Consider the following 57,671-nt stretch of genomic DNA (forward strand, 5'->3'; position numbering starts at 1 on the left):
CAGAAGTCGTGCTTATTGAATGGGTAACTCAAATATGGTGTATTTTTATATTCTTCCATCGTTAACGGTTTCCCGTAAAAATATGCTTTTGGATTTCTTTGGGCATGCTCATAAAAGCTCGTGCAGACATGTCCAAGATGCTCCTGGGTCAACCCGGTTTCATGCATATGGCGAGTCGCAAAAAGTCCGAACCACTGTGATGGGCTACCCGCTCCGTAAGGAATGATAAAGCTCCCACCTTCAATGGCCGATTGGAGCAGATTCACATCCCAACCGCCCCCGCCCATTCGGACGCCAGATCTCCCATTCATAGAGCGGTAGATTAATACCGTATTTAATTGACCTGTTTCAATTAGACCAACAGCATCAGCAATTAACATCTCCGTGCTGCTTCCTCCACCCATAATATCGTTTACATATTTCGGACGAACGCCTAAATACGTGGCTAACTGATGTGAAGTGCAAGAATCATGTTCGGAATAACTCATGAAACCATCAATATCTTTCGCTTGAAGACCAGCATCATTCAATGCTGCCCGTGCTGCATCCAATGCCAAATGAAGGGGCGTTGTTCCAGAATTCTTGGATCGTTCACTCTCCCCAACTCCGACAATGGCGTAGCGATCTTTTATACTTCCCATAAAAAAGCCTCCCTTTTGATTTCTAAAGCAACCCCCTATTGAAATTGCAAGACGACTTGCCCTGATCCTACAACATGCTCTGGTTCTTTTTCTGCAATAAGATCCAGTTTGACAAAGCGTTTTCCCTCTTTCTCATACACATTTTTCACAAATGCTGAACAGGTAATTTGGTCTCCGGGTACAGTGATAGCACCGAATCTCATTTTAAAGTTCGTTGGCATAGCGGTATCGCCAGCCAATTTCATTACATATTCCCCTAGAAAGCCCATGACCAGCATTCCGTGAGCAATCACCCCTTGCATTCCTACTTTTTTGGCAAAGTCATCATCTGTATGGAGCGGATTGAAGTCCCCTGAAGCACCTGCATATTTGACTAATTGAACTTTTGTTACACTTGGCTTGGTAAGTGACTTGAGTCTTTGTCCTTCTTGTAAGCCTTCATAATTCAACATTTCCCTTTACTCCTCTCATTGGAAGTCTTCCTTTTGCTCCAATCGACTATTTATAAGCAATTATTCCCTACTTAAACTGTAGATGATTTAGCTTTTAAGGGCCTATAGATAATATTCGTACGGCTTATCACAACCAATTTACCCGTTTCATCTTTGATTTCCGTATCGAGAACCACGAACTGCATAGGCCCTTTTTTTCCTTCACGTTCATACACATCAGAGACCTTCATCTGGCAATATAGTGTATCCCCCGGACGAATTGGGCGTTCATAGATGAATTCCTGCTCACCATGCAGCATTCTTCTTTGATCGAGCTTTAGATCCAAGTTTTCTCCACTATCTTGCCCTATTGCTATAGGGAAAGTGGGAGGAGCAATAATGCCTCCATATATTGTTTTTGCAGCATACTCTTCATCGATATATAAAGGATTAAAATCACCGATTGCTTCGGCAAATTGCCGTATATGCCTTTTTTCGACTTCAAATACAAATTGATTTCCAGTTAAACCCTTTAAATAATCCAACTCCATAGTTTGCTACCCCCTAATCGTTGTTTTCACTTCAGATTCGTTACCGATAACAAGCATCGCATCCGCTGCTTTAATTCCATCTCGATAAACAATTAGAGGATTTATATCCAGCTCTTTGATGGAATCTTTATAATCAGTGACCAAGGCTGAAACCTTTAGTAACACATCAATAATGGATTCGATATGAACCGGATCTTTTCCCCGCGTTCCTTTAAGGATGGCTTTTCCCTTGATCTCTTCAATCATTTCATGAGCATCTTTTCTCGAAATTGGCGCAACCCTAAGTGACACATCTTTGAAGACCTCTACAAATATCCCTCCCAGACCAAACATGATAACAGGTCCAAAAACCGGATCATTATTAACCCCTATAATTACTTCCACACCTTCGGGGAGCATTTCCTGTACGGAAATTCCATTGATTATAGCGTCTGGTTTATACTTCAGTGCATTACGGGTTATTTCATTGAAAGCTTTTACGACTTCTTGTTCGTCTTTCACATTCAATCGAATGGCATCTGCTTCTGTTTTATGTGGAATATCAGGGGAATCCACTTTTAAAACGACTGGGTACCCCATTTTTGTTGCAAAATTTGATGCTTCTTCAGCTGTTGTAGCTAAAGATCTCTTTGTAGTTGGAATTTGATAATGATCCAATATAGCGCTTGCTTCTGATTCACTCAGTGTCTTGCCAGCAGGCAATAGTTTTTCTATATCTTGCTTCTCTATCAACTTAGGAATTTCAAGTTGTTCAAATGCATGTAACTCCTTATTTTTTCGATAATATTCACTGTATTCGACTAATTTAGCAAATCCTCTGATTGGATTTAAATTACCCGGTACAACAGGAATTCCATTTTTAACAAGCTCTGCTGTGCCTTGAGGAATGGACATGCCTACCAGTGGGAAAGAGGTAATGAATATGAATTTGTCGGAAGCTTTACAAAGACCTATAAACTCTTTTAACAAAGGATGATCAGCATCCCAATAATTAGGAAACTCAGTGAAAATAATATTATCTACTTCAGGATCTTCAATAAGAGCCCTTAATGGAGCGATAAATAATTCTGGATTGGATACAGAGGCAGCAGCTGTTAAATCAACTGGATTGGAAGCGCTTGCATAAGTAGGAATATTAAGCATGATTTTTTCCTTTGTTTTTTCACTTAGAGGAATGATGGTAAGACCATTTGCTTCACAACGGTCTGCTTCATTAATGCCTCTTCCTCCAGAACTTGTGATGATTACTGTATTTCTTCCTTTAGGCAACTTGTTGGAAAGAAATAACTTTGAAAAAGAGATGATATCTTCATAATCATCAGCTCTGACAATACCGGATTGCGTAAAGAATGCATCATAAACATGATCCGAACCAGCGAGTGAACCAGTGTGAGAAGCAGCAGCTCTACTTCCTGCTATACTTCTGCCTGTTTTCATGACAATAATTGGTTTATTTTTGTCCAGTGCGTCTTTAGCCAAAATTCTTAGCTTTTCTGGATTTTTAGATCCTTCCAAGTAACCACTTATTACGCTTATTTTTGGATCATGGATCATATATTCTACGATATCTGCAAACTCGGTTTCCATTTCATTTCCGACACTCACAAAGTAGTTAAAACTTAGTTCATTCTGTGCAGCAGCCATGTATGTTAATACACCAAATGCCCCACTTTGCGAGACATACCCCACACCTTGTTGACCATCCAACGGAACTGATAATATCGCAGGTGAAAACGTCCCGATTAATCCATTAGACAAATTAACTAACCCAACGCAGTTGGGACCGACTATTCGAATACCATTCTTTTTGGCAATCTCTGTGAGCACCTTCTGCTTTTCAATGCCTTCCTGTCCAGTTTCAGAAAAGCCCGCAGAAAAAATGATGGCCGCTTTAACATTCTTTTTTGCACATTCTTCTAACCCTTGCTGTACTTGTTCGGCATTTAAACAAAATATGGCCAAGTCAATATCGTTTGGTACATCCAATAAGGAAGGGTAACATTTTAATCCTTCAATCTCCTTCGCTTTGCGATTGATTGGATAAATCTCTCCGATAAATTCCCCATCCAAAAGTGTCTTCACTTGTAGATTACCAATCTTATATTTATTCGCAGATGCACCTAGTATGGCTACAGACCTAGGATTAAATAAAGGATCAAGCGATTGATTTGAAAGATCTAGTTGATTTTCATTTGTCATACATTCTCCCCCAACCTCGTAATGTATAAATCATTTCTCTGTTTTCATCTTACATGTAGAGAAAAAAAGATAAGAAAATTAACTATCGCTAAATTCATATAAACATTAGGAGGTTAATTCATGTAAAACCTTTCATTTAACCTTGATGCAGCAAGGGATACAAGGAGACACTAAAAAAATTACGTTCTATATAACCCCGACTATGCGTGGGGATAGCCCCGACATCTGAACAAGATAAACGCTTAACTTTTTAGTTTGAAATAAAAAAGGAAACCCCGTTTAAGGATTTCCTATATAAACTCTATTAAATTTTTTCTACTGTTCCTTGGTGATACTTGAATTCGTACCTTTTCTTAGTTCAATAGGAAACCACTTAAAACCATAAGAATATTAAAAATAAAGTGCCAAAGAATCGAAGGAATCACACTTCTGCCTTTGATAGTAATCCCTCCATAAAACATTCCTCCAATTGAAAAGGCAATGCAAGTAACCCATGGAATTCCAAGTGAATAATGTTGCAATCCAAAACCCAAACTTGTTAGTACGACCGCCCATTTTTCACCTAATAGTTCTGAGAACCGATTCAGCAGATTACTTCTCCAAATAAGTTCTTCTAATACAGCATTTGTTATTGAAAATATGATGGTGAGTAGCCACATTTCTTTGATGGCGAACCAACCATTTTGAATAATGAAAGGTGTAAAGACAATAGTATTAACGATTAATGCTATGAATAGAAAAAACTTAACACTCGTTCGGTGAAAACCGGACCATATAAATGGAAAGTAAATCAGTTCATTCCATTGTGGTTTTTTCAAATATGCTATAAATGGAGACTTGGAAAAGAAAGATAAAATGAATAAGGGGACCAAAATTAGAATTAATGATACTCTACTGAAAAGTATACGTAATTCCTTTGTTTCAAACTGTACCGTCCAATGAGTAATTGCATATAAATAAGCGGAAAATCCAACTCCAAATAGAATACTTGTGATAATAAACGATTTCATGGATTTATCGAAAGTTATAAAAATAAAAATAGACGTAATTAGCCATATACCAATAAGTAAATAATTGTTTAGTTGTAACGATATGATAAGGGATACAAATATAAATAATGAAGCGATATGTTTAAATACATATGACAATATGAAACATTCACCCCTCCGAAAACAGTAGTTGCATTAGGGCCAAATCCCTCCTGCTTACTTCGGGGGCTATAGTCCAATTCCTTCCCTTTTATTAGAGTGTAGTGTAGGTATTGGACTCTTTGGCTCAAAGGAATTTAATGAGCGGAATTCGGCGTTTTAACCACTATGTTTAATGAACCGTTTCATGTTTTTCCAACCATTTTAGCATTTTCATGCGAATTTTTTTTGATGGGATTTTAATTCCCCTCTCAATATTACTAATGTAAGGGGCAGAAATTTCTAGTTCTTCTGCCAATTGATATAGGGTAAGATTGAGCACTTTTCTAGTGTTTCTTATTTGCTTACCAATTTGTTCATTCTTTTGGTTAGAATGTTTTTGTTCCGAATCATCAATAGGCTTTTTTTTCTCAATTGAGCGATATTGATCCTTAATAATCTCCGGAGGTTCTATTAAAATCATGGAATTCAACCAAATATTCGCCCATCCTTTAAAATCCGCAATAGACTCGTCCCACTTTTCATAATGCCATGATGCAATTACTCCATCATCAAGTAACTTATCCAAAGCCTTTTCAAAACGTTCTCTCGTACGCGATGGAGTTCGAATATTTATCTCTTCCCCAATAGATTCCAAGAGCGTACTTGTTTTATTTGGCTGTAAAAAGGTTCCTTTTCTCGCTTGTGTCCTCCAACGCCAGCTTAAATATCTAGTAAGTCGTTTCTCCCACAGTTGTTTATAAGGGTTATATTGCAAAGCTTTAATTGAAAGAAGTGCAACCTGCCTGCCAGATCCATTCAAGAACTTCGCGAAAACCCGATCAATTGTAAAGGAAATCTTTTTCTTACATGTTTCCTCCGAAATGGAGTATTCTTCCCCCTTACGGTCGATAAAAGTAAATGTCCGTCCTTGCAACCTTGTATGAACTGGTTTACCTTTTTCGTAGACGATTGCTTTTTGGATATTAATCCATATGCTCTGAATATTTGTAAGCGATTTCAAAACTTGTTCTCGTTGTTTCGCTTCATATCCCCCTCTTCGCCCATCTCCACCAAGTTTAGGTTTTAAGCCTCTTATGGATAGTAAATCACTCAGGTGAATTTCTATAATTTCTTCATTGTTTCTCGCCTTGGATAAAAACAGGCTGCAAAGGGCATCGAATACATCCACATCCGCATCCGACAATAATTGTACTCTGTTCCATGCTTTGTCGACTATACTCTGTTCCATATTTAGAGAGTGGTTGAATATAGGGATAATTTGTATAAATCCTTCTGTGTTTCCACGTAGAATAGGTGTGGATGGCCATGGGGCATTTCCGATTTTTTGAAAGTTCTTTTTATAAATGGCGTCTCTGACAGACTGGTACGGTGCACTATTCATTACCAGTAAGTGGTCTTGGATAGTAAAGCTTGAAGAAAAATCCCTGATATTTGTTAATAATAAATCAGGTGTTCGAAAACCATCTTTCTTAATACAAAGAAACTCTTCTATTTTTTTTACAGAACAAGATTCCAGATTGAAATGAATGATGATTAATTTAACCCATTCTTGTACATAGCCATTTACGATATCTATTAATTTCAATACAAAATCGGTGTCTTTAGCGAATTTATCCGTAAGTTGTTGATAGAATAGTTTATTCAGCTCATCATTATCCAGTCTTGCCAAATGATTAGTGCCTAACAAACCAGCAATTTCCTCAATGATCCAATCCTTTATCTGATTTCTAAACCAACTATAAAAATTGACCCAAACAGTCTCCTTAGCCAAAAAGGTATCTGTTTTTAATTTGTTTTCCATTTGATAAATGGAATCTTCAATTAATTGTTTATCATTAAAAACAGCCTCGCTTTTTGAAGACAACTTCTCATATCTGCTTATAAGGTAAAACACAACATTCTGTGCTATCTGTGAAACGGTTTCATTTCGTGCTGTAATCCTTAGTTTAAAAAACAACTCTTCATTTTTTTTGTATGCCTCTTCCCAAATAACAAAAGATGTACTAAACCCTTCTTTAAATGTTTGAAAACCTGTCCGGCCTTTAGCCTTATGAATGTGATACATTTTATGAAAATCATTATATTGGTTGTTTGATTCATAGATGCAAAGCACCAAAAAGTTATTTATTTTGTTTGACCAGGGAAGAGTTGGCATGTTACCACTCGACTGGCTATTTGGTCTTTTTGTTTCGTTTTGCTTACCATCTATATTTTTTTGCATGAATACCTCCCCATTGAAATACGTAACCGCTCAAGATTTACTATTAAGATATATAAAAATGAGATGTATAACATGGAGCTAATGAAAGAGCAGGTAATACCCATCCTATTACATATATTCAATAAGCATTAACTTTACCCTTCTTTTGAACTAGAGTAATTAAAATTTTCTTGCCTGATTGCTTATATAAGAAAACGGATCAAAATAAAAACTCCTCAATTTAGAGGAGTTCATTCTTGTGAGAATTCTTTTAATCTAGGTAAAATAGGCACCAATATTTCATTTGCTATGTAATCCGTTTCTAAACCGATAAACTGTTTTCCGTCCAATTCAACAGATCGGGCATACTCGGGATTGTTACAGAATATGAACGAGATAATTCCATTTTCTTCAGTCATGTCAACATATTTGAATGAAATATGATTTTGGGTCAAACAGCTTTCAAATGCAATACATAATTCGTCTAGGTTCGAATGGTCAATCGCTGAAAATTTCATTTTTAACATCTCCTCTGAATACAGGATAGCAAAATATTAGTTAGATTACAAAGGACATAACATAGTTACTTTTACACACTTTATCATCACCATGGCTACATGCTGTCATTTTGAACTGTATGGATAGCATGCCATGTCATGTCATCCTTCAATATGAATATTCCGGTGCCTGTCTCATATATTTATACAAACACCTTTTGAGGAGTGTGACAGCATGCAATCTTTTTATAAAGGAACGCTCATCTTGATAGTCGCAGCGTTTTTTGGTGAATGTATCGAGTTTTTTGTAAACATGATTCTCGCCAGGGAACTACAAGAGGAAGGCATGGGGCTTTACATGTCCATTTTGCCTGTATTCTTTCTGATATATGTAATTGCCAGTTTTGAATTGCATGTTTCGATTGCCAAGTTTGTCGCTGAAAACAAACCTGCATTACATTATAATTTACTGCTTCATGCCTTCAAATTGGCAACTGTGGTCGTGCTGATCATGTGTATCATCCTTCCTTTTATCCTTTCATTTTCTTCAATAATGGACGGGTTTCACCCATATATAAAATGGATGCTGATCGGTTTGATACCTATCGTCGCATTTTCCTCGATTGCAAGAGGTTATTTTATGGGTGTACAACAAATGAACAAAATTGCAATCTCAAACTTTTTAAAGAAGATTTTTCAGTTCGGCCTGTTGCTCGTCATCTTTAACTTGTTTCAATTTAACCAGGAAAAGTCTTTGCTAATGGCCTTTTTCGTATTGGTAGGAAGTGAATTTCTTGTATTCTTATACTTGATCAGCATACTGATCCTTCAAGTTCGGATCATGGGCCGTGGTACGAATTTAAGGACCACAGGTAAACATGCCCGACAAAAGCTTTTGGAGGTATCCCTCCCAACTATGGGACTTAGAATCTTTCATGCAATCACTAATGCCATTCAACCCTTTCTTATTCATGCTGCGCTTCTTTCAGCAGGGTTTGGTGCCGTTCTTGCAACCGAGCACTTTGGGATGTTAACGGGTGTCGCGATGACTATAGGTTTCTTTCCGGCATTTATTGCTCATTCTCTAATGATCATGCTTATTCCGACTGTATCGGAAGCTCACAAAAATCAGGATAAAGAAAAGCTTAGAGTCCTGTTACAAAAATCAATGTGGTTTACGGTTATGTATGGAGTCCCAGCCGTACTCATTATCTATTTATTTGCGGAACCTCTGACAGCACTCTTCTTTTCTTCCACAACAGCTTCTCTTTATTTGAAAATGCTTTGTCCTTATTTCCTTTTCCACTTTTTCATCATACCGATGCAAGCCTACCTCATTGGATTAGGTCTCGTCAAAGATGCATTCATCCATACCGTGTGGGCTCATATTGTTTCCTTTACCCTAATGTATATTCTTGGATCTCAAGCTGTCCTTAATATGGAAGGCGTTATCTTGGGTATGAATACAGGTGCTGTTTTAATTACATTAATGCATTACTTAACCATCTGTAAAAAAATCGGGATAAGCCTCTGGTTGACGAAATCCAAACAAAACGTTTATTAATAATGGATTGTTTGGACAATTTGGTCATTCAAAATCCCAACCATCTTGCTTAATGCTTGTACACGTAACCTATTTCCAGAAACTGATCTATAAGGATTTTGAAAAATATTTGTCCCTTTTCCTGTACTTATGTCGCTATTTGATGTATATTTCAACATACTTGGGTATTAATCAAGCAATGTGGTTTAAACTAAGCATAGACTATTAATGGAGTGATTTCATGAGCAAGGCTAAAGCTAAGAGTGGAACAGGTAAGGGAACAGGAACAGGTACGGGCAAGAAGGGTTGGAATCGTTGGAAAACGGGAGCCAATAAGAAAAAGAGTGCCAAGCCGTACGTAAGTAAGGGCGTCAAACATGGCAATGATTCCAAAGCCAATGGTAACGATTCGAGTAGTAAAAGCGAGAAATAATTAATCCACTTAATCGAGTGGCTACAAATAAACTTTCTTGTCTCAGATTCTAATACGGGTTATTCATTCAATTAAATCCATAGAAGAAGATTGGACAATTAAATAATGAGATTAATAAAGGAAAGACACTACCCAATTTGGAAGTGTCTTTTTTGTTCTATGAGGTAAATGAGATGTATGTAGAAAGAATAAGAAGAAGATTTTGTGCTATCTAATATTACTTTTGGGTTTAGTAGGATTGCTTTTTTTGGGTGAAAGCTTTGTATTATAGGTATTTGTAGCTTTTTTAACCGTATCCGTCACTGAATGAATGGCTTCCCCGACGTCTTGGGCCGAGTCGAATAATGGTTCCACTGTTTTGATCTTCCCTTTCACATCCACAGTGATATCGTTCGCTGTATGAATAAGTTGTTTTGATTCGGATGAAAGGTCCTGTATCGCTCCTCTCACATCAATCAATGTTTTATTTGCCTCCCCTAACGTCACCATCACTTTTTGTAATGTACCAATCAAGAAAACAACCAACCAAATGAAAGCCAATGCGATTGCTGCGACGCTATATTCCATAACCATGAAAAAATCCCCCTTAAACTCAAAAAATTCATTACATGCATATTGCCGTAGTTTAGATGTATATGTTAGTAATTCTCGGGGTGCATGGTCCTAATATGAAATCTTTTATTTGATTTTGATGTGTACTCCCTCTGGCTGGTTATTAGGAGCAGTCGGATTTGAAGGAATTTCTGAATCGGTCCTGCTTCCTTCTTTGATGGTACTGGTGACGTTATGAATCATTTCGCCAACATCTTGGGCCGATTCCAATAACGGATCTACATTACTCATTTTCCCTTTTACATCAACGGTAATTTGGTTCGCGGTATGGATTAATTGTTTGGATTCATCTGTTAACCCATGAACCGCCTTTCTTACCTCTTCTAGGGTTTTATTGGTTTCCTCAAGCGTACCCATTCCTTTTCGAAGCGTCTTGTTTAAATTATAAATCAAATAGACGACAGCTCCGGAAACACTAGCCACGCTTAATTTAATATACATGCAAGCAACCTCCTTTTCTTTAAATTTATGCACTAGCTTCCCTATTCATTCCGTTAAAAGATTTTGCTTGCCCTGTTCTTCTCAACCTGGATTTTTTGCTATGTTCGACTATGTCTGTACTTTATCTGTTTGGCTATTCATGTTTTGAAAATTGTTATTAAGGAAATAGATGTAGACAATATGAGATAACCATTAAGGAGGAACTTACTTATGTCACACGAAAATTATCAGTCAGTCATTCAAACTTTGCACGAATGCATGACTGCATGCAACCATTGTTTTGATGCTTGCTTAAAAGAAGAGAACGTAAAGATGATGGCCGAGTGCATCCGCTTGGATCGAGAATGCGCGGATATGTGTTCATACTTGGAACAAGCATTAGGAAGAAATACACCATTCGTTTCTGAATTGGCAGCTACCTGTGCTAAGATTTGTGAAAGTTGCGGGAATGAATGTAAAAAGCATGATCATGAACATTGTCAGAAATGTGCCCAGGCTTGCTTAACGTGTGCAGAAGAATGCAGGAAACTTGCAGCATAACTTCATATAAAGGGATAGGGTGCTCTATCCCTTTATAATTTTGTTTTTTTCTTCCTAATGATTGATGTTAATTTATTTAAACTATACTTTGAGTTGAAAGATCAAATAATATATTCTACCGAGGTTCATGCTAAAATTATTGGTTGGCATTTCACTTGAATTCTCATACTTTGCATCCCTCCATCCTCAAAGTTATTAAACTTGGCTATTTTAGGAATACTAGTCTTAAAACAGGAGGGTAATGTGCATGGCAAATCAAAAAGTTTCCGGTGAGAACGATAAGGGGAAAAAAGTATCAACTATAGATAAGAAAGAGAAAGAAAACGAGGTAACTCGACTCAATCGATTATTAGGAGCCGTCATGAGGTATTTATCCGACGACGAGCAAGAAGAAATTGACATCGAGTACTTATTGGAAAATACGGATGGTTTGAGGGAATGGTGGGATCAATACCGCGAGCTTGACCGAAAACGGGTTGAAGAAAAAATTAAAAGTTCCCTTGCAGAGCTTCCTGTTGAAGAGTTGGAATTAATCCTTGAACAGATACGTAATAAAGTGAATGGAGGCTGATTGCTCACTTCATTGAAATAACTAGTAACGCAAGTGGCTCTGTTTCATATATCCCTATCCTATGGATATGTTGTCCATATCTTTTTCTAATGGGTCAAATATCTTGGTTTCCCATTTCCCAGGCAATTCCCTAATCATATCAAGAACTTTCATTCGAAGGCTTTACGCGACAGTGGGACCTCTATAGAAAATTCCCAACCCCATTCATAGCACCGAAATAGGTTAAGTGTTATATTAGGGGTATCTACTTTTAATTTTGGAGAGTGATCAATATTCTATATTTAATCGCCATTCTTTTTCCTCCTCTAGCCGTCTTATTGGCCGGTAAACCAATTCAAGCCTTGCTTAACTTGATTCTCACCTTATTTTTCTACGTTCCAGGCCTAATTCATGCCATTTTGGTTGTTCATGACAAAAAAGCGGATAATCGAATGAAGCATCAAGCTGCCTTGATTGCAAAGTCCAATCGAAAAAAATGAATTCAACTCAAAAACCCCGTATATCTGCCACCATGTAAAGGTGTACCATATCCGGGGTTTTTCTTTATTATTTCCTTAATATTTTCGATTTTTTCTATGGCCATTATGATAACAAGCGTCACATATTTGAAAACGCGAGGTATCTGGAAGCTGTTTTCCACAGCGCTTACACTTTTTCTGATAATTGATTATTTCATCTTTCAACTGATCATGAACGCCATTACTGATTTCTTCCCGCACCCGTTCCCAATAGACAGCCTCGGTTCTCTTACCCATCCTATATAGAAACAAAAGATGAAGACCTATTGCTTTATAAGATAGTTCCAACTCCTCTAAGTTCCTAGTCCTTATAAAGGGATCGGGAAGTTCGCTACTCTCAGCAATTGCTTCTATGGTTTCTAGCCATTGGCGAATAAGGCGAGGTTCTTTTGCCGAAAAAGGTAAATGCAGGAAACCATATAGGTCCATTAATGAAAAACGAGCTTCGATTTCAGTCTCACGGATCAGTTCATAAAGCTCCCGCTCTTCCGAAAGTGATGCTTTTTTTGTTCCATTTGGCGGAGTGAACTTTTCCCATAACTCAAAGAATGTCCCTAAATTCCTGTAGTACTTCTGAAACCGTTCAAATACCGCAGAGGTCGGGGCAATCGTAAAGGTTTGAACCGGCTCATCTACCTGTTCAAGTAATTTCCTCATGATTTTTATGTCGCCCGTAAATGCTACTTTACCCGTATCATAAATCCCTTTTCTTCCAGCACGCCCTGCTATCTGTTTTACTTCTTGAGAAGTCAGCCTTCTTCTTCTCGTCCCGTCAAATTTCTCATTTTCAAGAAAAACGATGCGGCGAATCGGTAAATTCAATCCCATCCCAATTGCGTCAGTTGAAACAACGACGGATGTCTCCCCCCGATTAAAAAGCTCAATTTGCCTTTTTCTGTTTTCTGGTGGCATACTCCCATAAATCATGCTGACCCTATGCCCACTAGCTTGCACACGTGAGGCCGTTTCGAGTACTTGCCTTCTTGAAAAGCAAATAAGGGCGTCCCCTTTCTTGGTATTTTTCAATTCGAATTCTTTCGGTTCTATTTCTAACGGTATTTCCCGACTATATTCATAAATCTCCAAATCCGTTTCATCAAGTAAATTCAGCAACATCTTTTGAATATTTCTACTTCCTATAATGTGTACTTCTTTTGCATTTGCTTTCGTAATCGCTCTATACCAAGAAAATCCACGGTCCTTGTCCGCTATCATTTGAGCTTCATCAATGACAATTACATCATAGTAGTCCTTCTCATGAAACATCTCAACCGTACAAGAGATATGCTGTGCCCCATTTACCAGCTTTTCTTCTTCTCCCGTTTTTAATGAGCAAAGCACACCGTCTGCATTCAGCTTATCAAACACTTCCAGAGCAAGAAGCCTAAGTGGTGCAAGATACAATCCGCTCTCGGCCTTTTTCATTTTCTCCAGGGCCTGGTGTGTCTTTCCTGTATTCGTGTCTCCAATGTGTAAAATGTATTTGACCTTTAGTCCTAATGATGGTGTATAGGCCTTTCCAAAAATGTCGTCAAGGATTCTTTTCTCTTCTTCCTTCTTTCGAGCAGCTTCTGCCAGCGCTTCTGCTTTTTTTCGTTCCCTGGTTGCCTCGTCCCTTTCAAAAATCTCTTGATGAACAGATTCATCAAAGGGAATCTGGGCAAGCTTCAGTAAGTCAGATAGGTATTCTTCTTGAAGTTCGTCGAAACAAGCCTGTGACAAATCTGTCAAATCCTCTTGAAGTAACTCTTTAAGGATCTCCGGGGTGACGATATCCCCTAAGGTTTCTGAATAATCGTTCAACACTTCTGTAGTCAAGTTCTCAAGAACCTTTTTAGGTATATATTCAAAGATAAAGTCTAATACCAACCGTTCATAACGATAGAAATAATTTTCATACTCGTAACGACTTTTACCCCAATCAAAAGTAGAATGAATATCCCCCGTCAGTTCATCGAAGAAATCAGTCACCATAAGGTAATCGGTAGATTCGAATGATCCCTCCTCAATCAACCGTTCTTCAAGTAGATACGGTTCTACAGACTGAAATTTCGGCTTATTAAGAAGATCAGTGGCAATTTTGCCTGATATATAATAACGGACATGTAAATAAACTAGCAGAGAGTTATTTTCTAAAAAAGTGTACGCTTCATTTTCAAGCTTTTCCTGTACCAGCCATCGCTTATGTGCTAGCTTTTGTTCCTCTTGCCTTTTAAAGAAGACTTCCCTTGCGTTCACATATCTCTGTTCCCAATCTTGATCGTTTTCGGAAAAGGTCTCCTCCAGCCAGGATATTGTATCAAAAGGGTGATACGTCCTTAACTCATTTCGAAACAAATGGTTGATATGCTTATGATCTGTCCCTTCTGTAACGAATCCCCTGCCTTTTAAAAATACTTTCTTTTCTTTTCTCGGAACGTCATTGGACGCTTTATTTAACCAAACATTCATCCAAATCTGTTCGATATAAGACATCCGATCTGAAAGGTATGTTTCAAAGGTCGGCATTACATCTTTATTTTCTACATAGCGGTCGATATCTTGGAGTAATTTTTGCTTTGTCTGTTCAATTGAAAGTGGGTGTATATTTTCTAATTTTCCCATGATAATCCCCTTTTGAATCTTCTTATTTATTATCCTTTCCAAAATTTTTTTTAAAATCAGCACGATAAGCCATTTTATCGGAACTGTGAGAAAGCACAAAGGAAGTGCTATGATGCAAATAGTGATAAAATATGACATGTATGATAGATTAATGGTATTACTTCCATTACATGTACAGTAAATGGTGACTCTGTCTACAATAAGCTATGTAACTTCTACATTTATAATGATGGTTTAAACTAATACTAACAAATTTCAAGCAAAACTGTATCCATTTTTCGTAGTAACCTCGAATTAGCAATGAGCTAACGCGACGAACATACCGTCATTTATATAAATAGATTCAACCCATGATAAATCACCCATATAGAACCCATCAAACAACCTGACTTATGGAAAGGGGATTCAGAAAATGATTCACCACGACATTAATTACTACAAGAATTTTGATTCCATCGCTAACGAAGTCTTAGAATTACTAGCGCATACGATTAAAGTCAATACATTCGTGCTCACGGTTTTCGATCAATCCCAAAGTTTTATCGTCAAGTCCTTCAATCGGAAAGCAAATCTAATCAAGACCGGCGATACCATACCCTTTAATGAAGTTCTTTGTAACCTGGTCGTCGAGAATAAAATGGAACCCGTAGTTATTAACGATATAAAAAATAGTACCCTGACATGTAATCACCCCATATTGGATAGGATTAAAAATGGATGCTACATGGGTGCTCCTATTAAAAATGAGGATAAAATCATCGGAACATTATGTGCATTCGATATTAAACCTTATGAATTTAAAGAGTATGATGTAGTGCTACTTAGCTCCTTGGCATCGCTGATCAGTCAAACGGTCAACATCGAGAATGGAATAATCAGGGATTCTTTGACTGGTCTCTATAACCGTAACTACATTTATAACTATTTTGAATATAATAAGGATGAAATTTATAACGAAATGTCCCTCCTTTATATCGATCTCGACAATTTTAAATATTTCAATGATACTTTTGGTCATGATTTTGGAGATAGTGTCATTAAAAGGACCGCGGAGTGTCTTTTGAAATCTTCACCTGACAATAGTTATGTCGCTCGAATTGGTGGGGATGAATTTGTTATTTTATTACGCACTGAGGATAGAATAAAAAGCACAAAACAGACAGCCGAACTCCTTTTAAAACAATTATCTTCCATGCCTATTCAAGTCGGTGGGAAAGAACATTTGATTTCTGCAAGTATGGGGATAAGCGTTTACCCGGTCCATGGGGACGACATGGTTACGTTACTGAAAAAAGCGGACCATTCTATGTATGTTGCTAAAGAAGGCAAAAAACATATTGAATATTATCCTACTTGATTCGTAATTCAAAAAAGTGTGGATGATTGTAATCATCCACACTTTTTTGAATTACCGTATAAAAAACCAACGTTTCGTTTTCAACTTACGTAAAACATTCAACAATTCAGCATTTTTTTTATGTATCCTGTTTTCGGATGGCGATGCTGAAGGGGCTGGGATGTCTACTCTCACAGGTTTTTTGTTCATATCTAAAGGACCCTTCCTATTTATCATTATAAAATAGTATATGCAGGTGCCCTTAAAATATCATCAATCCCAAGCCTCCTTCTTTCTAGAGGACATCCCTCAATTTGTTCAAACGTGTTGTCTTTTCTTTATGGTTCAGGATAACACGTTCATTTTGTTTCATCACCTTTTTTGTATGTGGACTTAAAGCCACATCGGGAATTTTGACCTGGGGTTTAATTACAGCGACGGAAACATTGCTTCCAGCTTTATCATAAATGCTCATTTAACCAACTCCCCTTAATTTTGTTTTATGACCATATCAAACATCATGATCAATAATGCTATTAATAAACAATCCACTTCTGACACGAAGCTTTCCGATCTTATCTCTAAAATATAAGGAAATGTCAAAACATTAACGGGCTGAAGCGCCATTTTCTCTTCATCATTGTAATACGTATCTTCTCTTTCCAATGTAGCACGGATCGTACTTCCAGACAAGGTCGGGTAAGCTTTTAACATCAAGTTCTTGTCTTGTTCCGTTTTAAAAGGAATAATTTTGACATTCATCCCTTCCTTGGCTGCATAAGCCTGAAGCATGATATGCAAGTAGGCCAGGTATTCCTCATTCGTCTGATAAAACTCCGGAATCCCTTCTTTTTTCAAAAGGTAAAACATATTTTTGACCTTTTCCCGATTATCCGATAATAACTTATCGCTTTCCGCAACCGCTTTAGTTGCATAGGAGAGCTCATTATCGCCAATTTTTGATATATACATGCTCAAAAATACGAACATATCTATCAGCACAAACAGAACGGCGACAATGAGGAAATTCTTCCACTCATCAAAAATGCTCGTCGGATAAAAACTCCAGTATATTAAAGCCCCCAATATGAAAATGACATACCATGTTTTTCGAATGGCTTCTATTTTCATGCTGATTTTATCTTTATACCTCCAGGATAAAACCACATAAACTAATAATGCAATAAATACGGCCCATACAAAGACTCTGAAAAACATCAACACTGTTTTTATCCTCCTACCCTTTTTTCAGCTTCTATAATTCTTATATAAATTATATTCAGGATGTCTCCCTCTTTTTCCTGCAAGCAAAGAGAAAGTATAAGTGAGGATTGCTGTTTACATTTGCACTTGAACAGCGACCCTCACGCGTTTCATTCAGAACCACTTCAGTGAGTGATTACCAATTTTTATGTTATGATTAGTTCAGAATAAATCCCTAAATATTCAGGAGGAACATATATGCTGAAAACGTTAAGAATTTTCATGTCCATCCTATTAACCGGGATACTTTTTATAAGTCTTTATCCTCCACTAGGAAGACGTGCATCAAAGAAAAGAATCAAAAACTTCAGTACGAAAGAAAATTTTAAGAATGGGCAATTCATCAATCAAATTCCTGCGAGTCAGATGATGAGCCTTAAACATACTGGCTCCATACTTCGGGAGTATATGAAAGGAAATCCAAACAGACGACCTGCCGTTCCCATTTTGATTGATTCGACGGTCCGATCATACAAAGACGCCAATAAAATCACCTGGTATGGACATTCAGCCTTCATGCTTGAGTTGGACGGTAAAACTTTATTGGTGGATCCAATGTTTGGTAAAGCCCCTACTCCTTTTCCGGTGTTTGGAAACAAGAGATTTAGCGGTGACTTGCCAATCGATTTGGAAAACCTTCCACCGATTGATGCTGTCATTCTCTCGCATGACCACTATGATCATTTAGATTACTATTCCATAAAGAAATTAAAAGATAAGGTCGGTCAATTCATTGTTCCCCTAGGGGTAGGAGACCATTTGGTGAAGTGGGGTGTATCGAAGGAAAAGATACAGGAACACAACTGGTGGGATGAAGTATTCTACGACGGACTCCATTTAGTTTGTACGCCAGCAAGACACTTTTCCGGGAGAAGTTTAAATGATAGAAATTCTACACTTTGGTGTTCATGGGTGATATACGGAAAAGAAGATAAGGTCTTTTTCAGCGGTGATAGCGGGTACGGCACACATTTTAGAGAAATCGGCGAAAAATACGGTCCCTTCGATCTTACATTAATGGAATGCGGACAGTATGATGAACGATGGTCTACCATTCATATGATGCCTGAAGAAACGGTCCAAGCAACTATCGACGTAAAAGGAAAACTAATGATTCCCATTCATTGGGCAGGCTTCACTTTATCTCTTCATGATTGGACAGAACCCATTGAAAGGGTGACAAAAGCTGCCAAGGAAAAAACCGTACAAGTAGCCACCCCAAAAATCGGCGAGCCTGTTCACATTGGCGGAATGGAATTCCCTGACACAATATGGTGGAAATAAAATCAGCTTATCCCTTTATTGAGGATAAGCTGATTTTTTCATTTTACACTATGCTCTTTCTCATCAAAATGAAGTTTCATTTTAATAGGGTGATCTTTCCTCTCCCCAAAATAGTTGGTACCGAACACGCCCAGGATAATTAAACCTGAACCCACTATATCGAAAATCGTAATTTTTTCATTAAGAAAGAGTGCTCCTGCAATAATGGTCACCACTGTCGATAGATTTGCAAAGACACTCATTTGAGAAGCCTTGATTTTTGATAATATCGTGTTCGAAAGCATCGACGTGACCAACGAAGCCAAGATTCCTAAATATAAGATAGAACCGACAAATTCCATACTTGACCATGGTGAAATGAATTCCGGCATCGTTCCCTTGCTCATATGAGATATGATTGCAGCCAGGTTAAAAAGGATGAAACCTGTTCCCATCATGAAAAAGGACATTTCACCAGGCGTATATTCCTTTGCCAAGGACCGTGTCATCGTCGTATATCCTGCTGTCGCTAAACAAGATAGAAGGATTAATCCCATACCGAGCAAATCAGAGGCATTCATCGTACTTCCTTTCATAAGGAAAATGAAAATGACCCCTACTACCGATAAAACAATAGAGATGTTTTGATAAAGAGAGGTTCTTTCCTTTAGAAAGTATCCCGCAATGATGACTGTAATGATTGGGGTGATAGCCGATAAGATTCCGGCATCCGTGGATTGGGAATATTTAAGTCCGAAAGTTTGAAAGACAAAGAAAAGGGTGGGAAACATTAATGATAATGGAAGCAGTTTTTTGATTGACTCAATTGTATAGCTCACCTTAATTACTTTTAGTGCGACCAGAACTAATATAACGGCGAAAGAAATGCTGAAACGGAACGCCAACGTATCAAGTGGGTTCGATTCGGCGATTGCCATCTTTGTAAACAAAAAGGATAAGCCAACAATGCTGGCATGCAATATGGCTAGCATATAAGCATATGATTTGGTTTTCATGGTTGCATCTCCTTAACTAGGATACTATGATTCCGTTTTAGTTCTAGTACCCTTTGTACTTGAAATGCAATCCAATAATAATTCATTTGAATATTCATTGGGTAGAATTCAGTGAATGACCCATGGATCGAAGAAAAGGAGATGGAGTTGATGCTCCTAAAACATAGGTAGCAAAGTCTGCCAACGTTATACAAGTTATGATAGAATTCAATGAGGAAAGTGAGGGATACATATGATTGTGACCATCCTTATATTTCTTATGGCTGGTCTGGCCGAGATTGGTGGCGGATATCTTATCTGGATGTGGCTACGAGAAGGAAAATCCATTTATTTTGGATTGGCCGGAGGAATTGCACTTATTTTATATGGCATAATTGCCACATTTCAAACATTCCCTACTTTTGGACGTGTATATGCAGCATATGGTGGCGTTTTTATCGTATTATCGGTTTTATGGGGATGGGGAATAGATAAGAAAACACCTGATTTATATGATTGGATTGGCGCTATCATTTGTGTAATCGGGGCATCCATCATCCTATGGGCACCAAGAAACTAAAAAAACTAAAGGGCTATTAACCCCTTTAGTTTCCTAAAGCAACAGATTGATTTAAATATTTATCATCCGTGAGTGCTCGTGTTATGAAATCGGCAACATCTGCACGGGAAATGCTACGGCTTCCTTTTGGTACACCTTGATGCTCTTCCCGATACGAACCAGTAGGCGGATTATCAGATAACCCCATCGGTCTTGCCACGGTCCATGTCAAATTGTTTGCTTTAATAACATCCACTGCATTACGATGATCTTCCAATACATTCCCCAACATCTTCATTGTCAACTTCCCAATTAATCCTGGGATTTCTTTTTCAATACCCGCTGACGCCATATAAATGATTCTTGAAACATTGTTGACTTTCATTCCATTGACAATATTCTGCGTCATTTCATGTAGAACGGTCGTCTTTCCCAACCCACTGCTTGAGCCTAGGCATGATATGACCACATCTTTGCCCGATATGGCCTTTTGTACCGCCTCTTCTTCTAGAGCATCCCCTTGAATGATATGCAAGTTCGGATGATTCAATTGCAGCTTAGTTGGGTTCCTTACAAAGGCTGTTACTTCGTGCTGTAAATTTAGTGCTTGCTCCACAACCAATTTTCCTGTTTTACCTGAAGCCCCAAATACGATTATGTTCATGTTTTATCCTCCAAATGAAATGATAGAGTTAATCATAACACTGACCGGATATTTTATCATTACGTTTTACTCTAAAGTGATACTAATCATACAATACTCTGTTAACTTACTTTCTTTACTGAACTTAGTGCTGCATTGCTGAATTTTTCTTGTATGAACCATATCGCTATCGCTGCGATAATACAAGGAATGGCAAAGGCCAAGAAGTTGACCTGAAGGGACAATTTCATATGGGTAATACTGTGATACATAGGCATTCGTAATGATTTGTGTACCTGTTGTCGTTCCCCCTGCTATGGCTAGGAGCAAATAAAGCATGAACATGCTTGGTTTAAAGCTCAACATCGTGAGTGTCTGGAACCCCAGGATTAAAAAGGAGACGAGTACGACTTTTGAACCAAAACGATCCGCAAGTTTACCTCCAACTATCGCTTTATATAAAAGCACTTTTGAATTATGTAGGAAAAAAGAGTTACTTAAAGCATTTATGAGATTTTACATAGAAATTAACTCTTTGAATACTGCCCTATAATAACGCCTCTAAAATCTTTTATTATATAACATTGCCTCTGTTTATTAACCTTCGCCCAATTAAATGGTACAAATACAAAAGACCAGCCCCCATAAGGGACTGGCCTCAAATTGTAAAAGTTATAAAGCCGCCATTGCCGTATTTCAGTAAGAAAGTTTTAAACCACCACTCCTCAAAGTGGGTGTTTGCAAAAATTTTCCTGTTTTCCAAGTCAGTGACGAGGCATAACATTCCAACCTTGATATAAAACTCCCTATTACAGCTTAAAGGTTAAAACTTAATTATCATTACGAACAACGCAGCTTATGTATTTATAATACCTAATGTTATCTTAAGTTGCAAGGTCAAAAATTTCCATCCACTACATTTCATGCAATAAATTTTATAAAGGTTCAGTAATACGGCCATTAAAGGCGGATTGATAGATGGTTAGAATATCTTCTTTTCCAAGTGGCAAGGGGCTTCTCGCTAAAAGCCTTTTTTGCTTTTCTCCATCTTCCACCAGCTTGTCTATTGCATTTTTAGGAATATCGAAATCACCTAATGTAGTTGGGATCCCTATATCTTGCACCAATCTTTTAATTTCTTCAACACATCTAAGGGATGCCTCTTCTTCGGATAAATAAACTGAGCTTCCACCCATGGCATTTAATAAGTCAGCCATCTTTTTCGTACAACTTTTTCTAATATAGCCCATAACATACGGAAGCAGGACGGCATTGGAGTCACCATGTGATAGGTGAAATTGGCCACCTAGTGGATAGGCAAGTGCATGTACTCCCGCTACGCCAGCATTAAAAAAGGCAAGGCCGGCCATATAACTTCCCTGGCTCATGTCTGTCCTTGCTTGTTGATTTTGCCCATCATGAACGGCAGTACGAAGAGATTTGCTAATGAGCCTGACAGCGTGTAATGATAAGGCTTCAGTCGTAGGGCTGCTATTGACGGAAACATAAGCTTCTACTGCATGAGTTAGGGCATCGATACCTGTTGCAGCTGTTATATGTGGTGGCACGGATACGGTCAGTTCTGGATCCACTATGGCAGCGTCCGCCAATAAAAAGTCATGGGTCACAACATCCTTGGTGTTTCCAAGAGAAAGCACGGCAATATTGGTTACTTCAGAACCCGTTCCCGCTGTGGTTGGGATTAATATTTTGGGAATCCCTTTTGCAGTAATCTTCCGTGTTCCCGTTAGGTTCAGGTAATCTGCCACAGATCCTTCATGAACAGCAAGAACCGCAGCCAGTTTCGCTAAATCCAGAGCACTGCCACCACCTAGACCAATGATAAGATCGAATGGATGCTCCTTTATATAGCTAACCAGTTTTTCTCCTGATTCTAAAGGGGGTTCAGGAATCACTTCTGTATATAATTGAACTTGATACCCTGCTTCTTCCAATGGGAGAGTAATCTTATTCGTCACCCCTATTTTTATAAGCACCGGGTCCGTGATGATCAGAATACTGGAGATGTCATACCTCTTCACTTGAGGAATAAGTTGTTTCAATGACCCCCAGCCCACATAACTGAGCGGGGTAAAAATAAGTGTACTGGACACATAAACACCTCCAATCCAATATTTTTATCCATCATGTAATTTAATGGTAACACAAAATATGGTAGGAAGGTAAAGTTATGATGAGGGAATCGAACAATCAAACAATTTAGCTTGCAAGCAGAGAATAATATGGAGGCAATATGTTTAGATTATAAGCAAACAAGGCTTACAATTAATAGTAATTAACCTTTGCAATTGACGGTGTGAAGTCTATAATATTAGATATCAATATTTTTAGGGGTGACTATCTATGTTTTCAAATATTGGAATACCTGGTTTAATTATAATCCTTCTTTTAGCTTTAATGGTCTTTGGCCCAAGTAAACTTCCTCAAATTGGACGTGCTGTCGGCACTTCGCTTCGTGAGTTCAAGGATGCCACAAAAGGGATCACCGATGATATACAAGCCGATTTCAAAGAAGACGTACAAGCTGCTAAAAAAGAGTCCATTAAATAGAAAAATGCATAGAAAAAGACGCCTGCACGCAGCAGGCGTCTTGATGCGTTTGTGGCGCAAAACCGTCAGGCCACATCCCGACGTTTAGCTAAAAGCATGTTCTACGGCTTACACAAATTAGCTCATCGCTTTATTAATATAACATTAATCTGAAATTATTACAAGTTAATGTTTGAGACTTTTCTATTCTTAATTTAGTCCCCTTACTAGGTAGCACCTATACTCACTCATTCCCAAAAAAAGAAGGAATTAAGAATACTTTTCTAAAAAAGCGTTTTAGAGGGGTATACATTTCATGATTCACTCCCTCCCTTTTACACGCTATTGGTCAAAAAGGAATGAATCTAGCAGATTCCGTATCTTTTCTATCATGATCTTATAAATTCATTGTCATTGTTGTTAATTCCTCAGAGGATACCGCCACTTGATCGAACGCTTTACTGATTCCATCGAATATTTCGTTAAGCTCGTTCATTTCTTTGGCGACTTTAATGTTTTGCTCTTTGACAGACAGCATGGCCTCCGCAATATCAGTAAAAAATAATCCAGTTTCCTTTCCTTGTTGCGTACCTTGAATAATTTCATCACTCACGACAGCAATGGATGTATTCATCACATTTGTAAAGTCCCCTATTCCGTTTACCAATTTTGCCACTTCAGTAACGGACTTTTTCGTGTTTTCCGATAGCTTTCTAACCTCACCAGCCACCACCGCAAAGCCTTTACCATGTTCACCTGCTCTAGCTGCCTCAATTGCTGCATTCAAAGCTAAAAGATTCGTCTGTTCTGCGATTGAAGTAATGATTGATACAATTCTTTCAATTTCCTTGGATGTATTGGATAGCTGCTCCATATCCTTTGAGATAATAATTATTTGCTCTTGGGTTTTAACCATCCTTTTTTCGAGCCCCTTTAAAAGTTCAACCCCTTCTTTGGATTGCTCTTCTGTCCTGATGGCGGTATCGGATCCCTTTTGGGTAACAACTTGGATATCCATTACTTTATCCGCCATTAATTGAGTGGCGGAACTAGTCTGTTGACTGATGGCAGACAATTCTTCTGCATTCCGATTGACTTGTTGTTTAATCATTTCCTTATCACCCTGGATTTGTTGGCGAATTCTCTCATTTTCAAGATCATATGCTTCTAGAACGATTTGTTGTTCTAAATTCATGATTTTTGTGACAGCCAAAATCGTGTCCTGGTATAGTTCTATGTCCTTGATATGAGTCATCACTTGGAGAATGATTGACTGAAGCAAATCCTGAAATGCACTCAGATACCATTTTGGCTGCAAGCCAATCCTTACATGGACATGTGCAATGATATAACGCTGTTTAATATATTCATCATCGATACAACCACTAAACATTTCAAACATATGATGGTGTAACGTCGTCTTCAACCGATCAACAGAACTGTGCTTATTAATCACCTGCATTAAAGAGGGTTCCTTTTCTAAGTTTCTGTAGAAATTGTCTACAATTTTAATAATATGTTCCTTCACATCGTCCTGTAATGAACGAATAACACAGAGATCCTTTGTAGTTAAATGAATCATGTCTATTTGGGTTAACACACCTGAATGGTTTTTAATTTGTATACCAACTTGATCCTTATACTTCATATAATCAATATCATTGGTAAGGTTATTTTTCCATATGATTTTCATTAAGACTTGCCTCCGGATATCTGCTTTCGATTTATGATAGTAAGTCATATTCTATGTTAATATTAAGCTATTTTGATGAAAATTTCCTCATTTTTGAACATATTTTCACATTACTTTAGGACTATTTTTGGTATTGCCCTAAAAAAAACACTCCGTAAGAGTGTTTTTACGATTTATTGATTCAGATTGGAGTGTTTTCGTGAATATACAAAGTACACGATAATACCGAGGACCATCCAAATCAAGAAACGAATCCATGTATGGCTCCCTAATTGGAACATCAGAAACACACAGAAAACGATTGCTAATCCTGGTACGAGAGGCACCCATGGGCAATAAAAAGCACGTTTCAAATCTGGTTTGATTTTTCGTAATACGATGACTGCAGCGGATATCATAGTAAACGCCGTTAGTGTTCCTATATTGACCAACTCAGCTAAATCACTCAATGGAATAAATGCACCAAGCAACGCGGCAATGATTCCGAACATCCAAGTAACGGCATAGGGTGTTTTATATTTCTTGTGCAGTTTAGATAATGGCTTCGGCATTAAACCGTCACGAGACATCGCAAACATGATACGGGATTGTCCAAATAACATAACCAGGATGACCGTCGTCATTCCAATAAAGGCTCCAACATCAATGAATCCTGCAATCCAATTTTGTCCTACAACTTGTAAAACCAAAGAAATTGGATGATCCAACGCAGTTCCGAATTGTGCATACGGTACCACACCAGTCATGATTAAACTAACAACCATATATAAAGCAACACAGATGATCAATGAACCAATGATTCCTCGGGGTAAGTTTTTTCCGGGATTTTTCGTTTCTTCAGCTGCGGAAGCTACTGCATCGAATCCGATAAACGCAAAGAACATCAATGCGGCAGTTGAAAACACACCACTTATTCCAAATGGCATAAATGGTTGCCAATTCTCTGGCTTCACATAGAAAATAGATGAAATGATGAACAATGCTACAACAATCAATTTAATGATGACCATGATGTTATTCACTCGTTTGGTTTCTTTGGTACCTCGGGAAATTAATAACGTGATTGCTATGACGATTAAAAATGCCGGAAGGTTCATATACGTTGTGGTGCCTTCAATAGAACCAGGTGCTGCAGTAATCCCTTCTGGTAAGTTAATCCCGATTCCATGTAAGAACGATTGGAAATAACCAGACCAACCGGCGGATACCGCGCTAACTGCCAAGAGATATTCAAGAATTAGGTCCCACCCGATAATCCAAGCAGCGAATTCACCAAGTGTTGCGTAAGCATAAGTGTAAGTCGAACCCGAAACTGGAACGGAGGATGCAAATTCAGCATATGAAAGAGCGGCAAATAAACAAGCTAGACCTGCAATGACAAATGAAAGGGATAGTGCAGGCCCGGCGTGGACCGCTCCAGTACCCGTCAATACAAAAATGCCTGTCCCAATAATGGCGCCTATACCTAGCATCGTTAAATCCCAAGCACCTAGCTCCCTCTTCAAACCATTGTTATTGGAACCTGTGTTCAATAAGTCCTCGATGGACTTCTTTCTAAAAATGTTCATCTTTTCTCCTCCATAAAAAATAAAAAACATTCAATAAGTAAATAATAGAATGGCTAAAAATATTGTTTAGTTAAGATAAATTTCGACAAAACTCAACAAATCCTGAATTATCAGACTTTCAAATTATACGCATTACCCTTTTACCCGTCAATGGTTTTATTATTGTAATAGTATAATTTTTAAAGAATACTATCCTTATTTTCATTAAAGCTTACAAGATTTATATACACTATTAATATACTCACAAAATATTAGACATTTGATATTTCTTAATTATAAGGCAACTTTCACTAGTAATATGTATATAAATTTACTTCATTACAGGGCTCACCTTCGGAGCATAATGTCCTAATACCATGTTCAAGGTGACTAGATTAATATTGACGGATGAGACTGGCATCTCTATACTTATTAAGTCTTAAAAGAGGAAATATATATAATGGAGTAGGTGACTTTCATGGATTTTGCGATTACCTATCTGTCTTTTTATTTAATACAAGTCGAAGGAAAAGGCGATCAGGCGGACAAACGTTTTAAACACTTTCAAACACTTGATACCCAGGAATATGAAGATAGTCCTTTAAAGGATTTTCTAGATGGTGAATTGATGAAAATCTCCAAACGAAAAGTGGACCGTCATCCTAAAACTGAACAAATTCCGACGAAAATCGGTTCATTTATAGTAGAAGAAGGTCATGCGCTCGACTCAAACCCAAATTACAATGCATTCAATCGAGTCCGATATGCACGATCAAAAGAAGAGTTTCAAAAGGAAAATGAACTTTTTGCCCAATCTTATATAGATACAAGTGCTGTACGTGGCGGGGTTTTCCTTATTGCTTCGGCTAAGTTGACGCAATATCTTGATGAACCTTTCATCTTTCTATTGAAATGTGATTTCGAGCCAAAAGTCGCTTCCATTTCCGACGAACGAACATTAATTCGACATGTGGAAATGGCCATTACCACAAAAAATATGAAATCGATTCAGTACCCCTTCATGCCCGAAGAAGGAATTGTCGAAGAAGGTGAACTGAAAATCCATCAGGCTTCACATGCCCGCTACTTCGAGGATTTCCTTAAGTTCGTAGAATACGGGGAATCCATGCCAGAAATCATGAAAAACCAGGTCATCCATATGGTCCATGAACATGTATCAGCACAATTCGAAGAAAACAGCGACGAACTGCAGAAATTCGAGCAAGACCTCGAAATCTGGGAATCAAGTGAAAAACGAGAAATCCAGGAACGCTTAGAAACCCACCAGGTCGTCGAAGCAACCGCCCAAATCGTCGAACATACACCTGAGGCCGAACTGCGAATGAAGCTAGGCAGTACCTCCGTTAAAGGCCTTCTAGCCGATTTCGGGGAAAGCATTCATTTAGGCAAAATTAATGGGAAGTATGTATTAATGATAGAAGCCGACACGATTCAGTTCGATAAAGGTGTTTCCCCGATTGAATTTCATAGACCGGATGATTTGATGGAGATTGTGGAGCGGATTAGTAAGAAGAGTGTTGGAGAGTATTGAGGGGATTTTATATAGAGTTTGAAATTTTGGTTTCCTAACGCCAACAGTATGAATATAACTATAATTTCTCGCATTTTTGCGACCGCAATTGTTATCACAAAAAGTAAAAATTAAGGATTTATGGCTTATATTTTAAAGGATTTCATTTTATAAAATATCATTCTAGCCACTCCGCTAAAAAAGCAGAGTGGTTTTTATCTATAGAATTTCTATTTTAAACGAATCTTTTGGATCCTCCACGGTTTGATTTCAACCTGACTATTGGCCTTCTTTGGAAACTATACTATCAGAGATTGATAACTGTCCATTCAAGGCTAACTCCCCCCTTTGATTGTAGAAGAGACCAATAATAATTTGCATTGCCATCCAATGCTTACCAACATATAATAGAAGTAATAAAGTTTAAGGGGGAATATAAATGAGTGAAAGTAGAGATCCAATTGATACTACGCTGGCTTCTCATTTAAACATGCGACTCACTCGTTTAGCCCAAGAAAGGGATATCCAGATGGAGAAATTGCTGGATAAGTCTGTGGAATTACTACTTGAATATATGGAAGATCATGAAAACCTTAACGATCATATTAAATTAAATAATGTGGAAGCCATCAATAAAAATAGGGAAATTATCCTTCAAAGCAGGCAATTATTAAAGGATAAATAATACAAATAAAAGCACAATACCCGTAGGTAAGGTGCTTTTTTCTTCACTACAAAATTTTAGCTCCTTCGCAAAAAATCTTACAAAATAGTCTTTTTTAATCCAAGTAAAAAGGCAGTCCAAGAACTGCCCTAAAAAATATTCATTCACCTAATGATGAAATGATATTAGTAGTAATAACAACTTTTTTTATTCTTTTTACAAGAACAAGGTCTTTTTGGAACCCAGACTGAATAAGGGTCATTCTCCTCATAGCATTTCTTCACAAAGCAGCAATTTGAACTCATAACTATCTCCTCCTTACTAAATTATATGCATGTACTTGTCGGAGTGTGTGGACAAGTTGCTTATATAATTAGTGGGAAATGGTGACAAGAGTACGTGTTGATGTCTGTTTCTTAGGCGTACAAGACAATCCCTAAATAAAGAATGGCTTTATACCACTCTCGTAGGTGAAATCCTTGAATATGAGAAGGTCACAATATTTTCTGCTCAGTTAAATTCACCTTTATTATACCGATTAATCAAATTATCCCTAACAAATTCTCTACTGGAAGGCGTTAGCTGTGACCTTTCTGGATGGATCAAATCTCCAAATGGTCTCTCCCGAACAAACTTGATTTCCCCTTCAAACTCCACTTGTGCATCCGCATCATATCCTACCACTTTCACGAAACAAGTGTTATGTCCCGTTTTTATAAAATCGATTACATTTAAAATATGTTGGTTTTCACGATTCATATTTCTTCCCCCAAAGCTTGCTTGTTATTTATAAAATATACATATCAAAACGGTTCGTCCTGCCCATATTTAAGATATTACACCTTCCCTCTATTTAAGCAATGATAAAATAAATTGAATTTGGTAATCCTATTAAAATCTGTTTGATGTACCCTTTTTATATCCTTATTCCTTCTCTATGAAATTACAACCTGCTATAATTTAGAAATTGGAGGTGCACTATTTGAAGGAAATTATTCTGGTTTTAACCGAGATCATCAATAACATTCATGATTTCATCCTGATATTTGTAAGTGATACACTAAACTTAAATGCTACGGATAAAGATCTACACTTTTGGATAATGGGCATTATTGGGATTATCATATTCATCTTTGTACTAGTTTTATCTAACATCATTTCAAGACTAAGATTTGGCATTACCATACTCTCTTTCATTTATACATTCACCGTCATGGTAGTATTGGTTTTTGCAATTGAAATACAACAGGCGTTAACTAGTAGAGGGAATATGGAATTTCAAGATGCTGCCATAGGTCTCTGGGGTTTCATCGTCTTTTTCTTAATTTTCGTTGTTCTATCATTTTTATACTTATTCATTAAAAGAATTTTGAAACAGACTAAAAAAAGATAACAAGATACAAGCCTGAATATATCTCCACCACAATGAGAAAACGTGCACGCTTGAAAGCGCGTTTTTTCATTTTTTCCTTTCTTCTACTATAACTTCCTATCAAATTACATCCGTTTCATCGTCTTATCTATGTAACATCTTGTCGCCCCCCTATTTTATTAATGTATATATAATCACTAGCCACCAGAAGAATGATATTAGTAGATACTTAGCGATATTATTCAAAAGTTTGAAAATGAATTTCATTTATTACTCCCCAAACCTTATTAATTATCTATCTACTATTATGTATGTAAAATGCAAGTAAATAGTTTGTACAAATATGTTAATTGGACTTGCCAATGTAATCATTCTGGATGAATGTTGGGTACGTTCGAATCGATAAATATGTATGAAATGTAAGTTTTAATTCAGTTTCCTCCATGGAACATTTAATTATCTACTAAATTTTAACTTAGATGTGTAGACCCCTATGCTATAAAACATCTTATTACCTCTTGTATTTTTATTATGTATTCTATCGAGGACTATTTTGGAAGATATTATACGATTTTATTAACTAATTATTCTTGGTTCATAGGGACACGCTGGTGTAGAACCTATCATAAATAATAGTTTGAAAAACCCCGGCTAACTAGTGAAAATTACTGTTAGCATAAGAAAAAGCCACCGCTATGGTGACTTAATTTATCCTAGGAATATCATTACTTAACTTGCAATAAACCCTCTATCTTTTAAAATCGTTTCAGAAAGATCATCCACAGCTACGTATCCTTTTTCTAATAACTCATTCAAATAAATTTTATTATAAATAAACATGAATATAAGACCAGTAAAACCGAAGGTAAAAGATGCAGCTAAAAATATGATAATCCCCCATTTCCAATCTCCTCTAAAAAGAGGAGGTAAAAAACTAAAGAAAAATACTGTCCAGCTAAAACCCACTTTCACTGTTTTAACCATATTCGTTTCTGGATGCTTTAAATTAACTTTCACTTATCTCACCTTTTCTATTATATTATTACTCCCGTACACATGGCTTTTCTACCAGTTTACTAATACATCATTCTCATTACAGTTACCTATTATACCATTTGAAAACGGTTTTGGAAGAAATAACATAAATCTTTTGGACTATTATTTATAACTTGAAACGTATTTGGATATCTTCGGTTGATTCGTTGTAAAGTTAGATAAGCGTTCAATTAAATGCTTCATTTATTAATAGATTTGTTTTGCTTATATTACCTAAAACCATATCATTGCTATAAATCCTTATCCCGACATCTGAGAGTAAGTAAATCGTTGCGTTTGGATCTAAATCAGTATTGTTTTTAAGTTTATACTTATCCTCCATATTGTACGAAATAATCTTATGAAGATGCATCTGTTGACAATCACATACTAACCCGTAACATCCATTGGTAATACAAAAAAGTATATAAGGCATCAATAACTTTAAATCCCTATTACTTTGTACTTGGAAAACTTTCAAGCTTATATTTTCTATATCATTTAAATGAACCAGCTTGGATAGTTTTAAGTGTTCAAAATCTTCATAAAAACCCATGCCATCATTCATTACAATAAAGAAAGGGAAGTTCACAGTATTCAATAGAAAAGTATAGGTTAAACCATTATTTGAATCATCTCTAAAAAAGTATATAAGATCTATTGGAGGATTATAGATCCTATCCAATACTTCATCCTTTTCTATGGATTCACTCACTTCGTAATCAAATGTACGCATTTTTCTCCCTCCTTTATCTTACCATCCAGAAAGCGGTTAGGAACTTTTCGTTAGGGGGCGACTGCTATAGAATTAGGATATTGGGTGTGGCTTTCCCTATTGCCCCTCTAAATAATTGTATTTTATGTTCCTCATGAATAGCCTTAATTTCCACCTTTACATCATCATTTGGAATGAAACAAATCATACACTTCACTAAATCATAATACGTACTATAGGGACTCCCAGCTTTTCGAGTCAGTCAACGGATTTATACCTTAACTCTTAGACTATTGGTGCTTGTCCTATTTGGTGATTTTTCCTTATTTTGAATTAAAGCAGTCAATTTTTTCATGTATCGTTTCCATATGTAAACACTCAATTTCATTATGAAGCGCTTCAATAGAGCCTTCCACTAATATTTGGTTTTTTCTATCTTTCTTCAGGTATATCGTTCAACAACCTGTGGTTTTTTCTGCAGAAAATAGACAAAAAACTGCAGCGCCAATTGTTAAATGGATGTCTATCAATTGGATACAGTTCAATGCAGTGATTTTTATTTTATCATTTTCCCTTTAACATATCCTGTGCCATTTCTGCCAAATAACTTGCATGAGAACTGATGTCCATCATGGTTGCTGAAATTTCTTCTGTTACCGCCGATTGATTTTCTGTTTCTTCATTTATGGACGTAATGGAGGTACTTAGGGTTTTAATCAGATCTTCAATATTGTTGACCGATTTCTTTATTACCTCTGTATGACTTCTGGAATTACCCGCCAATTTTCTGATTTCATTTGCAACTACAGAAAACCCTCGCCCAAACTCTCCAGCCCTGGCTGCTTCGATTGAGGCATTCAAACCTAGAATATTGCTAAGATCAGAGACTTCCCTTACCATCTTAGACACTTTCTCGATTTCACTAACACTTTGCAAAACAGAACTCGATTGATTGGAAATATGCTGCATGCTCTCGGATAAAACAATAGTGCTGGCAGCAAGCTCTTCAATTGTCCCGGTTACTTGTTCAACTGCTTTTGATAATTTAGAAGCAATTCCAAACAATGCATGATATTGCTCCATACTTGCACCAAGTCCAACCCCGCCAATCACCTGTCTCTTTTCATCAAAAAGAGGGATTGCACTTGCAATAATCGGGACACCGAAAACTCCTTCTGGTACAAAAACTCTTACAGTTCTTCCAGTTCTAATGGCTTCCGTAATAGCATCATTTTTTTGAAGTGGATAGCCCGGCTCAATACCAAGGGAAAAAGTCTTGCCCGGTACACTTAACAAAAACTTTTCCGTATCGCATACTCCAATTGTGATGTCTTCAGGCATTAACTCGTTAAGGAGTGGAGCAATTGATGCAAAAGCTTCCAACTTCGGTTGTATAGAATAAAGACCCATTTTCATCGTTGCACACCTTTCAATTATAAGTTAAATATGAGTCTTTTTTGAATAATATAAAATTAATATAAATTTGTTACTCAGTATAAAAGAACCCCTGTTTTTTATCGACCAAAACCAATATGTATTTATGATAGCAGTAAAAGTTTAAATTTTCCGACCATTAGAAACTTATATTCACACAAACCTTACCTAAATAAAACCTATCCTTATGGAGTAAGGTTCTATTTTCAAATCCTTGAATATCACATATGAAGTTTGTTTGGCCTCTCTTGATGTTAGATACCCATAACTTTATCGCTTTTTTTAATAATCCTCTATTTATCGCCCATAAACGAGCATCTATGCCTTCACTATTAACCGTCCAATTTACATTACCTTTCGGATTCACATTTATAACCGGATAATTATTCCCATACGTATCCCCATTCTGTGACAACGGCTCCTCGTCGTCTTCTGGATGTGGCTCTATGGCTAAAATATTCCTTACTCTGAGTTAGGTTAATATAAAACCCTTTATTCTTTAAAACTTACATATCCAGCACTTCATCGGTATAGAAGTATTTATGAGTTGTATCACACTCAGTTTTTAGTTATACGCGAACCATTTTCGACATAGGTGCTTGAACACTCCTTGCTTTTCTTTGTTTTACTTCATTATTATATTAAAAGGAATCAATCAGCTTTTAAACAATCGACTCTTAAAACTACCTTTTAGATATTTTACGTAATAAATATATACCGTATATAATTGCAGGTATAGCTATTATCCGGAGAACTATGTCCAATATTCCAAAAATCGCATACAAAGGGGAAACATTTACATCCATACTCATTTTACCATCGCTCCTTGTTCTAACGTTGTTCTATAGTACCATTACGGAGTTTATAAATGGCTTTAAAGTTAATAAATAGATATTTTATACTATAAAATGAGATCAATGGATCCTGTTCCTTATATGTAAAGTTATTATCTTCATCATATTACTCTTCAGTAATCCCTATTGAACCAAAAAAACCGCACACTCTTAGTTAAAAGAGTTGTACGGTTTTTTTTGGTTCTGTATTGAGTCATTATTCAGTATGGCTACATTTAATATCATTTCCACCATGTATCATACACATTAATGGCTTCATTTCTTTTATGTTCCGTTTTTGTATACCAGCCTTCAATGATTTCGGCCGCTTCCGTCCTAATCTCTTTACCTTCTAGGTAGTCGTCAATTTCATCATAACTTACCCCTAAGGCAACTTCATCAGGAATCAATGGTTTATCATCTTCTAAATCCGCTGTGGGAATTTTCATATATAGTCGTTCAGGTGCTCCCACGAATTTAAGGATTTCTTTGCCCTGTCTTTTATTCAAACGGTAAAGCGGAATGATATCAGCCGCACCATCTCCATGTTTGGTGAAGAATCCCGTAATGGCTTCTGCTGCATGATCTGTACCGAGGACTACACCTTTATATAGTCCTGCTAAATCATATTGGACTTTCATTCTCTCGCGTGCCTTTGCATTGCCTCTTAGGAAGTGTGTCAATTTTTTCCCTGTCGCTTCCTCTACTGCACGTACAGATGCGTCAACCGCGTCCTTAATGTTGACGGTGACGGTCATGCTTGGCTTGATAAATTTCAGAGCTAGCTGCCTATCTTCTTCGTCAGCCTGGATACCGTAGGGGAGGCTGACAGCGATAAATGTATACTCGGTGGTCTTCAACTCTTGATTCAATTCATTGATCGCTACTTGGGCCATGTAGCCAGCTATGGTTGAGTCCTGACCACCTGAAATTCCAAGGACGAAACTTTTTAGAAATGTGTTCTTCTTCAAGTAGTTCTTTAGAAAATCGACGCTCTTCCGGAATTCAATTTCTGGATTGATTGTTGGTTGAACAAGTAATTTTTCTATGATTTCTTTTTGTAATGGACGCACTGTATAACCCCTCTTCCCAAATAGATTCGTTATTTTGTAAGCTTTCTATCCACATTGGCTTTCACTTCATCTATATTTCTCATTTTATTATCCCAACATTCCTGGCTCAGGTCGACGGGGTATTCTTCCGGATTTAAGGCCCTTAAGTATTCCGGCCACAATACTTGAATGTTTCTTAACGTAAAAGCTTTAATTTCATCAATCGATGGCAATTCGTACGTTAATGTACCATTTACAAAAATGTCTTCGTGCAGGTCAATTGCATCGAAATCTGTGACAAATTTACTTAAGAAAGTGTGCACGGGATGAAACATTTTTAGTTTTTCCTGTTCCTGTGGCTTTTCAAATTCCATCGCCAAGTAATCACCTTCTGCATGGTGGTTGACTTTATTAATGATCCGATAGATCCGTTTAAGACCAGGTGTCGTTACCTTTTCAGGGTTGGAAGAAATTTTGATGGTATCTCTCATATTCCCGTTTTCATCTTCTATTGAAACCATTTTATAAACGGCACCCAATGCAGGTTGGTCAAAAGCGGTGATCAATTTTGTACCGATACCCCAAATATCAATCCGGGCTCCTTGTTGCTTCAGGTTGATAATCGTATATTCATCCAAATCATTCGATGCTACAACTTTTGCATCTGGAAAACCGGCTGAATCAAGCATGCGTCGTGCTTCTTTTGAAAGGTAAGCTAGATCCCCGCTATCAAGACGGACTCCGATGAAATTGATTTTGTCACCCAATTCTTTAGCAACACGAATGGCATTTGGTATGCCTGAACGCAATGTATCATAGGTATCGACCAGGAACACACAGTCTTTATGAGAGCTTGCGTATTTATGAAATGCTGTGTATTCGTCTTTATAAGCTTGGATCATAGAATGTGCATGTGTGCCTGATACCGGTATTCCGAACAGCTTTCCTGCACGGACGTTGCTTGTTGAATCAAACCCGGCGATATAGGCCGCACGTGCTCCCCAAATGGCTGCGTCCATTTCTTGTGCCCGGCGTGATCCGAATTCGAGTGCAGACTCATCGCCAATAACCTGCTTAATTCGTGAAGCTTTCGTAGCGACGAGTGTGTGATAATTCACAATGTTCAGCAATGCCGTTTCAATGAGTTGTGCTTCACCAAGAGGTGCCTCTACCCGTAATATCGGTTCGTTGGCAAATACAAGCTCGCCTTCCTTCATGCAACGTATCGTCCCAGTAAATGAAATATTCTGCAAATAATTCAAAAAGTCCTCTTCGTAATGCAATTCTTTTTTTAGATATTCAATATCGCTTTCTGAAAAGCTAAAGTTCTGAAGATAATGGACAATCTTTTCTAGTCCCGCAAAAATTGCATATCCACTATTGAAAGGAAGCTTTCTAAAAAAAATTTCAAATACTGCCTTTCTGTTATGGGCATTATCCTCCCAATATGTTTGAGCCATATTGATTTGGTATAGATCAGTGTGTAGCGCGTAGCTATCGTCATTATATTTGTTTTCCATGATAGTTCCTCCCAAAAGAGAAGCGGTACCTCCCTTTTTTTCTGTGACGTTACTTTATGATCGTTGCGCCTAAGACCCCTTCGAAATGGGTAAGTGCCCAATCGTGTCCTGCCTGATTAAATGAAGCGATTGCATTTTCATAAATGAAAATATTATAACCTAAATTGTAAGCGTCCATTGCTGTGTGAAGAATGCATATGTCACTGCATACTCCGACTAGGTATACGTCTGAAATATCCCGCTCCCTGAGTTTGATATGCAGGTCCGTGCCTGCAAAGGCCGAATAACGTGTCTTATCCATATAATGTACATTTATAAGATTTTTATTGATTTCATATTCATCTTTAAGCTTTCCATATAAATCTCTCCCCATTGTACCCCGAATATTATGAGGGGGAAACAAATCCGCTTCAGGATGATAACCGTCTCTTTTTTCATGAAGATCGATTGCAAAAACTGTATAATCGCCTTGTCTAATAAACTCTTTTGTAATACTGACAAGTGCATCTTCTATCTCCTGACCAGGCTTACCACAAGTCAATGCACCATCATCGGCTACAAAGTCATTCGTATAATCGATATTAATCAATGCTTTTTTACCCATTTTTCATTCCTCCTCAATAATAAATCGAGTCCGTGACTATCTCAGCATTAAATCGGTAAAGTTGTGAGGGACGAAATGAATTACGTTTCGTTTTCTTCTGTAAACCCTTTTCATCCAAAACCTTTTCCAAGAATGGGAGCTTTGGAGCTTTAGAAAAAAACAATGAATCTGCGCTGATTTTTGCATCATCCCGTACTGTCAATAGAACTCGTTGTAGCTCCGAAAGCGTAAATTCATCCGGCAAGAAGTTTTTTGCAATGGTCGTTTGCATCATTTCTTTTTTCAGTAGTTCAATCGCTTCATTAATGATTTTATAATGATCAAAAGCCAAATTCAGTTGTAAGACTTCCTTAATCGTAAATAAGTCGACCTCTGCGGCATCATCGTTGGCCTTCCTTTGATGGAGAAATTTCTCCTGAACAATTGCATAAAAAGCATTTGAGATGATCCACCCTCTCGGATCACGGCCCGGTTGGTCATACATACCAAAATGTTTCACTTGAAGTCCTGAGACTCCAGTTTCTTCATTTAACTCCCTTTCTGCGGCTTCATAGGCCGTTTCATTAGCATTTACAAAGCCACCGGGCAAGGCCCATTTATTGCCTTCAACATTTGGATTTCCTTCCTTATCTGTAGCCGCTCGTTTAATTAATAGTAGTTTCAAAAACATTTCAGGTGGTGCTTTTTTCTCAGTTTTTTTAGCCGTTATCGTAAAGATAGCAATGTCTGCAGTGTATCCATCTGGAGTGATATATTTCTTTTTACCTTGCTGAACCATGGCAGCTCTCACTTTCTTTCTTTTAAATAAATGGATGAGTAATTAGTAAATCCTTAATTACTAATTATAATACTCTCGTTTTCACTTTTTTGCAACATTTAACATTTAATTATTTCCATTTTTAAGGATAATTATTTTCTATTGCTTCTGAAAGTTGACTCGTAGCTTTACAGTAGTAAAATTGTTGACATACAAGAAAGAGACTGTCTCATTTAAGGGACAGTCTCTTATTGAATTCTTAAACTGAGTATTGATTACTCATTTCTTCTAAATCTTCAGAAGCAACGGCCAAATTGGAAACTAACTGTTTCATCTCTCCAGTCATTGCGTTTATTTCTTGAGCAGATGCTGATACTTCCTCGATACCAGCAGCGTTTTCCTCAGATATGGCCGCAACTTCTTCAATGGACCCTTTGATTTTTTCTTCTTTATTTGTCAACAGGATTAACTGTTTTGCCATGGAATGAACCAATACATTCATAGTGGACAATTCCGTAGAAATATCATCGAAGGTTTCACCTGTCTTATGAAGGTTTCCTCTTCCCTCATCCACTTTCTCTAAGCCTGATGTAAGGATTTCCACCATGTTTTTTGAGTTGTTATTAACGTTGCCGACTATTGTAGAGATGCCGTTGACAGAATCAGAAACTTGTTCTGCAAGTTTCCTTACTTCATCCGCTACCACCGCAAATCCTTTCCCCTGCTCTCCTGCTCGAGCCGCTTCAATCGCTGCATTTAAAGCGAGTAGATTCGTTTGATCAGCTATATTGCTAATGAGCGTAACAAGCGTGGTTACTTCTTTATTTTGCGATTCCAAAGTTTTCACCTGATTCACTGACTCCGAGACAATATTATAGATTTCCTGCATTTTCTCAATTGATGAGCTCATTAATTTCATGCCAGTCTGTGAATCATTAATTACTACCTCTGTTGACTGGGTAATTTCTTGACCTTGCTTATTTGTTGCGGCAATGATTTCGGAAAACTCTCTCATATCCACCGAAAGTGTAGAGGCTAAGTTAGCTTGGGACTCTGCGCCAACCGCCATTTCATCCATCGTGACGGACACTTGAGTTGTCCCTTCATTTACTTCATTAGAGGAATTATTCAATTTACTACTCTGCTCGTGTAATGATGATGATAGACCATGCATTTTTCTTATCATTTCAGATAAAGTCTCCGTCATTTTTTCAAAAGATGTATAGAGTAATCCTATTTCATCAGTAGATTGTATTCTATTTTCCCGCGTTAATGTCGAGGCCTCTTCAAGCTGCCCCTTCGTAATAGCATTTGCAATATCCGATAGTCGCTTGAGAGGATTAAGCTTCTTACCAAGATAATAGTAGACGATTCCCAATATGAGTACAGTAAAAATAATCGAAATTGCAATGACAATCGGTAAAAGGCTGGATAGTACGCCATTTTTAATAGATTTAATAGTTTCGGCCTCCGTATCGACACCGAGAATGCCTATGACCTTTCCATCTTTGTCTTTAATGGGTGCGAAAGATGACATATAGTTTCCGTACTTTTCATCTTTAATGATTTCTGTACTCAACGTTTCACCCATCAAGACAGGTGATAACTCTTCATAAGTAATCGTCTCTATAATTTCCCCAATGGGCGACCCTTCACCAGAATCTAAACCATTGATCATCATTTTGACCTTGTTGTCTTCCACTGCATATGTATATACATACAGAACACCGGACTTAATTCGAAAATCATTTAATTGATTTTTAATTTGATTGTATGTGTCATTGACTTTGGGCTCATCAAGAAATTTCTGGTAGAGGACTGGATCGATATTTGAAGCTACTCTTGTTGCGTCTTTTATACCTGTTTCCTTAAAGGTTTGTTCAACCGATTGGGAAGAATCATAGTATAATGTTGCCAGATTGAATAGTAACAAACATGCTATTAAAACAAATAACAACTTAATTAGCGATGTTTTTATAGATTTACCTTGAAATATATTAATCAAGATGTTTCACCTCATAAAATGATTTAAGAACAGTAGGATGAGTACGTCTTATACCTATTTATCGTCCCTATGAAAATTATATGAAGATTATTGTAGAGATTATATATTGGAAAATAATAGAAACAAAAGCATTGGGCCGAAGGGTACTGTATGATGTTATATTCGTTAAATACGAATATATAGTAAAGCGAGGAGTTCCAAAACATAGGAATACCCCCACTTAATAAGCTAGTGGAGGTATTCACATCATATTTTAAAGCCTATCCACTATTAATAAAGGGGGCTTTTATTGATAGTGATTGATTAAACCGGATACACCCCGTGTTTCCGATCAGTGAATGTTAGCTGTTTACTGCCATATGCTTCAAAACGATTACTCAATTCATCTCGCAAATCATTAGGCTGGATGATTGCGTCGACAATCATCTCGGAAGCCAAACGATAGATATCGATATCTTTATTATATTCTTCTCGTTTTTGTTGAATAAAAGCAGGCCGTTCTTCTGCTTCCAATGCGTTAATTTTATTTGCGTAGACGGCATTAACAGCAGCTTCCGCACCCATAACGGCAATTAATGCGGTCGGTAAAGCTAATACACAATCCGGTTCGAAAGCGGGACCGGCCATTGCATACAATCCGGCTCCATAAGCTTTTCGCACCACTACAGAAATCTTTGGTACTGTAGCTTCACTCATGGCAGAAATCATTTTTGCACCATGTCGAATGATTCCCGCTTGTTCCACCTTTGTACCAATCATGAAACCTGGTATATCCGTAAGAAACAGTAGTGGGATATGGAACGCATCACATAAGTTAATGAACTTGGCTGCCTTATCAGCCGAATCATGGAATAATACTCCCCCTTTGACTCGTGGCTGATTAGCGATGATTCCGATTGATTGACCATTCAGTCGGGCGAGACCTGTAATCAATTCAGGTGCGAATAGCTTCTTGATTTCACAAAATGAGTCACGGTCTATGATCCTGTCGATTAAGTCATACATATTGAATGGTGCATTCTGATTTTTCGGAATCAAATCTTCAATCGTTTTTTCAAAGTCAGCAGGCAATTCTGATTGGCACGCTTTTGGCTTTTGTTGATAATTCCCTGGAAAATAACTTAAGTATCGACGGGCAAAGGCAATCGATTCTTGTTCTGACTGTACCAGAACATCTCCACAACCTGAAACGGAACAATGCATTTTTGCTCCGCCCATTTCCTCCTCGGTCACTTTTTCTCCAATGACCATTTCAGCCATTCTCGGTGAACCTAAGTACATCGACGCATTGCCTTCAACCATGACAACAATATCGCAAAAAGCCGGAATATATGCCCCACCAGCGGCTGAAGGTCCGAACAGGAGGCAAATCTGTGGTACTTTACCGGACAGTTTCACTTGATTATAAAAAATCCGACCAGCCCCACGCCGCCCTGGGAACATTTCGACTTGATCCGTGATACGGGCACCTGCTGAATCGACCAAATACAGTAGGGGTACTTGTAGTTTATCGGCCGTCTCTTGAATACGGATGATTTTTTCAACCGTTCTTGCTCCCCATGATCCGGCTTTCACTGTTGAATCATTGGCCATGACACAGACGGTCTGTCCATTGATTTTTCCAATCCCTGTGACAACTCCATCCGCCGGAAGGCCTTCACTCGTACAATTGGCAAAAAAGGCATCCTCAATATCTATCCCATCGTCAAATAACAGCTCTAATCTTTCGCGGACGAACAGCTTCCCTTTTTCCGCATTTTTTTGATGGTATTTCTCCAAACCGCCCTTACTTATTTTTTCAACCTGTTCACTGAGTTTATCGGTTGTTACCATTTATCTTCCTCCTTCAACTGAAGTTAATGACCAGTAAATATCGGTTTGCGTTTTTCCTTGAAGGCTCTCAGACCCTCCAACCGGTCATCGGTTTGTAGCGTCGTCTGATAACAGTCCTGTTCGATTTGCAGCCCCGTCTTTAAATCGGTTTCTACTCCCTGGTTGATCGACATTTTGGCTGCTCGCAGGGCCAAAGGGGCGTTAACGGCAATTTCATTAGCCAGTGTTTTGGCTACTTCAAGCAAGTGCTCGGAATCGACCACCTGGCTGATGATGCCCATCTGTTTTGCTGTTTCGGCGTCCAGTCTCCTTGCCGTATAAATCAGTTCTTTAGCTGTCGCTATGCCAACGATCCTAGGGAGACGCTGGGTCCCCCCGCCCCCCGGAATGATGCCAAGTGAGGTTTCCGTTAGCCCCATCTTTGCTGTGCTTGATGCAATACGAATATCACATGCTAGAGCTAACTCGAGACCTCCACCAAAAGCGGATCCATTAATCGCAGCAATGACAGGAACCGGAAGACTTTCAACTGCCGATATCGTGTCACCGATCAGTTTAAGCGTTTCCTTGACTTCCGCCTCATTCATCGCAGCCCGTTCCTTTAAATCTGCGCCTGCGCAAAAAGCCTTATTTCCAGCCCCTGTTAAAATCACTGTCCGAAGATTGGACAGCATTTTCAATTCATTCAGAGTTTCATATAAATTATGAAGAAGTTCCCTGGATAACGCATTGGCTGCATCCGGCCTATTCAATGTCACAATGGCTATTCCATTTTCCTCATGGCTAACCTTTACATTCGATAACATTACTTCACCTCTCGTGCGTTTATTGTGCGTTGTAGATGGCCATCTGATGGCTAGGTAAAGGCTTTTCCAAACAGGTTTGCATCATGGAGGCTGACTGGATCAGTTTTTTGGAGTCGATTCCCGTGTCAATGCCCATATTATGAAGCATGTGAACTAGATCATCTGTAGCCACATTTCCACTCGCACCCGGTGCATATGGGCATCCCCCAAGTCCTCCTAGCGCCGAGTCGAACGTGTCAATTCCATAGTCCAAAGATTTGAGGACATTCGCAAGGGCCATCCCCCTAGTATCATGGAAATGGAGGGCCAGACTGTCCTTGTCATACCGTTTCACCGCTTGCTCTAGGAAAACATCCACTTGTCTAGGAGAGGCGACGCCAATCGTATCTCCTAGTGATAGCTCATTGATCCCATACTCGAATAATTGATCGCATACCCTGAATATCTGATTGATATCAATTGGTCCTTCATAAGGGCACCCAAACACAGTGGAAACATACCCTCTTACCGTCTTTCCTGAATCTTTTGCTGCATCAATGACTTCCTTTAGAACAGGGAATGTGTCGGAGATTGTTTTATTAATATTCTTCAGATTATGGGTTTCACTGGCTGACATGAAAACCGATATTTCATCCATATTTGCTTCAAGGGCAGACTCTAACCCCTTTCGGTTCGGAACGAGGGCCGCATATGTGATAGTTGGATTTCGCTTGATTCCTTTACCCACCTCCAAGGCATCCCCCAATTGAGGAATCCATTTTGGATGAACAAAAGATGTCGCTTCTATATAAGTAAGACCGGTTTCGGAAAGCTGATCGATCCACTCTATTTTTCTTTGCGTCGGGATAATGACCTTCTCATTCTGAAGGCCATCCCGAGGCCCTACTTCCTTAATAGTTACGCTTTCAGGCCATTTCATCCTATCCCTCCTTCCCTTTATTCAATGACGGCCAAAACATCGCCTTCATTCACAAAATCTCCCTCATTTACTTTAAGTTCTTTGAGCGTGCCCCCCTTTTCTACTGATATGGGAATTTCCATTTTCATAGATTCCAAAATGATGATATCCTGTCCGTCAGCAACACTTTGTCCCTCACCTGCTACGATTTTCCAAACGCTTCCTGCCATGCTCGCTTTTAATTCTCCCATTTTGATTCCTCCTGTTTTCTTAATGAAAGGTATAAGACCCAGTAGGTCTCACCCAACTTATACCGTGATTTTTTTAATATATTTATTGATGAAATCCGTCGTCGTATCCCCTTTATGGAAAGCCGTATGTTCAATGATTTCCTTGAGCAACGGAAGATTCGTTTTAATTCCTTCTACTTTATATAAATTCAATGCTTCTTTTAATCTATCGATTGCAATCTCACGAGAAGCTCCGCTAACCACCAACTTGGCGATCATCGGGTCATAAAAGTGGGAAACGACCGAGTTATCCTGAACCGCAAGCTCATGACGGATCCCTTCGCCTTCAGGTAAGGACAAACCGGTCATTGTTCCTGGTGCTGGATAGAAGGTCTTAGGGTCTTCTGCATAAATCCTCACTTCTATGGCATGCCCCTGTCTTTTAACATCCTCTTGTGTAAAAGAGAGTTTTTCTCCGTTGGCGATTTTGATTTGCTGTTCCACAAGATCGAGACCCGTAATTTCCTCCGTGACCGGGTGCTCCACCTGAAGTCGTGTATTCATTTCAAGGAAATAGAATTTCTTGTTGGCATCAACTAAAAATTCCAATGTACCAGCATTGTGATAACCGATGCTCTTTACAGCTTTTATAGCCGCTTCACCCATTTTCTTTCTTGTTTCCTCATCCAGAAAAGAAGATGGGGCCTCTTCCACGACCTTTTGATGACGTCTTTGAACCGAACACTCCCGCTCCCATAAATAAACGGCATTCCCAAATTTGTCAGCCAGCACTTGAATCTCGATATGACGCGGTTTTTCAATTAATTTTTCAATGAACATATCCCCATTACCAAAAAATAACTGAGCCCTTTTTTGATTGCTTTCGAATGCTTTCGAGAGATCTTCCTCGTTAGTAATCATCTGCATACCGATACCCCCGCCTCCAGCTGACGCTTTCAGCATAATAGGATAACCAATCTTTTCGGCAACAGCTGCTGCCTCAGCACTATCGATTAATGGGCGTGAAAAACCTGGGACTAACGGGACCCCCGCTTGTTCCATCTTTTTTCTGGCTTCTACTTTATTGCCCATCTGTTGAATGACATCTGGATTGGGACCGATGAAAATCAGACCTGCTGCTTCGCATGAGCGTGCAAAATCTGCATTTTCGCTAAGAAATCCATAACCAGGATGTATGGCATCAACCTTAGCCTCTTTAGCAATTTCTAAGATTTTTGGGACATTCAAATAGCTTTCCTGAACGCGGGATCCTCCTAGAAGATAAGCTTCATCTGCATATGAAACAAATGGAGATTCGGAATCAGCTTCTGAATAGACTGCAACAGTCCCTATACCCAATTCCTTACAAGTACGAATGACACGCGAAGCAATTTCACCTCTGTTTGCAATAAGAACCTTTTTAATCATCCCATTACCTCCTTATTTAGTCCGTTCCGCTAATAAATCAAGAGTCTGCTCCCGTAACTTATACTTTTGGATTTTTCCGGATGCAGTCATTGGATACACATCCGTAAAATGAATGTAACGTGGTATCTTATGATGAGATATTTTCCCTTTGCAGAATGTCCTCAGCTCCTCTGCTGTCAGGCTTTCTCCTTCTTTCAAGATGATCCATGCCGTTACCTCTTCGCCATATTTCTTATCGGGAATGCCCAAGATCTGAACATCGAGTATTAAGGGGTGCTGGTAAAGAAACTCTTCAATTTCCCTAGGATAAATATTTTCTCCACCGCGAATTATCATATCTTTCAGGCGACCGGTTATCTTGCAGTACCCGTTTTCATCCATTACCGCTAAATCCCCTGTATGGAGCCACCCTTCAGGATCAATGGCCTCCTTCGTTGCCTCTGGGTTTTTATAATACCCCTTCATGACATGATAACCTCTTGAACAAAGTTCTCCCTGCTGGCCCCGCTCTAGTTCCTCTCCGGTAGCGGGATTTATGATTTTCACTTCCACATTTGGCAACGCCCGACCGACGGAAGAAACTCGAAGTTCAATGGGATCATCTGTACGGGTCATCGTAATTCCTGGTGACGATTCCGTTTGACCATACGTAATCGTGATTTCTGAAATCCCCATCTTATTCACTACTAGTTTCATGATTTCAATCGGACAAGTGGAACCGGCCATGATTCCTGTCCGCAATGACCGCAAATCATACTGATCGAAGTCTTCAAGGTTCAACTCGGCGATGAACATCGTCGGTACCCCGTGAAGTGCAGTACATTTTTCTGCCTCCACGGTTTGAAGTACGGTACGTGGATTGAATTCAATAACAGGCACCATCGTAGCCCCAACAGTAACGGAAGCCATCGTCCCAAGGGAACATCCAAAACAGTGGAACATCGGGACCGGGATACAGAGCCGATCTTCGTTTGTGAGTTTCATGCAAGACGCAGTATTCAATCCATTATTGACCAGATTCGAATGGGTCAACATGACCCCTTTAGGGAAGCCCGTCGTACCCGATGTATATTGCATGTTGATTACATCTTCCGGCTTCAGGTCCTTCATCCGATTATCGAGCATTTCCTCTGAAATCCGATTACTTCCCCTTAGGACATCCTCCCATGAAAAAGTACCGGGATAACGAATGTCACTCAGCATGATGATATTTTTTAACTTTGGTAGTTTCTCAGATTTTAATTTACCTGGCTCCGCAGTCTTTAGTTCGGGAAGAATCTCATAAAGTGTCTCGATATAGGAGTGATCCCTATATTTATCCATCAAAATGATTGTTGTCGCATCCGATTGTCGGAGGAGGTACTCCAGTTCACTCGTCCGATAATTCGTATTGACCGTGACGAGCACCCCACCCATCTTGGCGGTTGAAAATTGGGAAACGACCCATTCAGGCTTATTGGTAGCCCAAATGGCAATATGTTCACCTTTCTCAATACCAAGTGACATAAAACCGCGCGCTGCCTGACGACAAACCTTTTCGAATTCACTATAGGTATATCGTAAACCTAGTTCATGATATACCACCGCTTCATTACTCCCGTATTCAGTAGCGGTCTTTTCAAGCAGTTTGCCAATCGTAATATCTTGCAGATCTGACATCAAACTCCTCCTATCAAATAAAGGTAAGATGAACGCTTTTTATTAAAAGTGATAAAATCTGCAGGACTCCTCTAAGAACCTAGTTTCAGGTTCCCCAAAGATCAGCAACCCAATTGTCTAGCTATTACCATTCTTTGAATCTCGGAAGTACCTTCCCCAATCTCTAGCAGCTTCGCATCTCTTAAGTAACGCTCCACTTCATATTCACGCATGTACCCTGATCCTCCGTGGATTTGAATCGCTTGGTTGCTCGTACGGAATGAGGTTTCACTAGCAAAAAGCTTGGCAAATGCCGCTTCTTTCGCAAATGGCTTTTTATTATCCTTTAGCCACGCAGCTTTATAGACCATATTTCTCGCCAATTCTATTTCCATTGCCATATCAGCCAGTTTGAACTGAATCGCTTGGAAGTTGGAAATCGTTTTACCGAACTGAACACGTTCTTTTGAAAACGCCAAAGCCCTGTCGAACGCCGCCTGTGCTATTCCGACTGCTAATGCAGCGATGGAAATCCTTCCTCCATCCAAGGTAAATAAGAATTGTTTGAATCCCTTTTCCGGATCACCCAACAGATTCTTTTTTGGCACCCGTACATTATCAAGAATGATTTCACATGTATTAGAAGCTCGCACTCCCATTTTTTCGTAATTACTATTTATCGTTAATCCCGGTGTATCTGTTGGGACGATGAAAGCCGAGATGATATTTTTCCCCCTGCTATCTTTCCCTGAAACGGCTGTAACTGTGATGGTCCTTGAATAGCTTGCGTTCGTTATCCAGGTCTTCTCGCCATTGATTACATATTCATCACCTTCCACTACAGCCGTCGTTCTCGTACCACCCGCATCGGAACCTGCATTCGGTTCAGTCAAACCAAATGCTGCAAGTGTCTCACCAGTGGTGATCGGGATTAGGTATTTTTGCTTTTGCTCCTCGGTACCAAAGTAATAAATTGGGCTCGCCCCTAGCGAAACGGCCGCAGCATAGCTTAATCCTGTCCCTCCACAAGCTTTACCAATTTCTTCAACAGCAATCGCATAGGAAATCGTGTCACCGCCTGAACCCCCGTATTCCTCCGGGAATGGAATACCAAGTAACCCGAGTTTTCCCATCTTTTTGAAAACGTCTTCTGCAAACATGGACTTCGCATCCAGTTCTATAGCAATTGGTTTAATCTCTTTTTCTGCGAATTCCCTTACCATTTCCTTGATCATTTGCTGCTCTTTCGTAAGTGAGAAATCCATTTATTCATTCCCCTTTCATAGTGAGACCAACTAGTCGGTCTGTATCGAATGTAAACGCTTTAACTTTAATCGATATCCATTTGATTCTTTAGTAAATAAGGTTGGATGCTTGCATCATTTTTGAATTCTTCCGTTAATAGGCTCTTTAAAATTAAATCGACATAGATTCGTCCGATTTCTTCGATTGTCTTTCCGCCGTCCCGTTTATACCATTTGTAGGTCCAGTTCACCATGCCTAGTATGGACATCCCGGTAATTTCCACCGGTAACTCGCTACGGAATTCTCCCTTTTCAATTCCTTCTTGAATAACGGAGAATACAATTTCTTTATACTGGTGACGTTTTTTTTTGATTGCTTCTACATAAGGTGGTTTAAGATATATGCTTTCTTGATAGAAAACCGAAATATGTGGTTTATAGAGGTCAAACACTTTAACAAACGATAGGATGATCTTTTGCATTTTTGCCGAAGGGTGTATGTTATCTGAGGTGGCTTCCTGTGCTTTCGTTAAAACATAGGATATAAAGCAATCATGAATGACAAATAAGAGCTCATCTTTAGAGGAAAAATGATGATAAAACCCCCCCTTGCTCGTTCCGCATTCTTTCACGATTTCGTTCACAGAAACTCCGTGGTATCCATTTTGTTCAAAAAGGTTCAGTGATGTTTCAATGATTTTATCTTTTAACTCCGTAAGGCCATCACTCCTTATGTATCCGCTTACATAAAATCCATTAAACAAAAACTTGTTTAATGGATTTAATTAGATTTTACCAAATATTATCAGTTTGTCAATTTTTTAATATATAATCGTGGATGATTCGAATCTATACATTGAATTCCCCACTTAACTCATGAAAAGTGATAAGTGGGGAACAATTCAATTGATCCAATAGCATCGAGGTGTGTCGTAAAAGATACGCTGATTGAATTCGGGGAAACCGGATTGAAATTGAACATGAATCGGGCAATCAATCAACCATGGGAAAAAGCAATAAAATTCTTTATCTCCATTAATTATCGCCGTAATAGCTAAATCCAGGTTTTGCTGAAAAATTGTATATCGGGCTTTTGCCTGATCATACTCATTTTCCAAACCATCTACAAACACATTGACCGTTAAGAGATATTGACCAAGAGATGCATCCCAATTAGCCAACACTTCATCTCTTTTTTTTGCATCCAAGGCAGAACACTCATATTGCGTACCGATGGTAAGGTATAGATCACCTGTTTCATCAGAATGAGTCAGTGTATATTTCCTTCCGTCTACAGGGAGACATGGGGTCGTGGGTGGCATAAACTTAACCGTTAATTTTTCCGGATGAAATTCTGGCATCCCTTCATACTCCTTTTGAAAAATACAGGTTTACCTTATACTATGACAGTCGCCCATCCCTGGTGAATATCTACTTTTTCTTGACGGGTTTCACCACTGTTTTCATCAATTTCCACCCATTATTATATGACCAAACCGATTTGATTTCTAACAATGGATCTCTCCCATCCATTCCCATTATATATTGGACACCCGATAATCCCTTCCCTTTTCCAAAGATAGTCTTTGGTTTCAAAGAAGTGTATGAATGAACCAATAACTCCGTCGACTCATTTAACATGCCATCCTGATAAATCCCCGCCTCTTCATACTCTCTCTTCCTTGAACTGACATCTACAATCACAGGCTTTTTCCCTTCAATTTTGAATTCCGCTTTGTACCCATCGAGAAATTGGGCGGTGATTGGAACGGACGGCGGAACATCCAAATCCTTGGCCTTTCCATCTTTGAATGTATAAGCATAACACTTTAGTGTACGCTCTATCCCTTCCGTCAAGACAGTAACAAGCACATCTTGTGTCCCATCTTTATTCAAATCGACCAGTGAAAGTTCCGGCTTATACCCGGCTTCGAGTGGTACACTGATTGAGTTGCGATTACTTTCTACTCGCAACTCGATTTCTTTAAGGAACTTGCTACCTTTGTCGAAAGGTGTGCCTTGGACCTGGATTATGTCAATTTTTTTATCCCCCGTAACATCCCTTTTCGAAGAGATATAGGTCCCATTCTCTGGGAAATTTTTATCATGTGCTTCGACCGCTTGATAGCTTAAAAAGATTGAAAGTACTAAAACCGAATATTTTAGTAATTTTAACTTTTTCATGGCAATTCCCTTTCTTATATCAAATTGACTAATTCGAAATATTCCGCTTTTTGAACTTTTTTCGTTGATCTTTCATGAAAATGGACCAGAAGTAATAAAAACCAGGAACTAATATCGCAAATCCCACAATATAGGTAGCGAACACGGCCCTGAATGAAGTGGGGTCTGTAAATGCTTCCATTATCCTGACATTCGGATAGATGATATATGGTAAATGGGCGACCCCATAGACATAGCTTCCTATCATATATTGGATGATAATCGATATTACGGCGAGCCTTGGCATCCCCTTTACCTCTTGTTTGGAAAAATAGGGCAGGTAAAGAGCTACACCGCTAATGATAAAAAAGATAAGGGAGACCAATAGCAGTGTGGAGTTCTCCATCATTCCTTCGTAAATCCACGATGCTTCTTTTTTCAGTGTGAACATTACGAGAAATGCCATGATTAACACCAATGGACCTGTAATCATTGCGTCACGGCGGTAGATCTTATACGACTTTAGCTCATCAGCCTGTTTCGAATAATCAGACAGAAGCAAAGATGAGAGAAACAATGTACTTAAAATACCAAAGCCTAAAAAGGCATATTCATTTGCGCTAGTGAAAAGTTTAACTAAATTTAATTCCTCGTTCCCCCCTACATTCTCGAGAAATCCAAGATGGGTGATTGGTAAAACACTGATTAATAGGCCAGGTATAATGAGACCCGTTATTCCAGATATATAAGTCAACATCTTTGCATACTTATCCAAGCTGTGAGAGAAGACGAGAAAAGCACTTCTAATGCAAAGAAGAAGTAAAATTAAACTGGCGGGGACAATTAAAGCAACTCCAATAGAAAATACAGCACCCGGAAATAGGCTGTAAATGGCAATGACAAGACCTACAACAAATGTATTCGTCACTTCCCAAGTCGGAGATAAATAACTATTTGCTATCTTTGTGGCATTCGTATGCTCTTTCTTGATATAGATCATTGCCCAGAATCCTGCACCAAAATCCATGGACGCCATGATGGCATACAAGAAAATAAAGCCCCACACAAGCGTTATCGCTAGAAGTGCTTCATTCATTCACTATTCCTCCTTTTCATGAATTGGAATCGAATAACTGGACATCCTTCTGTTCAGCTTTATAAAGATCATCCGTTATGGAATGACGCTTGAAATAATAGGTAAGTGTAAATACAACAGACACACATAATATGATGTAAACGATAATGAATAATGTGAATAGGTACCCCAGATTTTCATAAGTGGTTACCGAATCTGCCGTGGTAAGCATTCGATAAATTGTCCATGGTTGCCTTCCCGTACATGCGAATATCCAACCACATTCGATGGATAGTACGGCCAATGGTCCCGAAGCCACAAACAACCATAAAAGCCACCTTGGATATCGCGCTTTCTTCAAGACCTTATTCCACACTAATGCGAACAAGGACAGTACTATTAATCCCCCCCCAATGATCACCATTGCATTGAATAATGTGTGAACATATAGCGGCGGCCAGTATTCCTCTGGAAAATCATTCAGACCGGTAACTACCGTATCAAAACTATTTCCTGACAAAATACTCAGTACCCAAGGAAATTCTATGCCATATTTCACTTCCCGCGCTTCTCGGTCTGTCCAACCGAATAATGTTAGACCTGCATGATCCTTCGTTTCGAACAGGCCCTCCGCAGCTGCTAATTTTTCTGGTTGTTCCCGATATAAATGCTGGGTCGTCGAGTGACCATTAAGTGCGGTCAAGAAAGAAAAGACCAACCCCAATACAATGCTTAACCTTAATGCCTTTTGGTGAAAATTATATTCGGTGGATCCATACTTATTTTTAAGCATTTTATAACCAGCAACAGCCGCAATTGCAAACGCTCCTGTCATATAAGCAGTGAGCGCCGTATGTCCTGCTGTTACGAAGAAACTCGGATTGAAAAAAGCTGCCCACGGATCCACATCGACGATTTCACCATTTTCGAACCGGAAACCAGCAGGTGTCCCCTCGAAAGCATGGACATTTGCAATAAGAACAGCTGAAGCCAAAGCACCAAATGCGACAAAGGATAAACTCAAGATTCTTGCCCATGGCCTGATTTTTTCAGCTGCATATACATAGATGGACATGAATAGTGCCTCAACCATAAAAGCATAAATCTCAATTTGGAACGGAAGGGCCATAACTCTACCTATGACCTCCATAAATCCAGGCCATAAAAGAGAAAGCTGCACACCGGCAATTGTACCTGTCGGGATTCCCACTCCCAACAGAATCCCTAGTGTTTTGGTCCAGCGTTTAGCCATGACCACATATTGTAGATCTTTCGTCTTTTGATACATCAATTCCGCTGCCAGCATCATCATAGGTAATCCCACACCTAGAGTGGCAAATATAATATGTACGCCCATATTAGTCCCGAACATCGCCCTTGCCATTTGTAAGTGATCCATACTTATTTCCTTTCTAACCTAATTTATTCTTGTTAGCTTCTCCACACAAAAGGAAAATATTTAAAAAAGTTCCATGAATCCTCTTTATCTTTTGTTACTAACAGTTTTTCCTTAGTTAAATATCATTTATTCTATCGAGGTCAATTGTAAGATATAAAATAGATGAACGACTTCGAAAAATAGCAGGTTTGTTGCTGGATGGTATACCATAGGTTTACGCTGTTCCCCATTAAAAAAACAAAAAAACACCGTTCAAAGTGAACGGTGTAAGCATTTGAACAATATTGAAAATTTCATTGTATAAATAGAACAAAATAGTCTTCCTCTTTCCTCACTATCATTAAGGAAGTATGGAAGATATCGATCATTCATGTACCCCACTTTGTCGAATTTTATCATTTAAAGTAGATAAGTAGTTAATAAAAATGATATGGCGTTACAAGGAGATACCATACAAGGTGAGTTTTCGGCTTAAAAGCGTATGCATTTCCCTCAATATTTTTTTATGATCCTGATTTTTACTCATAAAAAAAGACAACAAAAAAATATTTAACGATAGGATTTTATATTATCCTAATTTTCAATTATCTCAATGGTCATTTAACCAGTTTTCGTTCTTATCGTTTCTTTTCTTTATTCCAGTAGTCATATATAGCTTCTTTCAATACCCCATTTAGATTTTTTCCTTGCTTCGCTAACCATTCCGTCTGATCTATCGGTAATAGTAGTTTAAGGTTTATTCTTTCATTTGGCATTTCCACTTTTCTTATTTCTTTCAGAGTAATGCCCTCTTCAACATTCGGGAAGGATGCTTCATTCTCATGTACTATCTGAAAATCTTCATAGCCTTCTAGATCATATATCTCACAATATAGGTTAAGCTGGGGCAATCCTTCCCCCACTAAACCGCGCAGATGCATAATCGCACTGATTTCTTTACCATCTTCCAATTCTATTTCAATAATTAAATTTTCATTATTGCCGAATTTTTTTAATACTATTTCACTCACTATTATATCCAATTCCAATGTATACCTTGAATCTGTCTCAAATATATATATAGCACTATTAAACATAAAAACACTTTCGCCATCTATTTTTACTGACTTAACCTTGCGCATACACACTCCACTTTCAAGTATTATTCTCCATGAATTAAATGACGGCTATCATGATGATAAAGAAAATCTATAATTTAAAGTGATGCTCACTGTATTGACTATTCAACCATCAACCGTGATTCTAGATACTTATCCAACTTCTTTTTTACACGTTGGAGTGCATTATCTATTGTCTTTACTTGAACATTCAATTCTTGTGAAATTTCCAAGTAGGTCTGCCCGCCCATATACAAGTCCACGACTGTACTTTCCAGGTCACTAAGGAGTTCCGTTAATTTCAGTTCAATTTCACTGAATTCTTCTAATCCTATTAAAATGGCAACCGGATCCATCTGCTTTTGCTCAGGAACGACATCAATAAGAGCTTGCTCCGATTCCCCTTGGTAAATAGGTCTAAACAGTGAAACATAGGTATTCAAAGGGGAATGCTTTTGTCTAGTGGCCGCTTTGACGGCAGTGATAATTTGTCTAGTAATGCAAAGTTCAGCAAATGACTTAAAGGAAGCCGAATTTTTGCAATCTCGATAATCCCGGATAGCCTTATACAGTCCAATCATGCCTTCTTGAAAAACATCTTCCTTATCTCCACCCGTTAGAAAATACTTCATTGCTTTAGTTTTGACAAGACCTTTATACTTCGTAATTAATTGATTCAGTGCCTCATCGTCACCATCTTGAAATTTGCCTATCAATATTGCATCTTCCATTTGTGTAGGGTTTTCTACTTTTTCCTTATCGAGGATCATACTCATTTTTATTCCTCCACTCACTTAGTTGAGCACCAAATAACTACAAGGTTGCGTTTTAGCTTCAAAATATTGGTAGAGCCTTATAATATTATAGTATCTCAGCTACATCATTAAAGATACCCTTAAATACCGACATTTTCCAACAATATTATATATTACCAACTAGTAAATAGGAATATTGATTTATAAATTGTTTCATTTTATAAAGGTATTTATTCACAGTGTAATAGAATATTTAGAAAGAACATAACCCGGATTAAGATGTGGGGTTATATTGGGCTATCAAAATGTATAAAAAAAGACCTCGAAAAAATATCGAGGCCTTTTTATTCATCAATCTAGATTCTATTTCAATACCTTTTTACTGGATTCTTCCATGTGATCGGTTGGTTCACCCCAGCATTCAACATTCTTTAATCCCTTAATGTTACTTACATGGAAAACGGGATTCTTACCATCTTTCTTTTGCTTTTGATAATCAGCAAGGGCAGCGAAAGCTATTTTCCCTAGCAAGGCTATGGCTATCAGGTTTATGATGGCCATTGATCCCATCAGCAAATCTGCTAGATTCCATACAAACTCGAGCGAGGCCATCGATCCGAATATGACCATTCCAACGACTGCTGCACGATAAATATTTATCCAAACTTTTTTTTCATTAATAAAACTGATATTGGATTCTCCATAATAGTAGTTTCCAACAATTGAACTAAATGCAAATAAAAGCACAATAATAGCTAAGAATATACCAGCCCAAGATCCCAAATTCTCACTAAGGGCATTTTGCGTGAGAACAATTCCATCTGTTTCCTTCGACGAATACAGGCCGGAAAACAAGATGATAAAGGCCGTAGAACTACATATGATAAGCGTATCTACAAAAACGCCAAGTGACTGGATAAGACCTTGTTTTACCGGATGGGTGACATCTGCCGTAGCGCCAGCATTTGGAGCACTCCCCATTCCAGCTTCATTAGAGAACAATCCCCGCTTGATTCCGTTCATCATGGCTGCACCCAGTGCACCACTAGCAATTTCCCTCAATCCATCAAATGCACTATCAAAGATTAAAGCCAGAACACTAGGTAACTCGGTTATATTCATAATGATGACAACTAATGCTATTATTACATAAGCACCTGCCATGAAAGGCACAATGACTTCGGACACTTTAGCTACTACCTTAATCCCACCAAAAATGATTACAGCCGTAATGATTGCTAAAATAAGTGCAGTGACCCATTTCTCAACTCCAAAAGATGCTTGGAACGCACTTGTAATCGTATTGGCCTGAACTGAATTGAAAGCAAGTCCGAACGTCAATGAAATCAAAACTGCAAACGTGATACCCATCCAGCGTGCATTTAATGCTTTTTCCATATAATAAGCTGGACCACCACGGAATGCTTCTCCGTCTTTGACCTTGTAAATTTGAGCAAGTGTGCTTTCAATGAAAGCAGAAGCGGATCCAATCAATGCGATTAACCACATCCAGAAAACTGCTCCCGGACCACCAGTTGTGATGGCTATAGCCACACCTGCCAGATTCCCCGTTCCTACCCGGGAAGCCGTGCTGATACAAAAGGCCTGAAACGATGATACGCCTTTCTTATCTGCCGTAGCACCTTCCCCTAGTAACCTAATCATTTCTTTCACCATTCTAAATTGTACGAATTTAGTCCGAAAAGAAAAATAAATGCCCATTCCAATTAATAATATAATCAGTATAGATGACCATAATAAATCATTTGTTTCAGTAATAAACTTTTCTACTATCTCCATTTTTAAACGAACCCACCTCTAATTATTTCAATACAATACCTTTAGAGTTCCCGCTTTTGCAAAATAGTAAACACTTAAGAATAAAGATGACTCCGTATATTGTATTTAATTATACTATTTTAATATTATTGAAGAAGGATATTAGTTTTTTGGAACATAAAAGAATTAAAGATTTCATCCACACTTTCCATTCGAAGTCACTTACCCTAAAAAAGCCCTGGCGACAATGCTCCAGGGCCAACATTCATGATTTTACATTCATGATTTTACATTCATGATTTATTGATACTCTTCCACCCATACTATTTTTATTTCTTCTTCGAGAACCGGGGAAAACCTATTAAAATGGCTATGATTCCTGAAATCCCGATTAAGACTGGATAGAACGAATAGGGTAGGATACTGATAGGAGAGATGTGTGCGACACCTGCAGCTAAAAGTAGTTGTGCTCCGTATGGCAATAAGCCCTGAATGCTACAAGCGAAAACATCGAGCAAACTGGCAGATTTCCGTGGATCGATTTCATACTTTTCGGCAATGTTTTTTGCGAGTGGACCAGCAATGATGATGGATATGGTATTGTTTGCCGTTGAAAGATTCGTTAAAGCCACCAATCCCGCGATACTGAACTCTGCACTTTTTCTTGATTTGCTCTTTCTCGTCACGAGGTTCAGTAGGTAATCGATTCCGCCGTTATGTTTGATAACAGAAACCATGCCTGCAATCAAAATCGCTAGGAAGGAGATTTCATACATCCCAGCCATTCCATCCCCCATTTTTTGAATCACTTCCATTGCATGATAACTACCATCCGCTAAACCGATGATTCCGGCAAAGACGATGCCGATAGAGAGAACCAAGAATACATTGATCCCTGCCAATGCTGCCACTAGAACACAAAGGTAAGGTAGAATTTTGACCCAATTGTAGGCTTCTCCAGAAATTGTAGCTTGTTCACCCATCGTCAGAAAACCAAGGATAAAACATGTGATTATTGCAGCA

Annotated in this window: 55 protein-coding genes and 1 other RNA gene (2 of these 56 cut by a window edge); 12 read left to right on the plus strand and 44 right to left on the minus strand. The window is 38.4% G+C overall.

The annotated features are described in order from the left end of the window. The 7 genes from ACIQXR_RS12860 to ACIQXR_RS12890 form a co-directional block, all read right to left on the minus strand. On the minus strand, positions 1-641 hold the 5' portion of the coding sequence (locus ACIQXR_RS12860; RefSeq protein WP_402872846.1) for a thiolase C-terminal domain-containing protein. Its footprint begins 523 nt before the window's first position; only the first 641 of its 1,164 coding nucleotides appear in the window; the start codon lies at positions 639-641; its stop codon lies off the left edge, out of view. A gap of 35 nt (positions 642-676) precedes the next feature. Beyond that, positions 677-1,093 (minus strand): MaoC/PaaZ C-terminal domain-containing protein, encoded by a 417-nt coding sequence (locus tag ACIQXR_RS12865; RefSeq protein WP_402872843.1) that lies wholly within the window; start codon positions 1,091-1,093, stop codon positions 677-679. 71 nt (positions 1,094-1,164) lie between these two features. After that, on the minus strand, positions 1,165-1,623 hold the full coding sequence (locus ACIQXR_RS12870; RefSeq protein ID WP_403080112.1) for a MaoC family dehydratase N-terminal domain-containing protein: 459 nt from the start codon (positions 1,621-1,623) through the stop codon (positions 1,165-1,167). A gap of 6 nt (positions 1,624-1,629) precedes the next feature. Beyond that, positions 1,630-3,822, minus strand: a complete 2,193-nt coding sequence (locus ACIQXR_RS12875) for an acetate--CoA ligase family protein (protein WP_403080114.1) — start codon at positions 3,820-3,822, stop codon at positions 1,630-1,632. A 353-nt stretch (positions 3,823-4,175) separates the two neighbouring features. Further along, a complete protein-coding gene (locus ACIQXR_RS12880) occupies positions 4,176-4,970 on the minus strand; it encodes a CPBP family intramembrane glutamic endopeptidase (protein WP_403080117.1) in 795 nt (264 codons plus the stop codon). A gap of 172 nt (positions 4,971-5,142) precedes the next feature. Continuing rightward, positions 5,143-7,194 carry a helix-turn-helix domain-containing protein gene (locus ACIQXR_RS12885; RefSeq protein WP_403080119.1) on the minus strand — a complete coding sequence of 684 codons (2,052 nt, stop codon included), beginning with the start codon at positions 7,192-7,194 and terminating at the stop codon, positions 5,143-5,145. 230 nt (positions 7,195-7,424) lie between these two features. Beyond that, positions 7,425-7,691: a hypothetical protein gene (locus ACIQXR_RS12890; protein ID WP_402992035.1), complete on the minus strand. Its 267-nt coding sequence runs from the start codon at positions 7,689-7,691 to the stop codon at positions 7,425-7,427. A gap of 214 nt (positions 7,692-7,905) precedes the next feature. On the opposite strand from ACIQXR_RS12890, the gene ACIQXR_RS12895 reads away from it, so the two are divergent. Next, a complete protein-coding gene (locus ACIQXR_RS12895; RefSeq protein WP_403080121.1) occupies positions 7,906-9,234 on the plus strand; it encodes a polysaccharide biosynthesis protein in 1,329 nt (442 codons plus the stop codon). 220 nt (positions 9,235-9,454) lie between these two features. Next, entirely contained in the window at positions 9,455-9,646 is a 192-nt protein-coding gene (locus ACIQXR_RS12900; RefSeq protein WP_402872824.1) for a DUF3934 family protein, read from the plus strand. A 207-nt stretch (positions 9,647-9,853) separates the two neighbouring features. Here ACIQXR_RS12900 and ACIQXR_RS12905 read toward each other — a convergent pair whose 3' ends face one another. Next, a complete protein-coding gene (locus ACIQXR_RS12905; RefSeq protein WP_402872821.1) occupies positions 9,854-10,219 on the minus strand; it encodes a DUF948 domain-containing protein in 366 nt (121 codons plus the stop codon). Positions 10,220-10,324: 105 nt separating this feature from the next. Next, on the minus strand, positions 10,325-10,699 hold the full coding sequence (locus ACIQXR_RS12910; RefSeq protein ID WP_402872818.1) for a DUF948 domain-containing protein: 375 nt from the start codon (positions 10,697-10,699) through the stop codon (positions 10,325-10,327). Between the two features lie 210 nt (positions 10,700-10,909). Here ACIQXR_RS12910 and ACIQXR_RS12915 point away from each other — a divergent pair, with 210 nt between their 5' ends. The 3 genes from ACIQXR_RS12915 to ACIQXR_RS12925 all read left to right on the plus strand — a co-directional run bounded on the left by ACIQXR_RS12915 (position 10,910) and on the right by ACIQXR_RS12925 (position 12,289). Then, positions 10,910-11,239, plus strand: a complete 330-nt coding sequence (locus tag ACIQXR_RS12915) for a four-helix bundle copper-binding protein (protein ID WP_402959511.1) — start codon at positions 10,910-10,912, stop codon at positions 11,237-11,239. A 247-nt stretch (positions 11,240-11,486) separates the two neighbouring features. Then, positions 11,487-11,810, plus strand: coding sequence for a hypothetical protein (locus tag ACIQXR_RS12920; RefSeq protein WP_402959509.1), 324 nt, complete (start codon positions 11,487-11,489; stop codon positions 11,808-11,810). A 272-nt stretch (positions 11,811-12,082) separates the two neighbouring features. After that, positions 12,083-12,289: a YqaE/Pmp3 family membrane protein gene (locus ACIQXR_RS12925; RefSeq protein WP_402873212.1), complete on the plus strand. Its 207-nt coding sequence runs from the start codon at positions 12,083-12,085 to the stop codon at positions 12,287-12,289. Between the two features lie 75 nt (positions 12,290-12,364). On the opposite strand, the gene ACIQXR_RS12930 is transcribed toward ACIQXR_RS12925, so the two are convergent. Continuing rightward, positions 12,365-14,932, minus strand: a complete 2,568-nt coding sequence (locus ACIQXR_RS12930; protein ID WP_402872812.1) for a DEAD/DEAH box helicase — start codon at positions 14,930-14,932, stop codon at positions 12,365-12,367. 412 nt (positions 14,933-15,344) lie between these two features. On the opposite strand from ACIQXR_RS12930, the gene ACIQXR_RS12935 reads away from it, so the two are divergent. After that, a complete protein-coding gene (locus tag ACIQXR_RS12935) occupies positions 15,345-16,289 on the plus strand; it encodes a sensor domain-containing diguanylate cyclase (protein WP_403080123.1) in 945 nt (314 codons plus the stop codon). A 274-nt stretch (positions 16,290-16,563) separates the two neighbouring features. Here the strand turns inward: ACIQXR_RS12935 and ACIQXR_RS12940 are convergent, their stop codons facing one another. Continuing rightward, a complete protein-coding gene (locus ACIQXR_RS12940) occupies positions 16,564-16,743 on the minus strand; it encodes a hypothetical protein (protein ID WP_402872807.1) in 180 nt (59 codons plus the stop codon). 14 nt (positions 16,744-16,757) lie between these two features. Further along, positions 16,758-17,486, minus strand: a complete 729-nt coding sequence (locus ACIQXR_RS12945; RefSeq protein WP_402873209.1) for a type II toxin-antitoxin system SpoIISA family toxin — start codon at positions 17,484-17,486, stop codon at positions 16,758-16,760. 243 nt (positions 17,487-17,729) lie between these two features. Here ACIQXR_RS12945 and ACIQXR_RS12950 point away from each other — a divergent pair, with 243 nt between their 5' ends. After that, positions 17,730-18,815 carry an MBL fold metallo-hydrolase gene (locus ACIQXR_RS12950; protein WP_402872804.1) on the plus strand — a complete coding sequence of 362 codons (1,086 nt, stop codon included), beginning with the start codon at positions 17,730-17,732 and terminating at the stop codon, positions 18,813-18,815. A gap of 38 nt (positions 18,816-18,853) precedes the next feature. Here the strand turns inward: ACIQXR_RS12950 and ACIQXR_RS12955 are convergent, their stop codons facing one another. Continuing rightward, positions 18,854-19,810 (minus strand): DMT family transporter, encoded by a 957-nt coding sequence (locus tag ACIQXR_RS12955; protein ID WP_402872801.1) that lies wholly within the window; start codon positions 19,808-19,810, stop codon positions 18,854-18,856. A gap of 232 nt (positions 19,811-20,042) precedes the next feature. Here ACIQXR_RS12955 and ACIQXR_RS12960 point away from each other — a divergent pair, with 232 nt between their 5' ends. Beyond that, on the plus strand, positions 20,043-20,369 hold the full coding sequence (locus ACIQXR_RS12960; RefSeq protein ID WP_402872798.1) for a YnfA family protein: 327 nt from the start codon (positions 20,043-20,045) through the stop codon (positions 20,367-20,369). Between the two features lie 25 nt (positions 20,370-20,394). On the opposite strand, the gene ACIQXR_RS12965 is transcribed toward ACIQXR_RS12960, so the two are convergent. The 4 genes from ACIQXR_RS12965 to ACIQXR_RS12980 form a co-directional block, all read right to left on the minus strand. Beyond that, positions 20,395-21,012, minus strand: a complete 618-nt coding sequence (locus ACIQXR_RS12965; RefSeq protein WP_403080125.1) for an NAD(P)-dependent oxidoreductase — start codon at positions 21,010-21,012, stop codon at positions 20,395-20,397. A 66-nt stretch (positions 21,013-21,078) separates the two neighbouring features. Beyond that, positions 21,079-21,459, minus strand: coding sequence for a hypothetical protein (locus ACIQXR_RS12970; RefSeq protein ID WP_403080127.1), 381 nt, complete (start codon positions 21,457-21,459; stop codon positions 21,079-21,081). A gap of 205 nt (positions 21,460-21,664) precedes the next feature. Further along, positions 21,665-21,852: non-coding RNA, 6S RNA (gene ssrS, locus ACIQXR_RS12975), on the minus strand. A gap of 74 nt (positions 21,853-21,926) precedes the next feature. Then, positions 21,927-23,105 carry an iron-containing alcohol dehydrogenase gene (locus ACIQXR_RS12980; RefSeq protein WP_403080129.1) on the minus strand — a complete coding sequence of 393 codons (1,179 nt, stop codon included), beginning with the start codon at positions 23,103-23,105 and terminating at the stop codon, positions 21,927-21,929. A gap of 250 nt (positions 23,106-23,355) precedes the next feature. On the opposite strand from ACIQXR_RS12980, the gene tatA reads away from it, so the two are divergent. Next, positions 23,356-23,562: a twin-arginine translocase TatA/TatE family subunit gene (tatA, locus tag ACIQXR_RS12985; RefSeq protein WP_402872789.1), complete on the plus strand. Its 207-nt coding sequence runs from the start codon at positions 23,356-23,358 to the stop codon at positions 23,560-23,562. A gap of 376 nt (positions 23,563-23,938) precedes the next feature. Here tatA and ACIQXR_RS12990 read toward each other — a convergent pair whose 3' ends face one another. Both ACIQXR_RS12990 and bcaP read right to left on the minus strand, forming a co-directional pair. After that, on the minus strand, positions 23,939-25,234 hold the full coding sequence (locus ACIQXR_RS12990; protein WP_402959497.1) for a protoglobin domain-containing protein: 1,296 nt from the start codon (positions 25,232-25,234) through the stop codon (positions 23,939-23,941). 173 nt (positions 25,235-25,407) lie between these two features. Next, a complete protein-coding gene (bcaP, locus tag ACIQXR_RS12995; protein WP_402989426.1) occupies positions 25,408-26,802 on the minus strand; it encodes a branched-chain amino acid transporter BcaP in 1,395 nt (464 codons plus the stop codon). Between the two features lie 457 nt (positions 26,803-27,259). On the opposite strand from bcaP, the gene ACIQXR_RS13000 reads away from it, so the two are divergent. Beyond that, positions 27,260-28,333, plus strand: coding sequence for a DUF3900 domain-containing protein (locus ACIQXR_RS13000; protein ID WP_403080131.1), 1,074 nt, complete (start codon positions 27,260-27,262; stop codon positions 28,331-28,333). A 418-nt stretch (positions 28,334-28,751) separates the two neighbouring features. Continuing rightward, positions 28,752-28,997, plus strand: a complete 246-nt coding sequence (locus ACIQXR_RS13005) for a hypothetical protein (protein WP_403080132.1) — start codon at positions 28,752-28,754, stop codon at positions 28,995-28,997. 489 nt (positions 28,998-29,486) lie between these two features. Here ACIQXR_RS13005 and ACIQXR_RS13010 read toward each other — a convergent pair whose 3' ends face one another. Beyond that, positions 29,487-29,735 (minus strand): hypothetical protein, encoded by a 249-nt coding sequence (locus ACIQXR_RS13010; protein WP_402872778.1) that lies wholly within the window; start codon positions 29,733-29,735, stop codon positions 29,487-29,489. Between the two features lie 223 nt (positions 29,736-29,958). Between ACIQXR_RS13010 and ACIQXR_RS13015 the strand changes: the two genes are divergently transcribed. Further along, positions 29,959-30,369, plus strand: coding sequence for a hypothetical protein (locus ACIQXR_RS13015; protein WP_402959076.1), 411 nt, complete (start codon positions 29,959-29,961; stop codon positions 30,367-30,369). A gap of 708 nt (positions 30,370-31,077) precedes the next feature. Here ACIQXR_RS13015 and ACIQXR_RS13020 read toward each other — a convergent pair. The 24 genes from ACIQXR_RS13020 to ACIQXR_RS13135 all read right to left on the minus strand — a co-directional run. Then, positions 31,078-31,365, minus strand: a complete 288-nt coding sequence (locus ACIQXR_RS13020) for a hypothetical protein (protein WP_402872776.1) — start codon at positions 31,363-31,365, stop codon at positions 31,078-31,080. 205 nt (positions 31,366-31,570) lie between these two features. Beyond that, complete coding sequence (locus tag ACIQXR_RS13025; RefSeq protein WP_403080134.1) at positions 31,571-32,119, minus strand: hypothetical protein; 549 nt, start codon at positions 32,117-32,119, stop codon at positions 31,571-31,573. Between the two features lie 543 nt (positions 32,120-32,662). Next, entirely contained in the window at positions 32,663-33,514 is an 852-nt protein-coding gene (locus tag ACIQXR_RS13030) for a methyl-accepting chemotaxis protein (RefSeq protein WP_402959080.1), read from the minus strand. Positions 33,515-34,607: 1,093 nt separating this feature from the next. Further along, positions 34,608-35,438 carry an ammonia-dependent NAD(+) synthetase gene (gene nadE / locus ACIQXR_RS13035; protein ID WP_402872770.1) on the minus strand — a complete coding sequence of 277 codons (831 nt, stop codon included), beginning with the start codon at positions 35,436-35,438 and terminating at the stop codon, positions 34,608-34,610. Positions 35,439-35,467: 29 nt separating this feature from the next. Then, the gene (locus tag ACIQXR_RS13040) at positions 35,468-36,937 is read right to left on the minus strand and encodes a nicotinate phosphoribosyltransferase (protein WP_402872768.1); all 1,470 of its coding nucleotides are present in this window, start codon (positions 36,935-36,937) and stop codon (positions 35,468-35,470) included. A gap of 49 nt (positions 36,938-36,986) precedes the next feature. Beyond that, on the minus strand, positions 36,987-37,541 hold the full coding sequence (locus ACIQXR_RS13045) for a cysteine hydrolase family protein (RefSeq protein ID WP_402872765.1): 555 nt from the start codon (positions 37,539-37,541) through the stop codon (positions 36,987-36,989). 13 nt (positions 37,542-37,554) lie between these two features. Continuing rightward, positions 37,555-38,319, minus strand: coding sequence for an NUDIX domain-containing protein (locus tag ACIQXR_RS13050; protein ID WP_402872762.1), 765 nt, complete (start codon positions 38,317-38,319; stop codon positions 37,555-37,557). Between the two features lie 238 nt (positions 38,320-38,557). Next, positions 38,558-40,303: a methyl-accepting chemotaxis protein gene (locus ACIQXR_RS13055; RefSeq protein ID WP_403080137.1), complete on the minus strand. Its 1,746-nt coding sequence runs from the start codon at positions 40,301-40,303 to the stop codon at positions 38,558-38,560. Between the two features lie 303 nt (positions 40,304-40,606). Beyond that, on the minus strand, positions 40,607-42,136 hold the full coding sequence (locus ACIQXR_RS13060) for an acyl-CoA carboxylase subunit beta (protein WP_402872756.1): 1,530 nt from the start codon (positions 42,134-42,136) through the stop codon (positions 40,607-40,609). 23 nt (positions 42,137-42,159) lie between these two features. After that, positions 42,160-42,942, minus strand: coding sequence for an enoyl-CoA hydratase (locus ACIQXR_RS13065; RefSeq protein ID WP_402872753.1), 783 nt, complete (start codon positions 42,940-42,942; stop codon positions 42,160-42,162). 19 nt (positions 42,943-42,961) lie between these two features. Next, positions 42,962-43,861: a hydroxymethylglutaryl-CoA lyase gene (locus ACIQXR_RS13070; RefSeq protein WP_402872750.1), complete on the minus strand. Its 900-nt coding sequence runs from the start codon at positions 43,859-43,861 to the stop codon at positions 42,962-42,964. 17 nt (positions 43,862-43,878) lie between these two features. Continuing rightward, the gene (locus tag ACIQXR_RS13075) at positions 43,879-44,091 is read right to left on the minus strand and encodes an acetyl-CoA carboxylase biotin carboxyl carrier protein subunit (protein WP_402872747.1); all 213 of its coding nucleotides are present in this window, start codon (positions 44,089-44,091) and stop codon (positions 43,879-43,881) included. A 57-nt stretch (positions 44,092-44,148) separates the two neighbouring features. Continuing rightward, positions 44,149-45,498, minus strand: coding sequence for an acetyl-CoA carboxylase biotin carboxylase subunit (locus tag ACIQXR_RS13080; RefSeq protein ID WP_402872743.1), 1,350 nt, complete (start codon positions 45,496-45,498; stop codon positions 44,149-44,151). A 12-nt stretch (positions 45,499-45,510) separates the two neighbouring features. Next, positions 45,511-47,157, minus strand: a complete 1,647-nt coding sequence (locus ACIQXR_RS13085; RefSeq protein ID WP_403080139.1) for an AMP-binding protein — start codon at positions 47,155-47,157, stop codon at positions 45,511-45,513. A 101-nt stretch (positions 47,158-47,258) separates the two neighbouring features. Further along, entirely contained in the window at positions 47,259-48,401 is a 1,143-nt protein-coding gene (locus ACIQXR_RS13090; protein WP_402872737.1) for an acyl-CoA dehydrogenase, read from the minus strand. A gap of 65 nt (positions 48,402-48,466) precedes the next feature. Next, positions 48,467-49,114: a TetR/AcrR family transcriptional regulator gene (locus tag ACIQXR_RS13095; protein ID WP_403080185.1), complete on the minus strand. Its 648-nt coding sequence runs from the start codon at positions 49,112-49,114 to the stop codon at positions 48,467-48,469. A 168-nt stretch (positions 49,115-49,282) separates the two neighbouring features. After that, positions 49,283-49,741 (minus strand): staygreen family protein, encoded by a 459-nt coding sequence (locus ACIQXR_RS13100; RefSeq protein WP_402872733.1) that lies wholly within the window; start codon positions 49,739-49,741, stop codon positions 49,283-49,285. Positions 49,742-49,811: 70 nt separating this feature from the next. Next, positions 49,812-50,564: a hypothetical protein gene (locus tag ACIQXR_RS13105; protein WP_402872730.1), complete on the minus strand. Its 753-nt coding sequence runs from the start codon at positions 50,562-50,564 to the stop codon at positions 49,812-49,814. A gap of 28 nt (positions 50,565-50,592) precedes the next feature. Continuing rightward, positions 50,593-51,639, minus strand: coding sequence for a cytochrome d ubiquinol oxidase subunit II (locus tag ACIQXR_RS13110; protein ID WP_402872728.1), 1,047 nt, complete (start codon positions 51,637-51,639; stop codon positions 50,593-50,595). 16 nt (positions 51,640-51,655) lie between these two features. Continuing rightward, positions 51,656-53,017, minus strand: coding sequence for a cytochrome ubiquinol oxidase subunit I (locus ACIQXR_RS13115; RefSeq protein WP_402959106.1), 1,362 nt, complete (start codon positions 53,015-53,017; stop codon positions 51,656-51,658). A 617-nt stretch (positions 53,018-53,634) separates the two neighbouring features. Continuing rightward, positions 53,635-54,138, minus strand: a complete 504-nt coding sequence (locus tag ACIQXR_RS13120) for a hypothetical protein (protein ID WP_403080141.1) — start codon at positions 54,136-54,138, stop codon at positions 53,635-53,637. Between the two features lie 98 nt (positions 54,139-54,236). After that, positions 54,237-54,890, minus strand: coding sequence for an RNA polymerase sporulation sigma factor SigH (sigH, locus tag ACIQXR_RS13125; RefSeq protein WP_403080143.1), 654 nt, complete (start codon positions 54,888-54,890; stop codon positions 54,237-54,239). A 342-nt stretch (positions 54,891-55,232) separates the two neighbouring features. Continuing rightward, positions 55,233-56,669: an alanine/glycine:cation symporter family protein gene (locus ACIQXR_RS13130; protein ID WP_403080145.1), complete on the minus strand. Its 1,437-nt coding sequence runs from the start codon at positions 56,667-56,669 to the stop codon at positions 55,233-55,235. A 308-nt stretch (positions 56,670-56,977) separates the two neighbouring features. Then, positions 56,978-57,671, minus strand: the 3' portion of a protein-coding gene (locus tag ACIQXR_RS13135; protein WP_403080147.1) for a Na+/H+ antiporter NhaC family protein. Its footprint extends 599 nt past the window's final position; 694 of the gene's 1,293 nt are visible here — the last part of the coding sequence; its start codon lies off the right edge, out of view; the stop codon is at positions 56,978-56,980.

It is taken from the genome of Peribacillus sp. NPDC097224 (genome assembly GCF_044761985.1).
Taxonomy (GTDB): domain Bacteria; phylum Bacillota; class Bacilli; order Bacillales; family DSM-1321; genus Peribacillus.

Coding starts and splice junctions, on each gene's coding strand:
- ACIQXR_RS13085 (WP_403080139.1), bottom strand. CDS start 47,157: ATGTCAGATCTGCAAGATATTACGATTGGCAAACTGCTTGAAAAGACC.
- ACIQXR_RS13080 (WP_402872743.1), bottom strand. CDS start 45,498: ATGATTAAAAAGGTTCTTATTGCAAACAGAGGTGAAATTGCTTCGCGT.
- ACIQXR_RS13065 (WP_402872753.1), bottom strand. CDS start 42,942: ATGTTATCGAATGTAAAGGTTAGCCATGAGGAAAATGGAATAGCCATT.
- ACIQXR_RS12865 (WP_402872843.1), bottom strand. CDS start 1,093: ATGTTGAATTATGAAGGCTTACAAGAAGGACAAAGACTCAAGTCACTT.
- ACIQXR_RS12940 (WP_402872807.1), bottom strand. CDS start 16,743: ATGAGCATTTATGATAAAGCTGGAAGCAATGTTTCCGTCGCTGTAATT.
- ACIQXR_RS13110 (WP_402872728.1), bottom strand. CDS start 51,639: ATGAATGAAGCACTTCTAGCGATAACGCTTGTGTGGGGCTTTATTTTC.
- ACIQXR_RS13070 (WP_402872750.1), bottom strand. CDS start 43,861: ATGAAATGGCCTGAAAGCGTAACTATTAAGGAAGTAGGGCCTCGGGAT.
- ACIQXR_RS13005 (WP_403080132.1), top strand. CDS start 28,752: ATGAGTGAAAGTAGAGATCCAATTGATACTACGCTGGCTTCTCATTTA.
- ACIQXR_RS13115 (WP_402959106.1), bottom strand. CDS start 53,017: ATGGATCACTTACAAATGGCAAGGGCGATGTTCGGGACTAATATGGGC.
- ACIQXR_RS12930 (WP_402872812.1), bottom strand. CDS start 14,932: ATGGGAAAATTAGAAAATATACACCCACTTTCAATTGAACAGACAAAG.
- ACIQXR_RS13075 (WP_402872747.1), bottom strand. CDS start 44,091: ATGGGAGAATTAAAAGCGAGCATGGCAGGAAGCGTTTGGAAAATCGTA.
- ACIQXR_RS12890 (WP_402992035.1), bottom strand. CDS start 7,691: ATGAAATTTTCAGCGATTGACCATTCGAACCTAGACGAATTATGTATT.
- ACIQXR_RS12910 (WP_402872818.1), bottom strand. CDS start 10,699: ATGTATATTAAATTAAGCGTGGCTAGTGTTTCCGGAGCTGTCGTCTAT.
- ACIQXR_RS13000 (WP_403080131.1), top strand. CDS start 27,260: ATGGATTTTGCGATTACCTATCTGTCTTTTTATTTAATACAAGTCGAA.
- ACIQXR_RS12965 (WP_403080125.1), bottom strand. CDS start 21,012: ATGAACATAATCGTATTTGGGGCTTCAGGTAAAACAGGAAAATTGGTT.
- ACIQXR_RS13050 (WP_402872762.1), bottom strand. CDS start 38,319: ATGGTTCAGCAAGGTAAAAAGAAATATATCACTCCAGATGGATACACT.
- ACIQXR_RS13010 (WP_402872778.1), bottom strand. CDS start 29,735: ATGAATCGTGAAAACCAACATATTTTAAATGTAATCGATTTTATAAAA.
- ACIQXR_RS12905 (WP_402872821.1), bottom strand. CDS start 10,219: ATGGTTATGGAATATAGCGTCGCAGCAATCGCATTGGCTTTCATTTGG.
- ACIQXR_RS12955 (WP_402872801.1), bottom strand. CDS start 19,810: ATGAAAACCAAATCATATGCTTATATGCTAGCCATATTGCATGCCAGC.
- ACIQXR_RS12915 (WP_402959511.1), top strand. CDS start 10,910: ATGTCACACGAAAATTATCAGTCAGTCATTCAAACTTTGCACGAATGC.
- ACIQXR_RS13130 (WP_403080145.1), bottom strand. CDS start 56,669: ATGGAGATAGTAGAAAAGTTTATTACTGAAACAAATGATTTATTATGG.
- ACIQXR_RS13100 (WP_402872733.1), bottom strand. CDS start 49,741: ATGCCAGAATTTCATCCGGAAAAATTAACGGTTAAGTTTATGCCACCC.
- ACIQXR_RS12950 (WP_402872804.1), top strand. CDS start 17,730: ATGCTGAAAACGTTAAGAATTTTCATGTCCATCCTATTAACCGGGATA.
- ACIQXR_RS12870 (WP_403080112.1), bottom strand. CDS start 1,623: ATGGAGTTGGATTATTTAAAGGGTTTAACTGGAAATCAATTTGTATTT.
- ACIQXR_RS13025 (WP_403080134.1), bottom strand. CDS start 32,119: ATGCGTACATTTGATTACGAAGTGAGTGAATCCATAGAAAAGGATGAA.
- ACIQXR_RS12920 (WP_402959509.1), top strand. CDS start 11,487: ATGGCAAATCAAAAAGTTTCCGGTGAGAACGATAAGGGGAAAAAAGTA.
- ACIQXR_RS12900 (WP_402872824.1), top strand. CDS start 9,455: ATGAGCAAGGCTAAAGCTAAGAGTGGAACAGGTAAGGGAACAGGAACA.
- ACIQXR_RS13060 (WP_402872756.1), bottom strand. CDS start 42,136: ATGGTAACAACCGATAAACTCAGTGAACAGGTTGAAAAAATAAGTAAG.
- ACIQXR_RS13105 (WP_402872730.1), bottom strand. CDS start 50,564: ATGAAAAAGTTAAAATTACTAAAATATTCGGTTTTAGTACTTTCAATC.
- ACIQXR_RS13090 (WP_402872737.1), bottom strand. CDS start 48,401: ATGGATTTCTCACTTACGAAAGAGCAGCAAATGATCAAGGAAATGGTA.
- ACIQXR_RS13040 (WP_402872768.1), bottom strand. CDS start 36,937: ATGGAAAACAAATATAATGACGATAGCTACGCGCTACACACTGATCTA.
- ACIQXR_RS12945 (WP_402873209.1), bottom strand. CDS start 17,486: ATGTTTTTCAGAGTCTTTGTATGGGCCGTATTTATTGCATTATTAGTT.
- sigH (WP_403080143.1), bottom strand. CDS start 54,890: ATGAGTATGATCCTCGATAAGGAAAAAGTAGAAAACCCTACACAAATG.
- ACIQXR_RS12885 (WP_403080119.1), bottom strand. CDS start 7,194: ATGCAAAAAAATATAGATGGTAAGCAAAACGAAACAAAAAGACCAAAT.
- tatA (WP_402872789.1), top strand. CDS start 23,356: ATGTTTTCAAATATTGGAATACCTGGTTTAATTATAATCCTTCTTTTA.
- ACIQXR_RS12935 (WP_403080123.1), top strand. CDS start 15,345: ATGATTCACCACGACATTAATTACTACAAGAATTTTGATTCCATCGCT.
- ACIQXR_RS12990 (WP_402959497.1), bottom strand. CDS start 25,234: ATGAAAATCATATGGAAAAATAACCTTACCAATGATATTGATTATATG.
- ACIQXR_RS13120 (WP_403080141.1), bottom strand. CDS start 54,138: ATGCGCAAGGTTAAGTCAGTAAAAATAGATGGCGAAAGTGTTTTTATG.
- ACIQXR_RS12875 (WP_403080114.1), bottom strand. CDS start 3,822: ATGACAAATGAAAATCAACTAGATCTTTCAAATCAATCGCTTGATCCT.
- ACIQXR_RS13030 (WP_402959080.1), bottom strand. CDS start 33,514: ATGAAAATGGGTCTTTATTCTATACAACCGAAGTTGGAAGCTTTTGCA.
- bcaP (WP_402989426.1), bottom strand. CDS start 26,802: ATGAACATTTTTAGAAAGAAGTCCATCGAGGACTTATTGAACACAGGT.
- ACIQXR_RS12960 (WP_402872798.1), top strand. CDS start 20,043: ATGATTGTGACCATCCTTATATTTCTTATGGCTGGTCTGGCCGAGATT.
- ACIQXR_RS13045 (WP_402872765.1), bottom strand. CDS start 37,541: ATGGGTAAAAAAGCATTGATTAATATCGATTATACGAATGACTTTGTA.
- ACIQXR_RS12895 (WP_403080121.1), top strand. CDS start 7,906: ATGCAATCTTTTTATAAAGGAACGCTCATCTTGATAGTCGCAGCGTTT.